We start from the raw sequence: 57,671 nt of genomic DNA, 5'->3' as shown, positions 1-57,671 counted from the left end.
TGGACGACCGTTTCTACCCCTGGATCGCCGACCAGTTGACGCTCTTCCCGCATGCCGGTGACCTCGCCCGCGGCCATGGCCTGCACCATGGCCCGTGCCGACTGGTGTCGGCGGAACCGCGCTGCGCCTGAGTGGGTCTTTCGGTGTTCCCGTTCAGCTCCTTGAAGAAGTCACGCACCTTTGAGGCCCCAGGGGCCGATTCCGGACAGGGCCGTCACCGCGGACGCCCCGCGCAGGACGATGCGGCGCACCAGGTCGGAAGGGGCCGTCACCGTCGTGCCGCTCCCGTACCGCGACTTCGCCGGCAGCCCGCCCCCGAAACTCACCCGCCCGGTGTGAGGACGGCCCCGGGCGGGTGAACCTCCTGCCCGCGGCGGGAGCCTGCACCACGGTCTCCCGGCCGAGCCAGAGGTCGATACCGGTGGACACCGCTGACAGTGCGGGCGTCCCGGTGAGCCGCGCATGGGCGTACCGGGTGGCGACCGCAGCCGATCCGCCCGCGAGCGCGGAGGCCGCCAGCCAGTCCTCGGTGCCGGCGTCCATCCACGCATCGTCCTCCATGGCCTCGTCGGCTGACAGGTCGAGCAGGGTGATGTCGCCGGCGGCGAGGTCCCGCGGTCGGCCTGAGTGGTTCGCGCGGGCGCGTCGACCATGCCGGGCGCGTCCCTGAGGATGCCGACTGGGTGCGAATCTGCCGCGGACTCCTCATCACCTGATCGCCGGCATGCTGATCGGGTTGATCCGGGCGGTCCGTGGGCTGGTCCATGCCCGGATGCGGTCTACGTCTACGACTACGACATGGTGGGCACGGCCATGCGCCGCGTCAGGACGATCCGCTGGGACCAGGTGAGCCAGGTCGTCGTCTTCGCCGAAGAGGGCGGTCTGAACATAGCCGCGGACGGGAGACCGATGATCGTTCCGACCACTGTGGTCGGCGGAGGAGCGCCGGACCGGACGGAGTTCCTGAACGCCGTCGTGTCGCCGTTGCAACAGCGGGGCGTCGAGGTCCTGCGTTTCTGACCGTGCCCGTGTGCGCCGTCGGACGGCGGCGCCCACCCCTCGGGTGGAGCGGGTGACCGGGAGCCCGGTGCCGGCCGGGTGGCTGACCAGCCGCGCGCCTGGCGGGGCAGGGCGGTGAAGCGGCACGCGGTTCTTGAGGTCACCGCCCCGCCCGACGGTGGCCGGGCATCGGGGCAAGGCACGTTCGCCGGGATCCGGAACCCTGGGGGCCGCCGCGGCGGAGGTGGGAGCGGGTCCGTCCGCGGGAGGTGGCCGTTTCGCCGGCATGTCTGCCGAGAGGGGACCCCCCGATGACGGACACACGGAAGGGAGCGGTGCCGGCCGTCGTGCGCAGGCATGAAACACGTGCCCTGTGGTGGCCGGCGCACTGTCGGCCCGGTCGTCGGTCTGACCGAGGCGCCGGTCCGGCCCCGTCAGGGGAGCCGGCTAGCGTTCCAGAGGCTGGAAGAGCTGGTATGCACCGACCGTCTCGAATCCCATGCGGGCATAGACGGACTGACCCGGAGCGCTGGCCTGGAGAGTGCCGACGTGCAGGCCCCGCTGACGGCCCGCCTCCAGGGCGGCCGCGGTGAGCTTCGCGCCGATGCCCCGGCGACGGTGGCCCTCGACGGTCGTGACCACGTAGATCCCCGCCACGTCGTGCGAGTCGAACATGAGGGCGGTGCCTACGGCCTGCTGACCGATTCGGGCGATGAACCGCACCGTACGGGAGACGTCGCCACGCCCCGCTTCCACCCGCAGCGTATCGTCCACCAGATCCGGCCCTACTCCGAAGGAAGGACTGTAGGTGCGGACCCATTCGGCGAGGGCACCGGCGCCTTCCACAGTCTCGATCCTCAGCTCAGGAGGTCCCGCCACCTGGGCAACGCGATCGAGCGCGACAGCCATGATCGGCACCGCGCCGATCCTTCTCGCGCCCTGCTTGAGAAGCCGGTCGGCGACCCCCGGCCCACTGTCCGGTCCCACCCACCACAGCCAGGGCACACCGGCCAGTGCGCTCGTGGCACGGGCGAGAGCCTGGCCGGCTTCACCAGGGCTGCGCAGCCGGAGCACGCCGTTGAGCTGACCGTGCGCGAGTCCGCTGCGGTAGTAGGTGAGGCCGTCGTCGGCGCGGTCTGCCTCTCCCCAGCCGAGCCAGTAGTCCCGGCAGTTGGCGAGCTGCGGCTCGAGGTCGTCGACCCTCTTCACTGCCATGATCGGCAGACCTCCTCATGTTCCTGCGGTGAGAACAGCCGACGGCAATCGGCCGGCCGCTCGACCAGCGGGCGCCGACCGGCCCGGGCGGGGATGAACGCGCACTGGACGGCGTGCGAGTGCGGCGCAACTGCTCGGCCGGAATGGTCGGTCACCGTAACCGGCACCCAGCACATTCCCGACCGCGGCCGCATGCGTGAGATCGCCACCGCCGTGGCGGGAAGCATCATCGCGGGCCACAGCGGTGCACGGGCCCTGGTGCGCGCGTCACGCCCGGAACCGCGGCGCATCGAGATCGGGCGAGGTCGAGCGAGGCCGCGAGGGCTGCCCGTGCCTGGTCGCGCATCGCGGCACGAACTGCTGGGCCGGCTCGGGAAGCCCTGCGAGTATCTGGGCGACCTCCTGCGGCGTGCCCACCTCGTCGAAGAAGCCCAGGGTGAGGTGTGCGGCTGCCATGGGGGCGGTGGTGACGACCTGCTGTGAGAAGACCGTCCGACTCTCGGGCGGGACGTGTCCGGCGAGGGCGGGGAAGAGCATCGGTTCCTCGTGCTCGAGGTGACCATGCACGAGGTCCCGCACCTCCTGGCCGGTGCAGGTTCTCGCGGTCGGCGTCACCGGCGACCGGTGCCGCCTCGAGTGCGTCCAGGGCCGCGTCGAGGCGGTCGTGCTCCTGACTGAGGGCGTCGAGTACGGCGGCCGTCTCCCGGCGCCGCCGTGAGGATCATGGGCCACAGCAGCCGGTCCCAGGCAGGTGCACAGCTCGGCCAGAGCCTCCGCAGGCACCGACGGCCGCAGAGCGGCCTGCGCGAGAAGGGTGGTGGCACGACGGGGAGGTGGTGCGGCGATTCGCTGTTGTCCGAGACGGAGCGACCTGCTGGTGACACCCTGCTCAGCCGCCTCTCCCGCTCGCCGCTTCCCCGTGGGGAGGGCAGCGGCACCTGACGGGGTCAGGTGGTCGTACGCCGTGCCCCGGCGCCGCCCGCGGTGATGCTCCGGTAGTGCGGCTCGGCGGTGATCCAGCGGTCCGCCTGCGCGGCATTCGGCTCCGTCCACCTCGAGGTCCACTTCGTGGACGAAGGACATCCCGCGGTCGATCGGCTCCCGCGTGGTGGACATGCCGAGCTCCTCGGATCGATCGGCCTTTGGGCTGTGCCGGTGCGGTCACCGTAGTCCTTTGTATCATTACGATCAAGAGTCGTAAAGAAATCGCGCAGGCAGCGTGGCGTCCGAAGGGCTGCGGCCGACCCGGCAGTGGTCTGACGCCGACCTGGACATGGCCGCGGGTCGGCACTTCGGCGGCGTCCCGGCTGCCTCCGTACTGGTGGGTGGCTTCCGCCGGCTTCGCCGTCGAGCCGAGGCCGGGTTCAGGCGGTGATCGCCGAAGAAAACCGGAGCTGACCTGGGAGAAGGTGTCGAGGCCGGATGCCGACGGCCCGTGACGCGGGTCGCGCCGGCCGCGCGCCGGTCCTGAGCCGGTCCCACCGGTGCGGTGTGGATGCGTGAACGTCGAGCGGGTGGTCCGCCCGAGGGCACCATCAAGCCCTTCGGCCGCGTCCTGCCGGCCGTGAGGCCGTGAAGGTGGAGCGGGACCGGACCTGTTGCGGTGCTCGGCGGAACGGCTCTAGCATCCGTCGCACCAATCGCAGCGAACATACGTGCGGTAGATGAACTTCTTTGTCCATGGCCGGCTCGCCGCCGCCACGTGATCCCCGTCTCGGCTGTCCGAGGAGAAACTGATGGACGTTTACGAGGCCCTCTACACCACCAGGATGATGCGCAGGATGCGCAAGGATCCCATTCCGATGGAGTCGCAGTGCCGCATTCTCGACGCCGCGATCCGGGCGCCCAACGGCGGGAACGCCCAGCGGTGGCACTTCCTTGCGGTCGACGATCCCGCGATCAAGGCCCAACTGGCCGAGCTCTACGTGGAGTGCCGCGAGCAGGAGTACGCGGACATGGCACGTGGCGCGCTGGGCAGGACGATCCACGATCCCGAGGCGCACGCCGCCACCATGCGCAAGATCAAGGCGTCCGGTGACTACTTCACCGAGCATTTCGCCGACATCCCCCTCCTGCTGTTCGTCTTCTCGATCGACGACCACGGCGGAGCCAACATCTACCCCGCCATCTGGAGCACCTTGCTCGCCGCCCGGGCGGAGGGCGTCGGCGGTGTCATCACCACAGTGCTGCGTTACGAGGAGGAGACCGTGCACAAGCTCCTCGGCGTGCCCACGGAGGACGGCTGGCGGATGAACGTCATGCTGGCCCTCGGTTACCCCCTCGGTCGCTGGGGTGTGGCCGCGAACCGGCGGCCCGTGCACGAGGTGGCCAGCCGCAACGGCTGGGGCCGGCATATCGGCGCCACCGTCGCGGAACCGCTGTGGGCTCCCACCCTCTCCGAGTAACGACCCGTCGCCCTCCCCTGGACCGAACACCTCTCCACTCGCACATACCGAGGCTGCCGGGCCCCTCGCGCATGCCTGCGAGCTGGACCACCTGGCCGTCGAGCCCCCTCATGGTGCCGGTCGTCCGGCGCCCCGGAAGGAAAAGGCCGTGACCACAGACTCGACATCAAGAGCACTGCCCGTCGTGACGGATCAACCAGACCGTGACTACCGCCCGTTCAGGGCGTGGTCCGTGCTCCTCATGCTGGCCGTATTCATGGTCATCAACTTCGCCGACCGCACCATTCTCGCTCTGGCGGCCCAGCCCGTCATGAGGGAGCTGGGGCTGTCGGCATCGCAGTTCGGGCTGGTCAGCAGCTCGTTCTACTTTCTGTACAGCGTCAGCGCGATCGGCGTCGGCTTCCTGGCGACCCGTCACATATCGTTGAAGTGGCTGCTGTTCATCATGTCCCTGTTGTGGGCGGCGACCCAGCTCCCGGTGTTCCTGTTCGTGGGCGGTGGCGTCCTGCTGGGCACACGGATCGCTCTGGGGGCCGCGGAGGGCCCCGCCACCGCTGTGGCGAACTCCGCCGCCTACAGTTGGTTCCCGCCTCATCGCAGGGGTCTGCCGACATCGGTGCTGACATCAGGGCCCTCGCTCGCCAAGCTCGTGGCCGCACCGCTCCTCACACTCCTCATCGTCCACCAGGGGTGGCGCATGGGCTTCCTGGCCGTCGCCGTGGCAGGGCTCGCCTGGTGCGCTCTCTGGCTGTTCGTCGGACGCACCGGTCCCTATGCCGGTGCGCGGCGTCCGGCGAGTCCTGCCTCACCGACCGATGCCGGCGCCGACCGCTCGGCACGGCGACGCACCTTCCTCGCGGTAGCCACCAGCCGGACGTTCGTTCTCCTGCTCCTGGCCACCTATCCCCTGTACGCGTTGATCTCGGTCATCCTCAGCTGGCTTCCGTCATACCTCGAAGCCGGCCTCCATTTCTCTCCCCTCACCTCCGGCCTGCTGTTCGGCCTGCCCAGCATCGTCGGCATGGGTTTCATGCTGGGTGCCGGCTGGTTCACCGATCGTCTGCTGGCCTCCGGTGCGTCGGCCCGGGTGGCCCGAGGTCTGGTGCCGACGGTGTCCCTGGCCGTGGGCGGTGTGTTCCTCGCCCTGCTCCCCCTCGCGGGCGGACAGCGCTACCTCGCGTATGCGCTGCTCGTCGTCGGTTACTGCCTCACGCTCCTGGCTCTGCCGATCGTGTATGCGGCCATCGGCACCTCGGCGGCCCCTTCGCAGCGGACGAGCGTGCTGAGTCTCTTCATCGGCCTGCAGAGCACGTCCGGGATCATCGCCCCCTGGGCGACGGGGGCCCTCATCGACGGCGCGGGCAACCAGGCCGACGGCTACAACACGGCTTTCACGGTGATGGGCGTGCTCATCGCCGTCGGTGGCGTGGTCGCCGCCCTGATCGTCGACCCGGGGCGCGACGCTGCGCAGGACGCCCCGCCGGCACCCGCGTCGGCGGGCTGACTCCTCACGCATCCGGCGGGCTCGGTGCGCCGGCGGCAGGCCTCGGACGTCACCACGTCGGGCGATGTGCTCCGGGCCGTGGGTGTCCCCTCACACCAGTTGCGCACGAAGGTCCTCGGCGTACGTCCGCAACACCTCCAGGACGCTGCCCTGCATCTCCTGCGGCGACAAGTGCTCAATGGCCGCGCCCACGTTCAGGGCGGCGACCACACGGCCGTCCCACCGGCTGACCGGCACCGCTATCGAGTGGAATCCCGGCTCGACGTCGTTGGCCACGTAGCAGTAGCCGGCTTGCCGGATCTCGCGCAAGGACTCCCGGCCCGGCCCCGCGACGGGTGACGCTTCCGGGAGGGTGTCGAGGTGGGCCAGAAGCACCTTGCCCAACGCGGAACTGGCCGCGGGGACACGATAGCCGACCCCGCTTCCCACGATGAGCAGGGACTGCCGGATCGCGCGGGCGATCATCACGGCCTCGTCGCCGTCGAGGACGGCCGCGGAGCACGACGCCTTGAACTGGGCGCAGACGCGGTCGCAGACGGGCTGCACCACGGTACTGATCAAGTTCGATGTCAGGTACGCCCCGGCGAGTCCGAGGACGCGCGGCGTCAGTTCGTAGGCGCGCCCGTCGGCGACGAGGTAGCCGAGGTGCTCCAAGGTGAGTACCGCCCGCCGCACCGTCGCCCGTGAAAGACCGAGTTGACGTGCCAGGTCGGCCTGGGTGAGGCGTTTGCGGTCCTTGCCGAAGGCGGAGAGGACGGCGAGGCCGCGCGCCAGTGCTTCGGAGAAGTCGGCCGGATTCGCCGTGCCTGCCAGCTCGCGCTGTCGCCGGGTCTCGGCGTCCTTGTCGTTCAGTCGGGCCATTGCGTTCGTCCCCTGTCCAGTCGTACTGTCCCTGCACTCAGAAGCCCGAACTTCCGTGCGGTAATCGAACGTTGGAGTTTTGATGCTAGCACATGAGAACGAAAAGATGACCCAGACCGGGCCCGGTACGCCGGCCGGTGACTGGATGCGCAGGTATTGGCAACCTGTGGCTCTCGCCGAGGAGTTGGCCGGACCACGGCCGGTCGTCACGGTCAGACTCCTCGGTGAGGACCTCGTCCTGTTCCGCGACGAGGACGGTTCCCTCGGCCTCGTCGAGCGGCGTTGCCCGCACCGGGGAGCGGACCTCTCCCTGGGCCGGCTCGAGGACGGCGGACTGCGCTGCTATTTTCACGGCTGGCTCTTCGACAAGGCCGGAGGCTGCTTGCAGACGCCCGCCGAGCCCGAGGGCAGCAAGCTGGCGTCCCGGGTCCGCATCACGTCCTATCCGGTGCTCGAGCGCAACGGCATCGTGTGGGGGTACCTGGGTCCCGGCGAGCCGCCGCACCTGCCCGCGCTCGACTGCTTCCTCGCCCCGCAGGAGTACACCTTCGCCTTCAAGGGCTACCTGGACTGCAACTGGCTGCAGGCCCTCGAGGTCGGCATCGATCCCGCCCACGCCTCCTACCTGCACCGCTTCGAGGAGGACGACGACTCGGGCGACTCCTACGGCAAGCAGTTCCGCAACGTGTCGCTGGGCACGGACCTGCCCATGACGAAGATCCTGCGCGAGTACGGCAGGCCCGAGATCCTCAACAGCCGTACGGAGTACGGCCAGCGCATCGTCGCCCTGCGCACGATCGACGGCCCGGGCCACGACGGCAGCGCCACCCACGTGCGCATCACCCACCAGGTGTTCCCGCACGGCATCACCATCCCCCTGAGCGCCTCCATGGCGATCACGCAGTGGCACGTGCCGGTCGACGACACCTCCTGCTACTGGTACGCGATGTTCACCAGCCTCGACGAGCCGGTGGACCGCGAGAAGATGCGCCGGCAGCGGCTGGACGGCATCACCCTGCCCGACTACAAGCCGGTACGGAACCGCGGCAACCAGTACTTGTTCGACCCCGAGGAACAGCGCAGCCTCACCTACACCGGCCTCGGCCCGGACATCAACGTGCACGACCAGATGGCCGTCGAGGGCCAGGGCCTGATCCACGACCGCACCCGTGAACACCTGAGCCGCTCCGACAAGGCGATCGTGACCTACCGCCGCATGCTGCTCGCGGCCATCGACGCGGTCGCCGACGGCAAGGACCCGGACCTGCTCCTGCGGGACACCGCGGATGTGGAGAGCAGGGGACCCATCCCCTTGGACGGGATCGGTCCGACGGGGGAGTGGGAGACCTTCTGGACCGAGGCCATCGACTCGCTGCGCCGCAAGAGTCCCTGGGCCCAGGATTCCGATGCCGCCCGGGCCAGCGGCCCCGCCGGCGTACGGACCTCGCCTCTCGAGCCCGACGACGAACTGCTTCCGCCCCTGCCGAACGACGCGGAGTGAGTGCACCATGGGATTCATCCAACGGCACAACCTTTACTCCGACGCACAGCTGCGCGCGGCCGCCGGGGTGCTCGAGCGCGTCGAAGCGGAGCGCCTGCACTCCATCCGCGTCGTCTTCGCCGACCAGCACGGCCTGCTGCGCGGCAAGACGGTGGCCGCCACGGAACTGGCCTCGGTACTGCGCGGCGGCCTCACGGTGGTCTCCACCCTGCTGTCCAAGGACACCTCGGGAACCACCGTCTACCAGGCGTTCTCCCCCGACGGAGGATGCGGCATCGCCGAAATGGCCGGGGCCGGGGACGTGGTCATGGTGCCCGATCCCAGCACCTTCCATGTCCTGGACTGGGCGGGCGGAACCGGCTGGCTGCTGTGCGACCTCTACTTCAGCAACGGGCAGCCCGTGCCGCAGTGCACCCGGGGCCTGCTGCGCAGGAGTGTCGAGAGGGCGGCCGAACTCGGCTACGACGTGTTGACCGGTGCGGAGCTGGAGTTCCACCTCTTCCGGTCGGTGCCTGAGGGCGCCGGCGGCACCGGTCTCGACAACGGCGCCCTGCTCAACCCCGGCTACCAGCTCCTTTCGGAGGACCGGGCCGACGCCCTGGAACCGATCGTCACGGCCTTCGGTGAGACACTGCGACGACTCGGCGTCCCCCTGCGGACCTTCGAGGTCGAGCTGGGGCCCAGTCAACTGGAGGTGACCCTCAGCCCCCAGACCGGCGTGCACGCCGCCGACACCGTGCTGCTGCTGCGCAGTGCGCTGCGACAGACCGCACGCCGCCACGGGTACCACGCGACCTTCATGTGCCGGCCCAAGATGCCCCGCGTCTTCTCGAGTGGCTGGCACCTGCACCAGTCACTGCTGTACAGGGGCGCCCGCGAAGGCGAGAACGCGTTCACGCCCGAAAGCCCCGGCGACGTCCTGTCCGAGACGGGGCGCCACTACCTCGCCGGACAGCTCCGGCACGCGGCGGCGGCCTCGGTGTTCGCCGTGCCGACCATCAATGGATACAAGCGGTTCCAGTCGTACTCCATGGCCCCCGACCGGGTGCTGTGGGCGCACGACAACCGAGCAGCCATGCTCCGTGTCTGCGGCTCGGCGGCGGATGACTCGACACACGTGGAGAACCGCGTCGGTGAACCCGCCGCCAATCCCTACCTCTACATCGCCTCACAGCTCACAGCCGGGCTCAACGGCATAGAGCGGCGCTGGGAGCTCGGGCCGGCCGCGGACGAGCCCTACGAGACCGAGGCCAGGCGGCTGCCGGCCACCCTCGGAGACGCGCTGCGGGCGCTGACCGACGACACCGAGTTCGCCGAATCCTTCGGCAAACAGTTCGTCGAGTACTACGTCGGCATCAAACGCCATGAACTGGCCCGTTTCAACGCCGCGGTCACGGACTGGGAACACCGCGAGTACTTCGACCTCTTGTGAGCGTCAGCCCTTGGACCACGCTCGGGCAACAGAACGGACCGACCATGCCTGACACCCTCTCCTCAACCGACGTGAGCAGAACCCTCCTGGTCAAACAGGTGCGTGCCGAGGCACCCCAGGTAGTGACGCTGACCCTGGTGGATCCGGCCGGAGGGCCCTTGCCGCCCTGGGAGCCCGGGGCACACGTCGAACTGGTGCTGCCCTCGGGCCTCGTCCGGCAGTACTCCCTCTGCGGGGACGACCTGGACAGGACCAGCTACACCGTTGCCGTCCGCCATGAGACCGGGGGGCGGGGCGGCTCGCGCGAGATCCACACCTCGGCGCTCGTCGGCCGGGAGCTGGCGGTGCGGGGGCCGCGCAACCACTTCCCCCTGGCCAGGGCGGCGCGGCACTTTCTCGTGGCGGGGGGCATCGGCGTCACCCCCGTCCTCGCCATGGCACGGGCCCTCCAACGTTCCGGTCAGGACTGGCAGGTCCTGTACTGCGGGCACCACGGAGACATGCCCTTCGTGGACGAACTGAACGGACTCGATGCCGACCGGGTCACAGTGGTGCGGACCGACCGCGACGGCAGACCGGACATCGCATCCCTGATCGGTCGGCTTCCCGAAGGGACGACGGTCTACTGCTGCGGCCCGCCGTCGCTCCTGACGGACGTCACGAAGGCGGCTGCCGCCGCCGGGGCCGGCCTGGAGGTCCGCGTCGAACGCTTCTCCAGTTCCTCCGAGGCCCCGCCCGGGCCCGCGGAGGGCGACCATACCTTCGAGGTCGAGCTCGCCAGGTCCGGCGCCGTGATCACCGTGCCCGCCGAGCGGTCGGTCCTGGACGCGGTCCGGGACGTGCGCCCCGACGTCCCCTTCTCCTGCGAAGAAGGCTACTGCGGGAGTTGCGAGACCAGGGTGGTCGACGGTACGCCCGACCACCGGGACGAGGTACTGGGTGCCAACGAGCACGCGCGCGGGAGCACCATGATGATCTGCGTCAGCCGCGCCGTGTCGCCGCGCCTCGTCCTCGACCTCTGAGCCGGTACCCGCCTCGTCCGCCGCGGAGTCACGCGCCGGCGGACTCCGCCATCACCTCCCCGCCCGACATCCGACGGCAGCCGCTGCCGGAAAGGTGAGACCCATGTCCTCGACAGCCCTGGTGCTCGTGCACGACCCCGAAGCGAGTCGGCGCGAACGCATCCCCGGGGCGCTGCTACCCGCCTTCGCCGCCCGCGACATCAGGCACCGCCTGTTCTCCTTCGCCTCGGCGGAGAGCACGGTCCCGGACTTCGGTGCCTACGACCTGCTCGTCGTCATGGGGTCGAACGAGTCGGTGAACGATCCGAGCGTGCCCTGGCTCGTGCCCGAACTCGACTTCGTGACGGCTGCGGTCGGCAGCGGGCTTCCGACCATCGGTATCTGCTTCGGGGCCCAGCTGCTGGCTCGCGGGCTGGGCGGCGAGGTCGCCCCCGCCGAGCGGCCGGAACGCGGCTACACCACTGTGACGACCGACGACCCGCATCTCGTCGCGCCCGGACCCTGGATGCAGCTGCACGCCGACTCCTTCACGGTCCCTCCGGGTGCCAAGGAGATCGCCCGCAACGAGAGCGGCCCCCAGGCGTTCGTCTCGGGGAGTGTGCTCGGTGTCCAGTTCCATCCGGAGGCCACGGTGGACAGTTTCTCGAGCTGGACGGAGAGATGGGCTGCCCTCGGCAGTTCACCCGTGGCCGGCGACGGAGGTGTGGACGCCGAGGCACTGCGCCATGCCATCGCTGAGCACGAAGGGACGACGATCCGCGCCTGCGATCAACTCGTCGGCACCTTCTGCACCCGCCACCTTCGCTGACACGCGGAGCGGCCCGGGGCCACCGGCCGCTCCGTGTCAGGTGGACCGGGCATTCCTCGCACCGGCCGCCGCGAAGGAAGCAAGCCGCTGCGGCCCGTCCGGCAGGGAACGGCACCGGCCGGCAGGCCCGGCACATGCGGGCCGGGCTCCTGCCGAGTGAGACCGGGGTCGGCGGCGTACCGCCTCAACGGCCGGCCTGAATCGTCTCCGGGCTACCCGCACAAGCTCAACCGCCTGGTCAGCCGTGGGATTTTCGCCGAGCCCGAGCCCGAGCCCGGCATGTTCACCCTGCTCGAAGTGTGACGGCTCCGAGATCGCAAGACAGTAGGCTGGCAGCGATCGACACATCTGTGGCGCAACCCGCCGCTGCGGCACAGCGGCCCGGGAGGTGTCAGCAGGTTGTCTGTTCGGAAGGGGACGCGAGTCCGGCACGCACACGTTCGGCGGCCCAGGCATACCTGAAACACTTTCGTTGCCGAGACCTCAAACGTGACTCAGGTGTGGGCCGCATCACAACCCTCGGCTTTCCCGTTCCTACGTCCCATCCGTAATCTGTCAGGCGAGCAACTGGGCGGGAGACGTGGACTATTCACAGGGCGCGGGCGTTGGTCTGGTACTTGCCGGGCGTTACCGGCTGAGTGAGCCCATCGGCAGCGGCGGGATGGGCAGGGTGTGGCGCGCGCACGACGAAGTGCTGCACCGGACCGTCGCGGTGAAAGAGCTGACCCTGGGCGGTTACGTCTCCGAGGCCGACCGGACCATGCTGCACCAGCGGACCCGTACAGAGGCCAGGGCCGCGGCCCGGATCACGCATCCCGGGGTCGTCACCGTCCACGACGTCCTCTACCACGACGACCGCCCGTGGATCGTCATGCAGTACGTCGACGGTCCGTCCCTCGCTGACGCGGCCAGGGAAACCGGCCTGATCGACGGTCGGGAGGCGGCCAGGATCGGGCTGCAGGTATTGGCCGCGCTGCGCGCCGCACATGCCGCCGGGGTGCTCCACCGCGACGTCAAGCCCGGGAATGTCCTCCTCGCGCGCGACGGCAACGTCCTCCTCAGCGACTTCGGTATCGCCGCCATCGAAGGAGACTCCACGATCACCAGGACCGGTGAAATCGTCGGGTCCCTGGACTACATGGCGCCCGAACGGCTACGAGGCAGCGAGCCGGACCCCGCGGCCGACCTCTGGTCCCTGGGCGCGACGCTCTACACGGCGGTGCAGGGCCACTCGCCCTTCCGCCGCAACTCGCCTATCGCCACCATGCAGGCTGTCGTCACCGAGGAGCCGCCCCATCCCGACCGGGCGGGCCCGCTCGCACCGGTGATCGCGGCACTGCTGTCCAAGGACCCGGCGTCGCGGCCGGGCGCAGCGGAGGCGGAACGGCTGCTGCGCGACGTAGTTGAGGGCCGAGAGCCCGACGCGGCTCAGGCACACGTACCGGCACAGGGCACGGCGAACGGCTACGGACTGTCCGGCACCGGGCAGTTGCCCCCGGTCGACTCGCCCGCGCCGACTGGACGGACGTACGCGTCGGCGTACGCGACCGGGCCTGCGCACACGACGGGGTCCAGGAACGCCACTGCTCCTACCCGAGCCACCGATCTCACGCCGACCACCGATTCCACGTACGCCGCCGGGTCCGTGACGCCGCGGGGCCGCGCCCGTGGCGGTCGGCGCACCATGCTGATCGCGCTGCTTGTCGTGGTGGGTGTCGGGGCCACGGCGGTCTTCGCGGGACTGCAGTACGCGAACGGGAGCGACGACGCGGCGAGTGGAGTCAGGACGACCGGCCTCAAGCCGCAGAGTCCCGGCAAACAGAACGACAGGTCGACCGTTCGGCGGGCGCCGACCGACCGTGCCTCGGACGCCAGGTCGGTCCCCGCCGGTTGGGAACGCATCAACGCCCCGGAGGGCAGCCTCTGGGTCCCAAAGGGCTGGACCCGTCAAACGGACAGCGACCAGATCGAGTACAGCCCGGACGGCGGCAACCACCTGCTCCGCATCAGCGTCGACTCCACGCCCGACTACCCCACCCCCCGAGCGCACCTGCTGCATCTGGAAAAGCTGTATCGGACCCTCGACGGCTACCAGCAGCTCCGGTTCGGCACGAACAACTTCCGTGACGAGGCGAACGCCGTGCTATGGGAGTTCACCTGGATCCAGAAGCCGGAGGAGGGCCCAGCCGGACCACGCCGGATCATCGACCAGGTCTATGACTCGGACGACGGCAGCATCGAGTACGGGATCCTCATGGAGGGCCCCGCGGATGACTGGTCCCGGACGAAGAAGCAGTTCGACACCGTCCTGCGCGGCTGGCAACCCGCGAGCCACCAAGGCTGAGGACCCGGCCGTCACGGTTCTGACTCCGGCGAGCCGGCCAGGGCGAGGAATCCCGAGCCGAGGTGGGCTCGCTCGCCGTGGAGGGCAAAGGTCCCGGAACATGATCGGTCCGGGGCCTGAACGACTGCGGCCCTCCGGTGGCGCACTAAGCCGACGATGCCGAGGTCGGTGTCGGGCGGCAGTGGCTGCGCGCGCTGGTGCCGTCGGCCAACAGCCGGCGGGCCTCGTCCGGGCCGACGGGGCGGTGCCGTTTGCCGCCAGGCGACGGTGATGGATGTGCGCTGCCCGGACCGGCTGCCGGAGCAGATCCACCGGCAAGCGCTGGAGCTGCTGGCCGGCCTGTCCCGGCGGCGCCAGGGGCACGGCCCCTCCGCCGCGAGCGTTTACCGGGCGCTCGCCGAGCACGCCAGGCGCGAGGTGTACCCGAAGCCATTGAGCAGGCGGACGCCGGGTTCGTCGCCCCTACCGGTGTCTCATCTCACATGTGGCTCTTGTCAGTCTCTCGAACCTGATTGACCTCGCATTCGTGCTCGAAGTCTGCCTTTCACATTACAAGTGTTCGTTGTAAACTAACTCCAGTGATCGCCTGCTCCTTGCCCGAACGCGGTTGCCACTGCCCTCAACCGCCTGAACATGTCCCTGACGGCTGCGCACGCCATCTGACCCATCAGTTCGACCGAACAGCTGTCCGTGCTTCGGGTGACGGACGCGATCAGGCCCGAGCGGGCGGGTGTGCGACGACGACCATGGCGTCGCCCGAACAACGCGGTTCTTCCAGCTCACGGCCCGCTTCCCGCGGCGCTGACTCGCCGGACAGGGACGGATTCGCGGCTCAGGCCACCAACGAGACGGCCCTTGCGCCTCGGACCTTAACGCCGGATATGCGGTGTGCCCCTCGTGCTCAACCGCAAGCGGAGGAGGACGGCGAAGCTCCCTCTGTTCTGATACGGCAGGCACAGCCGTCCTCTGGACATACTTGAAAGACGAAAGTGAGCAATGACTTCCCACAACTCGACGAGCCCGGTCTCAGTGCAGAGGGCCGACATCGTCGGCCTCGCGGAGAATGTCGTCGGCCCGGTCCTGCTCGCCGGTGACAGGGGCTACCCGGCCGAGTGCGCCACCTTCAACCTGCTGACCCCGGTGCGGCCGGCCGTCGCCGTAGGCGCGACGAGCGTCACCGACGTGCAGGCGGCGGTACGGTTTGCCGCCGAACGAAGCCTGCCGCTGGCGGTCCTCACCACCGGGCACCAGGTGGCCCGTCCCGCCGACGGCGCGGTCCTGGTGAACATGTCGCGTCTGAACAGGGTGCGCATCGACGCAGCCCAGCGGCTTGCCCGAGTTGAGGGTGGCGCACTGGGCGGCGAGATGGTCGACGCGGCTGGCCGGTACGGTCTGGCTCCGATCACCGGCGCTTCCGCCACCGTCGGTGTCGTCGGGTTCACCCTTGGAGGCGGGCACAGCCCCGTCCTCGGCCGCACGTACGGATACGCGGCCGACCACGTCCAAGCGGTGGAGCTTGTCACAGCCGACGGGAAACTGCGCCGGGTGACCGCCGTCGAGGAGCCGGACCTGTTCTGGGCACTGCGCGGCGGTAAGGGCAACTTCGGAGTCATCACCGCCCTGGAGCTCAGCCTTTTCCCCGTTTCCCGCTTCTACGGCGGCGGTCTGTTCTTCTCTGGCGAACACGCGAGAACCGTTCTGCACGCCTGGCGGGAGTGGGTGACCGGCCTGCCCAGGGAAATGACGTCCTCCATCGCCTTCCTGCGCCGGCCCGGGCAGCCTTTCACCCTGCACGTACGGTTTTCCTCGCTGGGTCCGCGGGAGGAGGCAGAGCGCACGCTGGCACCGATACGCCGCCTCGCGCCGCTCGTCGGGGACACGATCGACGAACTGCCCTACGCCAGTGCCGCAACGCTCCACTTGGACCCGGCCCAGCCCGTGCCGATGACCGAAGGGGCCACGGCACTACGGGTCTTCCCCCGCGAAGCCGCCGACACCCTGCTCACCGCCGTCGGCCCGGAGTCGGACACCCGTTTGGGTTTCCTCGAACTGCGGGCGTTCGGCGGCGTGCTCGAACAGCCGCCCGCCGTAGCGAACGCGGTCGCCGGGCGAACCGCACGCTGGGCCGTCATCGCTGCCGGCGGGGGTGCCCCCGGCCTGTCCCCGCTCTTCCGCAAAGAGCTGACCGCACTGGCCGAGTCACTGGCACCCTGGGCACAGGACGAGATGAACGTCAACCTCCTGGCCACACGCGGCGTGACCCTCCAGCAGGTGCGCGCCGCCTACGGACAACACCGCTACGACCGACTCGCCTCGATCAAGCAGCAGTACGATCCGCACAACCTCTTCCGCATGAACCACAACATCGCGCCTGCCTGACCAGCGGTTCCTCCACTGACTCGGGTCTGTCCAATCGCCGGCTGATCTTGGCTGCTAAGAGGTCGGGCCTTGAGCCCGAATCCTGGACACGGGTTATGCGGCTGGTGCCAGCGTAGTTGATGTTGTTGCGGACGCTGTCTCGTAAGCGATCGGGCTGCGGTATCCGAGGCGGGAGTGACGGCGTCGGGTGTTGTAGCGATGCAGCCAGCGGAACGCGTCGAGGCGGGCTTCGCGCTCGCTGGACCAGTGCTTGCGATCCTGGAGCGTCTCGCGTTGGAACGTCGCGTTGAAGGACTCGGCGAGTGCGTTGTCCGCCGAGCTGCCGATCGCGCTCATGGACTGACGGACGCCGGCTTGGCCGGCAGGCGTCGGCGGAGGACCGGCTGGTGTACTGGGCGCCGTGATCGGTGTGCAGGACCGCTCCGGTGAGGCTGCCACGGGTGCGTTCGGCGGCGGCCAGGGCGTCGATGACGAGATCAGTGCGCATGTGATCCGCGATCGCCCAGCCGGTGAGGCGGCCTGAGGCGAGGTCGATGACGGTGGCCAGGTAGAGGAACTTCCCGCCGTCCACGGGAAGATAGGCGATGTCGCCGACGTACTTCGTGTTCGGCTCGTTCGCGCTGCAGCGCAGTCCACGAGCGCCGGCTACCACGTCGTCGAAGAGCGGCGCTGCATCGACCTTCCCGCCAGCACTCCCCACGACCCGGCCTGACGCGATGCGGCACGGCCCGGTTCCTCGGACCCGTCCCTGGGCGAGGGGCAGGGCGTACATCCGCTCCTGTTGATACTAAATTAGTAATTAATATTGACAGGGTTTCGGCCACGGGCCACAGTCTTCGCCGTGACGTCGGCCTTCCGCAGGGACGCGCCCGGCGCACGTCTACCCGCTTCCCAACCCCTGGGAGAGGCACGTGACTTCCCAGTCGCCCACGCACAGCCCCCCGCGCCACCGGTCCGCGAAGCTGACCCTCGCCGCCGCGATCACCGTCGTCCTCACCACGGCAGCGATCCCCCCGGCCACGGCTGACCCCGCGGTGGACCAGGGGGCGCCCGACTACTACGACAGCGGTCTCGCCCCCACGCCCTACATGGGCTGGAACACGTACTACGGCCTCGGCGCCCCCACCGAGAAGGAGGTGCGCGCGGTCGCCGACAAGCTGGTCAGCAGCGGTCTGCGCGACAGCGGTTACGACATCGTCTGGCTCGACGGCGGCTGGCAGGCCGACAACCCCCGTGACGCGCAGGGCCGCTTGGTGGCCAACCCGGACCGCTTCCCGTCGGGCATCCCAACCCTCGTCACCTACCTCCACCAGCGTGGCCTGCGGGCCGGCATCTACACCGACGCCGGCACCTACGACGGCGGCAAGAGCTGCGGGCTCGGCAGCCGGGGCCACTACGCCGAGGACGCACGGCAGTTCGCCGGCTGGAAGATCGACGCGATCAAGGTCGACTTCCTGTGCGGCATCGGCGAGAAGCTCGATCCGGGGCCGGCGTTCAAGGAGTTCAGCGACGCCGTCGCCAAGTCGGGCCGGAAGATGTTGCTGAACCTGTGCAATCCGCTCACCGACGACTGGGGCCTGCCGCATACGCCCGGGCAGGACGCGCACAACACCTACGCCTACGCCCCGACGATCGCGGACTCCTGGCGCACCGGCACCGACATCGCCTGGGGCACCCCGAGTCCGGGGCAGTGGCCCAACATCCTGCGCAACATGGACGCCAACGCCTGGCACCCGGAGGCCCAGGGACCCGGTCACTACAACGACCCGGACTACCTGATCCCCATGCGCCGCATGACCGACGGCTCCCTGGAGCTGACGCAGGAGGAGTCCACCACCCAGTTCGTGATGTGGGCCGAGATGGCCTCCCCGCTCGTCCTCGGTTCCGATCCACGCACCCTGACGCCGCCGATGATCGAGACGCTGCGCAACCCGGAGATCCTCGCCGTCGACCAGGACCCGCTCGGCATCCAGGGGGTCCGGGTCGCCACGGACTCCGTAGGTGACGTCTACAGCAAGGTCCTGGCCGGACGCGGCGAGCGCGCGGTCGTCATGCTCAACCGCTCCGACCAGCCGGCCGAGCGCACTGTGCGCTTCACCGACGTCGCCCTCGGCGGATCCGTCAAGGTACGCGACCTGCGGGCACACGCCGACCGTGGTGCGCACACCGGGTCGTACACCGTCGAGGTCCCCGCCCACGGCACCGCGTTCCTCAGGCTCACCGGGCAGGACGCGCTGCCCGGCACCAGCCTCGGGCGGAAGGCCTCGGCGAGCCCGGCCGTGGTGCGCGACGGCGACGCGCTGACCACCTTCTTCCGCGGACCGGATGGCACACTCGTCCAGCACACGGCGGACGGCACGCGTCCGGCGCGGACCAGGGACCTCGCGGGCCCGGCCGGCGGACGGATCCTCGGCCAGCCGGCCGCCTACGCCTCCGCCGGCGGCCGTATCGACGTCTTCGTCCGCGGAACCGACGACCGCGCCTACCGCAGGATCTTCTCCGGCGGGCGCTGGGGCGACTGGCAGGACCTGGGCGGACGCCTGATCGACGCGCCGACCGTGGCCTTCACCGATCCCGCACACTGGACCCTCGTCGCGCGCGGCGGCGACGGGAGCGTCGTGCAGCGCGGCCCCTCGTCCGACTGGTCGTCACTCGGCGCCCCCGGTGACCGGCCGGTGTACGGCAGGCCGTCCGCGGTCGTCGATGCGGACGGGCGTGTCCACGTCGCCGTACGCACCGCCGCGGACGACGTCTGGACCAGTTCGCGGGACGGGTCGGGGCAGTGGTCGCCGTGGAGGTCGCTCGGCGGCACGGTGAGCGGCAGCCCGACGCTCGTCGCCGTGGGGGACGCCGTGGTGCTGTACGCGCGGGCGGGTGACTACACGCTGTGGCAGCAGCGGTACGACGGCGGTGCGTGGCAGGGCTGGACCAAGCGACAGGAGTTCTCCAGCGCGGCCTTCGAGGGCTCGCTCGGCGCGGTCGCGGGCCCGGACGGGTCGGTCGACGCGGTGTTCCGCGGTGTGGATGGCTACGTCCACAGAGCCCAGTTCAAATAAATTAGTAATTAATATTGACGTGGCGGGATCGCCACGCGACTCTGGATCCGCCGCGAACGGGGCCCGGCCGTCAGAGGGGCCGGCCCCGCCGCGGCGATCCACAGGGAGCCTCCATGACGAACCACCTGCCCGGCCGCCGGCACTTCCTCGCCGGACTCGGAGCCGCCGGGGCGACCGCGCTGCTCAGCGGCTGCGTCACCTCCACCTCCTCCGCCAAGACCTCCTCCAAGGGCCCGGTGACCCTCCAGTCCAACCTGTCCGCACCGCAGGCCAAGGCCGCGATGGAGGACATCGTCGCCGCCTACGCCAAGAAGGGTGAGGGCCGCGCCAACCTGAACACGGTGGCCGCGGAGACCTTCCGCACCCAGCTGCCGACCTACCTGACCTCGGCCAACCCGCCGGACGTGTACACCTGGTACCCCGGCTCCGTGGCGGACACCTACGCCAAGAAGAACCTGCTCCTGGACCTCGACGACGTCTGGAACGCGTCGCCCGACCTCAAGCGGTACTCCAAGGCGTTGAACAGCCTGTGCACCGCGAGTTCCGGCAAGAAGGTCTTCGTCCCCACCACCTACTACTGGTGGGGCATGTTCTACCGGAAGTCGAACTTCGCCAGGTGGGGCGTGAGCGCGCCGACCTCCTGGGACGAGTTCCTCGACCTGTGCGACAAGCTCAAGTCCAAGGGCGTGGCGCCGATCGGACTCGGCGCGGGCGGCAACACCCCCTGGGTGGCATCGGCGTGGTTCGACTATCTGGACATCCGCATCAACGGCGCCGCCTACCACCGTCAACTCCTCGCGGGCAAGCGCCGCTTCGACGACCCCGAGGTGCGCAAGGTCTTCGACCGCTGGCAGGAGGTGCTGCCGTACTTCGACCCCAACGGCACGGCCGTGGCCTTCCAGGACGCCAGCACCGCCCTGCTCAACGGCCGCACCGGCATGATGCTCATCGGCACCTTCTTCGCCGACGCCGCCCCCAAGAACGCCCTCGACGACATCGACTTCTTCCGGTTCCCCGTCATCGACCCCAAGGTCCCCCTCGCCGAAGAGGCCCCGACTGACGGCTACTTCGCCAGCGCCCGCACCGGACGCCGCGACCAGGTCTTGGACCTGATGAAGTACCTCGCCACCGCCGAGGCGCAGGAGATCTACATCAAGGGCTCGTCCGGAACCGTCCTGCCCTGCAACCCCGAGGCGGAGGACGCGGGCACGGCGCTGGTGAAGAAGGGCCGCGAGCACATCGAGCAGACGGCCGAGCTCACCCAGTTCTTCAACCGCGACTCCAGCGACGCCCTCCAGCCCACCGCCGACACCGCGCTCACGAAGTTCATCGCCAGGCCGAAGGAGATCGGCGGCATCCTCAGGGACTGGCAGCGCGACGCCGAGAAGATCTGGAACGCCTGACATGGCCGTCCTGACCGCCCCGCACCGCAAGTCCCCGGTCCCGGCGCCGTCCCGGGGCAGCCGAGCCCGGGGCCCCCGCCGCACACCCCCGCTGGTCCTCGCCTTCGTCCTCGTCCCCCTGCTCGTCGAGGCCGTCTGGGTCTTCTGGCCCGCGCTGCAAGGCTTCTACCTCGCCCTGACCAGCTGGGATGGCGTCTCCGCGCCGCCATTCGTCGGCCTGGGCAACTTCCGCGAGATGGCGGGCGACGACGTCTTCCGCAGCGCCGCCGGCCACACCGTCCTGTGGCTGCTCCTCTTCGGCGGCCTGTCCGCCCTGCTGGGCCTGGCCGCCGCCCTGCTGCTCCAGCAGGAACGCCGGGGCATCGGCTTCTACCGCGCGGCCCTCTTCCTGCCCGTCGTCTTCTCCCTGGTGGCCACCGCCCTGGTCTGGCAGGCCATCTACCAGCCCGACGGCGTGCTCAACCGCCTCCTGGAGGCCGTCGGCCTGGACAGCCTGCGCCACGCCTGGCTCGCCGACCAGGGCACCGCCCTGTACGCGGTGATCGTGCCCGCCCTGTGGCGGCAGATCGGCTACGTGATGGTCCTCTACCTCGCCGGCCTGAAGGGCGTCGACCCGGCACTCTACGAGGCGGCCAAGGTCGACGGCGCCGGCCGCTGGCAGCGCCTCCGTCATGTGACACTCCCGCAGCTGCGCAGCGTCAACGCCGTCGTGCTGTCCGTCATCGTCATCGACTCGCTGCGCTCCTTCGACGTGGTCTGGTCCCTGACCCGCGGCGGCCCCTACCACTCCTCCGAACTGCTGAGCACCTACATGTACTCCACCGCCTTCCAGTCCCTGCGCCTCGGATACGGCTCCGCCCTGGCCGTCGTCATCTTCCTGCTGGCCTTCGGGGTCATCGCCTCCTACCTGGTCCGGGCCTTCCGGGAGGCCGACTGATGTCCGCCGCGGACCCGCACACGTCAGCCCGCGCGCTGCGCCGCCGGCGGGCCGCCACCGCCGGCTTCCACCTCGGCGCCGGAGCCCTGGCCATCCTGTGGCTGCTGCCCATCCTGCTGGTCGTGGTCACCAGCCTGCGGTCCTTCAACGACATCGCCGCGCACGGCCTCGGCAGTTGGCCCCGCTCCTTCACACTGGACAACTTCCGGCAGGCCTGGGTCGACGGCGGCCAGCAACGCGCCCTGATCAACAGCCTGATCGTCACCGTCCCCTGCGTCCTGGCGACCCTCGCCCTGGCCGCCATGGCGGCGTTCGCCCTCAGCCGCTACGAGATGCCCTTCCGCCGTTCCCTGCTGCTGCTCATGCTCGGCGGCAACCTGCTGCCCCCGCAGATCCTCCTCATCCCGGTCTCCAAGCTCAGCGAGATCATAGGCATCTACGACACCCTGCCCGCCCTGATCGGCGTACAGATCGGCTTCGGCGTCGGCTTCTACGTGTTCGTCCTGCACGGCTTCATGCGCTCGATCCCCGCCGAGATCCAGCAGGCCGCCGTCGTCGACGGCGCCGGCCCCTGGCAGATCTTCTGGCGCGTCATCCTCCCGCTCACCCGGCCCGCGCTCGCCGCGCTCAGCGCGCTGTCCTTCACCTGGATCTTCAACGACCTGCTGTGGGCGATCACCGTCCTGCGCAACGACAGCAAGATGCCGATCACCGCCGCGCTCATCGGCCTCCAGGGCCAGTACGTGTCCATGTGGAACGTGATCGCCGCCGGATCCGTCATCGCCGCCGCACCCACCGTGGCCGTCTTCCTCCGCTTCCAGCGCCACTTCGTGGCCGGCCTCAACCTCGGAGCGGTGAAGTGACCCCGCACCAGCGCTGGACGCTGCGCACCGAGCACACCAGCTACACCGTCCGGCTCTCCCCGGACGGCCCCTGGGCGGAACTCCACGCCTGGGGACCGCACGGCGTCGAGGACGGGCCGTCGGCACTGGACTGGTCCCACCGCACCCACTTCATCACCCCGGCGGACGCCGCCCCCGCGGAGTACGTGCCGCACGGACTGCGCCCGTTCACCGGCGCCGATCTCGTCGCCGCCCGGCCCGGCTCCGAGCGCGGCGTGTGGTGGAGCTTCGAGGGCGCCGACGAGGAGCCCGGCACGCTCCGGCTCACCTTCACCGACGACCTCCTCGGCCTGCGCACCACCCTGTGCTACGCCACCGTGCCGGGCACCGACGTCCTGCACCGCTGGACCGAACTGACCTGCACGGGCGAGGAGGAACTACGGCTGGAACGCCTGGACTCCGCCGCCGTGAACATCCCGGTCACCGCAGCCGCCCGGCTGACGTACCTGACCGGCCAGTGGTCCCAGGAGTTCCAGCACACCCAACTCGACCTGGCCCGGGGCACGTTCACGATGGGCAGCACCCAGGGTGTGCCCGGTCACGCGTACGCCCCCTGGCTCGCCGTCCAGGACGCGACGGCACCCCCCGACGCCCCCGCCCCCGCCTACGGCATCGCCCTGGAATGGCCCGGCAACTGGCACATCACCGCGCAGGCCGAGCCCGGCGGCGCGGTACGTGTCCGCGCCGGACGCGTACCGCACGAGGGCGCGGTACACCTGTCTCCCGGCGACACGCTGACCACCCCCCGCCTCGCCTGCGCCTTCAGCCCGGACGGACTCGACGGACTCTCCCGCGTCTGGCACCGCTACGAGCGCCGCCTCGCCGGCGAGCGCCTGCACCGCCCCCGCAAGGTCCTGTACAACTCCTGGGAGGCCACCGGCTTCGACATCGGCGCCGAGAGCCAGCTGGAGCTGGCCAAGGCGGCGGCGGACCTCGGCGCGGAGCTGTTCGTGGTGGACGACGGCTGGTTCACCGGCCGGGCCGACGACACGGGGGGACTGGGCGACTGGTACCCCGACCCGGTGGCCTTCCCGCACGGCTTCGACCGGTTCGTCGACGACGTCCGCGCCCTCGGGCTGGACTTCGGCCTGTGGATCGAACCCGAGGCCGTCAGTCCCGGCAGCCGCCTGCACGCCGAACACCCGGAATGGGCCTACAGCATCGAGGGCCGCCCGGCCCGCCGCGTGCGCAACCAGCTCCTGCTCGACCTCGGCCGCACCGACGTGCAGGACTTCGTCCTCGCCACCCTGGACCGGTTGCTGACCGGCCACACCATCGACTACCTGAAGTGGGACATGAACCGCCCGCCGACCGAACGCGGCCGCCCAGGCGCCGGCCCCGCGGACCGGCTGGACCTCGACGCCGAGCACGTCCACGGCTACCTCCGCGTCCTGGACCACCTGCGCAGCGCGCACCCCCACGTCACCATCGAGGGCTGCGCGGGCGGCGGCGGCCGGATCGACCACGCCACCCTCGCGCGCACCGACGTCGTCTGGCCCAGCGACAACACCGCACCCCTGGACCGACTCCGCGTCCAGTACGGCTTCCTGCACGCCCACGCCCCGCACGTGCTGAGTTCCTGGGTCACCGACGCCCCCGGCGTCTTCGATCCCCGCCCGCGCAGCCTCGCCTTCCGGTTCGTCACCGCCATGTGCGGCGTCCTCGGCATCGGCGCCGACCTGCGGACCTGGACGCCCGGACAGCGCGCCGAGGCAGCCGGCTGGATCACCCGGTACAAGGACGTCCGGGACGTCATCCACCACGGCGACACCCGCCTGCTCGGCTCTCCCGGGGACGCCACCTGCGGAGTGCAGTACGACGCCCCAGACGGTCGCCGTACCGTCGTCGCCGCCTTCAGCACCGGCCCGCTCGACGGCGCCCCGCTCGTGCCGGGCCGCCCCGCCCGGCTGCGGCTGCGCGGCCTGGACCCCACGGCGGCCTACCGGGACGCCGCCACCGCGACCACGTACAGCGGCGCCCATCTGCTGCACTACGGGCTGCCCTGCGCGTGGACCGCCGACCACGACGCCGACCTGGTCGTACTGACACGGCAGTAGCCCGCACCCGCACGCCGCAAGCCACCCAGACGACAAGGAGCCCCGCCCCATGGATCCCGCACGACGGCACGGCGCCCGCTTCACCGGCCGCACGGCCGTGATCACCGGAGCCGCCTCCGGCATCGGGGCCGCCACCGCCGAACGCCTCGCCCAGGAGGGCGCCGCCGTGATCCTGGCCGACATCGCCGAGGAACCCGGCGAGGCCGTGGCCGCGCGCATCACCCAGGACGGCGGCCGGGCCCACTTCGTGCCCGCCGACGTCTCGGCCGAGCGGGACTGGCAGCGGATCGTCTCCGCCGCCCACGCCTACGGGCCCGTCGACGTGCTGGTCAGCAACGCCTACACCGTCGACGTCACCCCGGCCCACGAGATGACCCTCGCCTCCTGGCAGCGGCAGCTGTCCGTCAACGTCACCGCCGCCTTCCTCGGCTTCCGGGCGGCCCTGCCCGACCTCCGCTCCCGTCGGGGAGCCGTCGTGCTCACCTCCTCCGTCCACGCCCACGCCGGCATCCCCGGCCATCCCGCCTACGCCGCCTCCAAGGGCGCGCTGCTCTCCCTGTGCGGCCAACTCGCCGTCGAATACGGTCCCGAGGTGCGCGTCAACGCCGTCCTGCCGGGACCGGTGCTGACCGCGGCCTGGGACAGGGTGCCGCCCGAGGAACGCGAGCTGAGCGTCGCCGCGACCGCCGCCCGCCGCTTCGGCGCCCCCGAGGAGGTCGCCGCGGCCATCGCCTTCCTCGGCGCCGACGAGGCCTCCTTCATCACCGGCGCGCACCTCGTCGTCGACGGAGGCTGGAGCGTCACCAAGGCGTCCGCATGACCACCGCCGTCCGCTCACGCGACCCGTGCGCACCCGGCCATACTCGTCCGACACGTGCGCATCCGGATCCGTCCGACCCGTGCGCATCCCGAGAGAAAGGCTGTACGACATGACGCCCTACGCCCGCCGCGGCGTGCACGGCCAGACGGTGGAGGCGCTGGCCCGCCGCATCCTGGGCGGCGAGATCCCCGAGGGGGCCACGCTCGACCTGGTGGCGTTGCAGAGCGAACTGGACGTCAGCCTCACCGCCCTGCGCGAGTCCCTGAAGGTGCTGGCCGCCAAAGGCATGGTCGACGCCCGGCAGAAACGCGGCACCTTCGTCCGGGCCCGCGCGGACTGGAACCTCCTCGACGCCGACGTCCTGCGCTGGCAGTTCCAGGGCGGCCGCGCCGGCGAGACCGACCGGGCGCTGCTGCACAACCTCGCCGAGGTGCGGGCCATCATCGAGCCGGCCGCCGTCCGCCTCGCCGCCGAGCGCCGCACCGACGACGACCTCGCGGCCCTGGACGCCGCCCTCGCGGCGATGGGGGAGCACGACACCGACCCCGTCCACGCCGTCGAGGCCGACCTCGCCTTCCACCGCGCCCTTCTCGCCGCCACCCACAACGAGCTGCTGGAACGCATGGAGATGGTGATCGAGTCGGGCCTCGCCCACCGCGACCGCCTGGTCCACAGCTCCCCGCACAGCGAGGACCCGGTTCCCGCCCACCGCGCCGTCCTGGACGCCGTACGCCACCAGGACCCGCGGGCCGCCGAAGCCGCCATGCACGCCCTCCTCGAACAGGCCGGGCGCGACCTGGACCGGATCGACGGCCCCGACGACACGAAAGGCACCGGCGGCAAGTGAAGATCGCCCGCATTGAGACGTTCCTGGTACCGCCGCGCTGGCTGTTCTGCCGGATCGAGACCGACGACGGCGTGGTCGGCTGGGGCGAACCCGTCGTGGAGGGACGCGCCGAGGTGGTCCGCGCCGCCGTCGACGTCCTCGCCGAATACCTTCTCGGAAAGGACCCGCTGCGCATCCAGGACCACTGGCAGGTGCTCACCAAGGGCAGCTTCTACCGCGGCGGCCCCGTGCTCTCCAGCGCGGTCGCCGGCCTCGACCAGGCCCTGTGGGACATCGCCGGCAAGACCTACGGCGCCCCCGTGCACGCCCTGCTCGGCGGGCCCGTCCGCGAACGCGTCCGGGTCTACGCCTGGGTCGGCGGTGACGAGCCCGCCGAGCTGACCGACCAGATAGCGGCCCAGGTGGAGGCCGGGTTCACGGCGGTGAAGATGAACGCCGCCGGGGCCACCTCACCGATCACCACCCCGGCCGAGACGGCGGCCGTCGTCGCCCGGGTGGCGGCGGCCCGGGAGGTGCTCGGCCCCGACCGGGACGTCGCCGTCGACTTCCACGGCCGCTTCACCGCCGCCAGCGCCCGCCGCGCCCTCGCCGAAGTGGCGCCGTTGCACCCCTTGTTCGTGGAGGAGCCGGTCCTCCCCGAGCACAACCACCTGCTGCCCGGTCTCGTGACCGCCGGCCCGGTGCCGCTGGCCACCGGCGAACGCCTCTACTCCCGCGGCGAGTTCCTGCCCGTCCTCACCGCCGGGATCGCCGTCGCCCAGCCCGACCTGTCCCACGCGGGCGGCATCTCCGAGGTGCACCGGATCGCCGCACTCGCCGACACCTTCGGCGCCCAGCTCGCCCCGCACTGCCCCCTCGGCCCCATCGCCCTCGCCGGCAGCCTCCAGATCGCCTTCGCCACCCCGAACTTCCTCATCCAGGAGCAGAGCCGCGGCATCCACTACAACAAGGACGCCGACCTCCTCTCCTACCTCGCCGATCCCGAACCGTTCCGGTTCGTCGACGGTCACGCCCGCCGCAACGACGTCCCCGGCCTCGGCATCACCCTGGACGAGGCGGCCGTACGCGCGGCCGACCGGAGCGGGCACGCCTGGCGCAACCCCGTGTGGCGGCACCCCGACGGCTCGTTCGCGGAATGGTGACCCGCATGCTCGACGTCGTCACAGACCCGGACCGCGGCGGCCGTTGGACCTCGCTGCGCGCGGGCGGCCGTGAATGGCTCTGGCACCGGCACGCACCGGAGCGGGACGACGCCGTCCCCGGCGACGCGTTCGTCGACGCGGGCGGACTCGAGGAATGCGTGCCCACCGTCCGGGGCCGCCCCGACCACGGCGACGCCTGGTCCCGCCCGTGGACCCGGGACGGAGACACCGAACGGGTTGACTGCGCCGCCTTCACCCTGACCCGCACCCTCCGCGCCACGCCCGACGGGGCGGAAGCCGACTACACGCTGACCGCCGGACCCGGCTTCCGCTTCCTCTGGGCGGCGCACGCCCTGCTCGACCTCTCGGAGCGCGCCACCCTCCACATGACCGGCGGCGCGACCACCCGCCTGTTCCCCGAAGCCGCCCCCCTGCTGAAGGAGCCGTGGCCCGACGGCGCGCCCTGGGTCGCGGGTTCCTGGCCCGCTCCGCGTGGACTGGCCCTCGACCGGCTCGGCCCCGACGACGGCACCGCGGTGGGAGCCGTCGTGGACACACACCTGTGCTGCGTGCACGACGACCACGACCGGCTGTCCCTGAGCGTACGGGTGACCACGGACACCGTGGCCGGACACCCGGTGGCCGATCAGCAGGCGGTCGCTCGACCGGCGGGCCGGCACTCCGGAGCCGGGCAACCCGTGTCGATCGCTCTGTGGCGCAACCTCGGCGGTTTCCCCGAGGCGAACCCCTACCGCAGCACGGGCGTCGAGCCGATGCTCGGCCGCGTCTTCGACCTCGCCGACGCCGGCCCCGGGGACGCCGCCGAGGTGCCCGCCACGGGAGAGGTGCGCTGGCGACTGACGCTCACCACCACCTGCCGCTGCCCCTGATCCCCCAGCAAGGAGACCCGTTCGTGGATCTGCCCGCCGCACTCGCGGCCCACCGTTTGCTGGCCATCGTCCGTGGACGCGACGCCGACGCCGCGCTGCGCACCGTACTGACCCTGGCCGAGGAGGGCATCGACCTCATAGAGGTGTCGCTCACCGGCACGGACGCCCTCACCGTCATCGCGCGGGCCCGGGAATTCCTCGGCCCCGACCGCCCCTTGGGGGCGGGCACCGTTCTGACCGCTGACGACGCGCGTGCCGCCCACCGCGCGGGAGCGACGTTCGTGGTCACGCCCGGCCTGGGCGAAGCCGTACCCGCCGCACACGACCTGGGCCTGCCGGTGCTCGCCGGTGTGTTCACCCCGACCGACGTGATCGCCGCCCGGAGCATGGGTGCGGCGGCGCTGAAGGTCTTCCCGCTCGCCCAGGCCGGGGGAGCAGCGTACCTGAAGGCCCTGCGCGGCCCGTTCCCCGACGCCGCGTTCGTCCCCGTGGGCGGAGTCGACGAGGCCGTGGCCCGCGCCTGCCTCGCCGCGGGGGCGACGGCGGTCGGTGTCGGTTCCCCGCTCGTCGGCGACGCCGCCGACGGCGGCAGCGTCGACGCGCTCAGGACCCGCGCCCGCGCCTTCCGCACCGTCGTACGGGAGGTGGCGCCGTGACCGCGGAGCCCCGCCCCACCCGCCCCGACCGCCTTGAACTCGGTGAGGGCATCCGCTGGACCGGTACCGGTGTCGTCCTCGTGGACCTCCTCGCCGGTCGCCTCCTCGCGGCCCCGGACGACCCCACGGCCCCGCTGCGGACCGTCGCGCACCTCCCGGTTCCGCTGGGGGCGGTCGCCCCGGTGGCCGGTCTCCCGGGCACCTGGATCGCGGCCGCGGGAACCGGCATCTGCCTCCTCCACCCCGACGGCGCCACCCGCTGGCTGGCGCGCCCGGAGGACGGCTCCGTACCGCGCAGGCGCATGAACGACGCCGCGGCCGACCCCTCGGGCCGGTTCTGGGCGGGCAGCATGGGCTACGACGCCGAGGAGGACGCCGGTGCCCTCTACTGCGTCGACCACGACGGCACGGTCGAACGCGTCCTGGACGGCATCACCGTGCCCAACGGCCCGGTGTTCACCCCGGACGGGCGCTCGATGTACCTGGCCGACAGCGCCCGGGGCGTCGTCCGCCGCTATCCGGTCGACCCGCGGACCGCCCGGCTCGGTACCCCCGAGGTTTTCGTCACCGTGGACGACGGCAGCCCCGACGGGATGGCGATCGATGCGGAAGGCGCCGTGTGGATCGCCGTCTGGGGCAGTGGAACGGTACGCCGTCACCTTTTTGACGGCACGCTGGACCGCACCCTGCGGCTGCCCGCGAGCCGGCCGGCCGGCGTGTGCCTGGAAGGAGACGTCCTGCACATCACCACCGCTCGGCTGGGCCTCGACCCGGCCGGGCCGCATGACGGCGCCGTGTTCAGCGTCCGGGTCGAGGTGCCGGGCAGCCCGGCCGCGTCCTACCGGCCGACCGTCTCCACCCTGCCGGTGACACCGGCGGAGGCTCGGGGCGAGGCATCCGGAAGGGAACTCGCATGACCGGAGCCGGCACGGAAACCGCGACGGGACAGCCGTGGCGCCCCGCCGCCGGGCACGTGGTGTGCGTCGGCGAGACGATGGCGGCCTTGGTGCCCGATCCGCCCGAACCGCTGGAGCGGGCCGAGCAGTTGAGACTGTCGGTGGCGGGAGCGGAGTCGAACGTGGCCATGTACCTGGCCGACCACGGCATCCCGGTCGCGTGGCTCTCGGCCCTGGGGGACGATCCGCTGGGCAGACGCGTGCGCGCCACGGTGTCCGCCGCCGGAGTCGACGTCTCGCGCGTGCGCACCGACGCCCGGCACCCAACGGGTCTGCTGGTGAAGAGCCCCGGCCCTGCCACCGGCACGCGCGTGCACTACTACCGAGCGGGTTCGGCGGCTTCCACACTCGGTCCGGAACTGCTGGACGAGGAGCCCGTCCGCTCGGCGGCGCTGCTGCACTTCACCGGCATCACCCCGGCCCTGTCGCCCTCCTGCCGGGAACTGGTCACCAAGGCACTGACCACTCCCGTGGACGCGCGCTCCCACGCGGTCAGCTTCGACGTCAACCACCGACCCGCCCTGTGGCCCGACGGCACCGCGGCCCCCGTGCTGCGCCGGCTGGCCGACCGGGCGGACATCGTCTTCGTCGGCCTCGACGAGGCGCAGGGCCTGTGGGGCGAGGACCTGACGGTGACCGACGTGCGGCACCTGCTCCCGCATCCCCGCATCCTGGTGGTCAAGGACGGCGCCCACGCCGCCACCGCCTTCACCGACCAAGGTGTGTTCGCCGTGCCGGCGCTACGGACGGCCGTGGTCGAACCCGTGGGCGCCGGCGACGCCTTCGCCGCGGGCTTCCTCGCGGGCCTGCTGAGGGGCCTCACGACGGCGCGGGCGCTCAGACTGGGACACATCACGGCGGTGTCGGCGCTGCGGGTGACAGGAGACCACGGCCCATTGCCGGCGCCGACCCACATCGAACGGCTCCTCGCCCTGCCGGGCCCGGAGTGGGAGGCAGCCGGCCTGGTGCGGGAGCGAACTCCTCCCTGTACGGGGTACGCGCCAGGCGGAGCCGCCCGTTAACCGGCGCGCCGCCGCTGCCCGCGTAGAAGACGGACGCACCGACCAGCGGCGTGAGCCGGATCGTCGTGGCGACGGTGATCCCGGTGGTGTCCCGGTCCTCGGGCCCGTACGGAAGCCAGGGTTCGGGAAGCCCCAGCAGGTCTTCCCGAACCGTGATCCGGTCGCCCAGCCTCCTGCTTGACTTGATGCAGAGAAACTCGCGCCAGGCAGGGGAGATGTCTCAGCAGCTGTAGGTGATAAGGCTGCCGTCGAAGCCGCCGCGGGGCACAAGCTGGGCGGGCGCGCCGAGCGCCGCGTCGGGCTCGACGGCGGTGACGTGTCCGCTGCCGGCCTCCGTGAGAAAGGCGCGGGTGCGGCGCACGACCCATGGGCCGATGTCGACGGTCACCACCCGCCCATGGGGCCCGGCGACGTGGGTGATCAGCTCGGCGTCGTAGCCACCGGAACCCGGCCGATGACGCAGGCTCTCGATCATGTCGGCGCGGAGCCGGGCCGCGGACACATTGCTGATCGCTGTCCCGGTCTCGTCGCGGCGGGTGATGACGGCCCGGTCGCCGCCGTCGTACGCGGCCGCGGGGCTCGCCTGCGGGGCGAAACGATGGCGGGCACGGTCCGCAGCGCGCTGTGAACGGGCTCTGACGGGGTCCAGCCGCCCTCGATCACCGTGTCGGCCATCACCCTGGCGCAACTGGACGGCTTCGGCCGGCTCACCCGGCACGGCCGGCCGATCGGCGGCAAACGGGTAGGTGTCACGGACGGCAGGTCCGGGAGGACGCCGGGCCATACGGCATGCAACGCAGACGCGGCGGGGACGAAGATGTCAGCGACACGGGCGAGAGCGTGCAGGTCGAAGAACTGATGCGGACGACTGCCGTGAGCCACGGGATGTCGTGGCAGTCGTCGATCAGCATCGTCACCACGTGCGCGTCGGCCGGGTCGGCGACCAGGTTGGTTCTCCTTGGCGAGTTCCACCGCGGCGGCGAAGCCTTCCTGGCCGCGGGTCTTACCGCTCGCCGAACGCGCGGCCGCCCATCCGCGCAGCCCCGATGTCCTACTTCTGGCCTTGCACCTGCTCACCCGCCCCGGTCCCGGCCCCTTGTACGACGCCGATGTCCGCCGCCACGCCCGCACGCTGCTGAAGGGCGCCGTAGCGCTGCCTGATGCCGGGCGTCCCGCCGCGACGGAACAACTGCGCCGGGCCCTGATCGACGCCGGCGAGGTGGACCTCGAGGCGACGGCGACCCACTGACCGACCGGGCCCGGGCGCCACCGGGTCGGGGTGGGGAATGAGAGGGGGACGACTGATGCCTCGCCTCGGCCCGGCCTTCCCTTGCGTCCGGCCCGCTGTCGGAGTCAGTCCTCCAGACGGACCGGCATCAGCAGGGAGAACGCCCCGTCGTCGTCCGGGCGGCGGATGGCCAGGGGTGCCATGGGAGCGCCCAGTTCGAGGGACAGCCGCTCCTGGGCGCCGGCGGCCAGGAGGTCCAGCAGGAACTCCCGGTTGACGCCGATGTCGTCCGGCTCCTCCTCACCGTCCTCGCAGAGGGTGAGCGTGCCGTCCCCGCCCACCCGGAGCACGCTGACGCCACTGGAGTCACCGTCCTGCCCGCGGACTCCGCGGACCGGACCGGTCCGCACCGCCTCCCGGAAGGCCGCCCCATCGACGGTGATCCGCCGTCCGGCGGTTTCTGCCGCGTAGCCCTTGCGCCGGTGCCCAGCACCCATCGTGATGCCGTACTCCAACCGCCCCGCTCGCGGGCGGGCGCTGCTGGGGGGCGTTCGGTTCGTTATTTCGTCGTGCCCCAGAGTTGGCCGTCGGGGACGTGGGACGGGTTGCCCATCAGCCTGGCGACCCGGATCTGCGCGGGAACGGCGCTGTGGTGGGCGTGAGGCCCCGTGCGGGCGTGATGCCCAGTTGCTCCGGTCCTGGATGCCTCGTGCCCCTGCGCGTCACGGGTAAAGGTCATCGCGTAGGGGTGGGTGAAGTTCGTCGTCGAGCCGTTGACGAGGGGGAAGTGTCCCTGCGGGGCGGTCGTGGGGGAGTCCTGGGTGTCGATGATCCACACGGTCTTGGCGGACACACCGCACTTCTGGAGGGTGAGCCCCTCGTTCTGGTACGCGATGTCGGCGAGACCGGCACACAGCCCCGTGCGTGTGCCGTGCGGCGCGAACTCGACCTCCACGGCGCGCAGGCTGCCGTAGTGCCGGTTCACCTCGGCGGACACGAGGCCGGCCTTGTAGAAGTCGGACACGGGGCCCGCGCGGTGCCCGACGATGTCTCCGGCCGGATCGGAGGTGCTGACGGGGCGCATCACGGTCGGTTGGCCCGCCCTCGCCTCACCCCCATACACCGTCTCCACCAGGTTCGGCTGCTGCGCGGTGCCGGACCGGACGCTGTAGATCTGGATACAGCTGTCGCCGCACTCCGGCGTGGCCGCATCGGCGGAGACTGCTCCCGCGGCGGTAAAACCGCCGACCAGGGCCGTCACCGCCGCGGCGGCCAGCGCCTTCTTCCTGACAGACGTGATCATGAAGACTCCTGTGCTCTCGGGAAGGCTCGCAGTCGCGCCGGTGGACACGGCGGGTCGCCGGGCCGCAGCGCGGAGCGTGTCGCCTTCGTGTGGCAGGAGGCATCCCTCCTCCACGGCTAGGAGCATATGCTCCTAATTCTCGGGTGGCAATGGCTAGACGGCTGCGGTAGCTGACGGCACACCCCGCCACTATGGTGGCTGTGATGGACGGCCACGCTCCCCGTAGGCGTAAGCGTCAACCACGACCGAAGCGGCCCTCTCACCCGTGATGGCGGTGGGAGTGAACTGCCCACCCCGACCCGGGCAGTCGTTCCTCTCCGAACGGAGACATCTCGTGGACCTCAAACTCGAAGCCATCGTGCTGCCCGTGTCCGACGTCGACCGGGCCAAGGATTTCTATGACAGGCTCGGGTTCCGCCTCGACGTCGATCAGACGTTCAGCGACGACTACCGGCTGGTGCACTTCACACCCCCCGGCTCCGGATGCTCGATCCTCTTCGGCAACGGAATGACCTCCGCGGAACCCGGCTCGGCCCAAGGCCTTTACCTGATCGTTCCCGACATCGAGCAGGCTCGCGCCGAGATCGGCGGCAGGGGTGTCGAGGTGAGCGAGGTGTTCCACGATGAGGGGGGTGTGCTGTTCCACGGTCACGAGGGCGGAACCGTCACCCACCGGGGCGCGGGACAGAAGCGCCTGGACGGCCCGCACCCCGAGCGCGCCACCTACTGCTCCTACGCCTCGTTCAGCGACCCGGACGGCAACGGGTGGGTGCTCCAGGAGATCACGGAGCGGTTCCCCGGACGCTGACGGGAACACGTTGCGCGAGCGGAACGGATCAATGTGTCGCCGGGTTACAGGCGGTGCGGTGTGAGATCGGTGCCGGCGAGCGCGGCGGCCGCGGCCTGGTTCGCGCCGATTGTGGCGTAGGCGGCCGCCGTCCGGCCATAGGTCTGCGCGCATGCCTCCAGTGCCGCCCGCCGTTCGCCGGTCAGCGGCAGGACGTACTTTGTGATGTGGGCCGGTTCCTGGCGGGCGACGTAGACCCTGCAGGTTTGCCGGCGACGAGGCGGTCCCCGACGACTTCGCCGAAGCGCCCCTGCGTCATCGAATTTGGACGAATGGAAGGGTGACCACCACAGTCCGTTCGGTCCCTAGGGCAATGGTGTGTGGGTATGCCTGGCCCGGCACGACTTCGGCCTGACGGATGGCTCAATGTGCTCGCTGTGGGAGGTCGGCGACGGCTGGTGGGACTAGGGTGCGGACACCGACGCCGGTGAGACAACCATCGCCTACCTGTCCGCCCCGGGGGCCCGGACTGCCCGGCGCGAGGCCCGCAACGTGCACCGCCGGCCCGCACCGTCGACCTCGGTTGCGGACGTGGAACTGCCGTGCCCCGGTCCGGGCGTACGGCACTGTGACCACTGCGACTCGGCCGCCATGACGCCTGGCTGAGTGGAGGAGCCTGGTTCGCCCAGGTGTGTCACTGTGCCGTCCGCCTGCCCCGCGACGCCGGAGAGCGGAGGCCGGCTCGGGAGTCCGGTCCCTGGGCAGGGTGATGTCACGGCGCATCTCGCCCCGGCGGTTAGGAGCATATACTCCTAAAGAGCGGCCGACGACTCGCCTCGCGGCCGAACGGAGCACATCACAGTCACTGCATCTCAAGGGAGGTCCCGCCATGGAGGACCTGATCAGCACCGCCATCGAGGCACACGGCGGTCTGGGCCGTTACGACCGATACGGCTCGGCCACCGCGCACATTCGCGTCGGGGGTTCCCTGTGGCCGCTGAAGGGGCGAGAGGGAATTCTGCGCCATGTGGCTGTTCGGGTCGACCTGCACCGGCAACATGTCAGCCACTACCCCTTCACCGCTCCGCACCTGCGAACGTCCTTCACTTTCGAACGGGTGGCCGTGGAGACCGTCAGCGGTGAGGTGAAGGCCGAGCGATTCGACACTCGCGCCTCGTTCCCGAGCGACTTGCACTCCCGCTGGGACGACCTGCAGGTCGCCTACTTCGCCGGGTATGCCATGTGGACGTATCTGACGGCCCCGTTCACGTTCGGCTGGCCCGGGTTCGAGGCTGTCGAGCTGCCGCCGATCATCGAGGAGGGCGAGACCTGGAGACGCCTGCAGGTCACCTTCCCGGACCACGTCGCGACGCACTGCCCCCAGCAGGTGTTTCACTTCGGCTCCGACGGCCTGCTGCGCAGGCATGACTACACTGCCGAGGTCATCAACGCGGGTCCCGCCGCGCACTACACCTCGGACTATCGTGAGTTCGACGGGATCATGGTCCCGACCCGGCGGCGGGTCCACCGGGTGAGCGAGGACGGGACGGTGTTGCGAGACACGGAACTCGTCACCATCGATGTCGAGAGCGTCCTGTTCATCTGAGCTTGCCGGGGCCCTAATTGATTGGACGTCAGGCGGTGGAGGGGGGAGGTCGCAAGGTGGCAGGTGGACCTCACAACCGTGCGCGGCCTGGCCGTGGCACCCGTCAGCATGCCGATGAGGCCGTCGGCCGAATGCTCGTGCCGCTCAACTGACCGCGTCGGACCGAGGCCCTCGAAACACGTGATGCGGGCCGATGCCGACATTGACCGTGACCTGCTCCTGACCGCGGCGCGTCAGGTCGTCGCTGATCAGGTGCACGGCACGCCACCGGCCGGCCTCGCCCGGCGCGCGGGACTCGATGCCGGGACACACGTGTCAGCAGCGCTCCGCGCGGTCGGCCTCAATCTGGGCTGAGTTCGCTGATGATGAGGTCGTCGGTCGACGCCGCCTCCAGACCCAGGCCATGCGCCGTTGGCGGACAGTCGTGCAGGCGACCGGTGCGGCTTCCGGGCCTGTCGGCAGGCTGCAGGTCATCACCCGCTCGCCGGGCAGCATCTTGGTGCGGGCGAGCAGTAGCAGGGTCTCGCCCGTGCGGCCACGCCGCATCTCACCGCGTTCGACGCTGTGCGCACGCCGGACAGGGGGCTGTCGCGGGCGTCGTCCAGGAGCGGACGCGGTGAACCTGTGGGTGCTACGCCTCCTAGGCAAGGCGGCAGCATCCATCTCGAGCCCGTTTCCCTCGGGCAGTGAGGTCGTCGTCGCGGGAAAGGGGGCGGTGTCCATCGCGGCCAGCGGCGGGCCTGGAGGGACGGGGAGGGTGGATGAGGTGCCGTCGGGGAGGGTCACCACGGTTCGGGTAGGCCGGCACGGGCGATGGTGCAGGTGGGTTCGACCGGGTCGTGGGCCGCGAGGGCGCGGACGGCGATGAGCGGCTCCTGGGGCAGGGGGCCCATGGGGGCGGCGCGGCGTGCAGTGACGAGGCGGGGCGTGGTGTCGTTGAGCCGGGTCGTCGAGGAGACGGCCCGTCCGTGGGCGGGCTGGCGAACCATCCGTTACGAGTATATGCTCGTATTGTGGAACGGCATCCCCCGGCGCACACCCCGCTGGCCTGCCATCGGCAGGGGGCACTGGACCTCCCCGGCACCCCCAGCACTCCGGAGTTTCATGTGCCATCCGTCATTCCGGCCGCCGTACCGCACGAGTTCCCCCCCGTAAGTCACTGGAGAGGCCGACCCCCATGACTCCACCCGTAACGCGTTCCCAGACCGCTGTCCGCGCCGACGCGGCACCGGCCGCTCAGACCATCCGCTGGGAGCGCCGTGACTGGTGGCGCGCCGGGGGGCTTCTGGCTGTGATCGCGGCACTGCACCTGGTGGCGTTCGGGATCCTGGCCGCACTCGTGGTTCCACACCACTACAAAGCGGGTACGGAGGTCTTCGGCCTCGGGCTCGGCGTGACCGCGTACACCCTCGGCATGCGGCACGCCTTCGACGCCGACCACATCGCCGCCATTGACAACACCACCCGCAAGCTCATGGCGGACGGCAAGCGCCCGCTCTCCGTTGGCTTCTGGTTCGCGTTGGGCCACTCCACCGTCGTGGTGCTGTTGGCGGTGGGGATCGCCGCGGGCGCGCGGCTCACGACGACCCTTGCCAGCGACGACTCCAGCACGCGTCACCACCTGGGCCTCATCAGCACGGTGGCCTCTGGCAGCTTCCTGTACCTGATCGCCGCGCTCAACCTGGTGGCGCTGGCCGGCATATGGCGGGTATTCAGGGCGATGCGCGCAGGGCAGTTCGACGAGCACGAGCTGGCCAAGCACCTGGACAGCCGTGGCCTCATGAACCGCATTCTGGGCCGGCTCACCCGGTCCGTCTCCCGGGCTGGGCAGATGTTTCCGATAGGGCTGCTCTTCGGGATCGGATTCGACACGGCCACCGAGGTCACACTCATGGTGATGGCCGGATCCGGTGCCGCAGCCGGACTGCCGTGGTACGCGATTGTCTGCCTGCCGTTGTTGTTCGCCGCTGGCATGAGCCTGTTCGACACCCTTGACGGCACGTTCATGAACTTCGCGTACCACTGGGCATTCTCCAACCCGGTCCGCAAGGTCTACTACAACCTCACCATCACCGGCCTGTCCATCACGGTTGCCTTCCTGATCGGCACGATCGAACTGGTCGGCTGCCTGCACGACCAGCTTCGCCTGACCGACCCGGCAACAGGCTGGATCTCCGGGATCGACCTGAACAATGCCGGGTTCGTCATGGTCGGCGTCTTCGTGGCCGTGTGGGCTTGCGCTTTGGGCTACTGGCACTTCGCCAAGGTCGAACGTCGCTGGAACCACGCAGGCAGCCGGACCAGCACGAGCTGATGTCGCCCAGGGGGCCACCCCTCACACCGACTGGCTGTCATGACCCAGCTGGCCGCCACCACCCTCCTTCCCCGCCCCGAACAACGACTGAGCCGAACGAAACAAGCAACGCAGACCTCCACGTCAGCCGGCACGGACGCCGACCGCGAGCAGCGGCGGTCACGACGATGGACCGGTAACGAAAGGAAGAAGCCATGAACAAGCTGACGCACCGCATAGCAACCGCCAGTGTTTCCGCAGCGCTCGCTGGAGGTGCTCTCCTGGCCCCCAGCGGTTCTGCAACCGCATCCGTCTCTCAGGCCCATGAGCGCACACATGGCCAGGTCGCAGCAGTCGAAGGCGCGGCTGCCGTGCCCGACCATGGGCGTCACCGCCCCCGCGTCGACCAGTACGAGGTCCGCTTCTCGAGTCTTCACTACCGTGGATGCCCGCGAGGCCGGTACGCCGACCACAGCCGGATGGCAAGCGGCCGCCCCGACCCCTGGATCACGGGACAGTTGGCGACGGCAGACCCTTGGGTCACCGACCAGTTCGTCCTGTTCGTGCCGCCCTATGATGGCGGCGTCCAGCACAACGGCTCACACGAACCGTGCGGCCATGAATGGGATCCATCACCACAGTAGGCGCGTTCGAGGAACACCTCGTACATGTCTGCTCGCCGTTCCTCAGCGCACCCGCAGCGGCGGAAGCCGTGGAGCCGGGCAGAGGTCCGTACGACCCCCCCCCGCCGCTAGAGGAGCAAGATTATGCTTGCGCCGCTCTGCCTCAGGCCGCGTCGGCGAGCGGTTTGAGGATGCCGTGGTCGCTGAGTGAGCGGGAGAGCTGCCGGAGGTGGTGGTGGCCGTCGCCGAGGAGGTGGTTGAGCGCGGTGAGCCGGTCATGTGGTGGCCGATGCTGTATTCGGCCGTGAGGCCGATGGCACCGTGGAGCTGTACGGCTTCCTGAATGATGTGCCGCGCGGCGCGGCTGACCTGGAGCTTGGCCCGGGACGCGACCTCCATCACGTCGCAGTCCGCTTCGGCGAGGACCATGGTTGCCCAAAGTGTCGTGTTGCGGGCGAGTTCCACAGAGACGTACATGTCGGCGGCCCGGAGGCGCACGCCGAACTGGCGGCGGGAGCGGAGGTGGTCCGTCGTGATGCGGAGCGCACTGTCCATGGCACCGATCGCTTCCCTGCACTGGGCGACGAGGGCGTGCGCCGTGACGCGGTCGATCATCGGCGTGTGATCGGTTCCAGGGGTGCCGAGCGAGGTGGCGGGTGTGGGGGCCAGGGTGAGCGCAGCGGCGCGGCCGCCGTCGTAGGTGCGGTAGCCGTGGCGGGTGGCCTGTTCGGCGGGGACCAGGAAGAGTCCGGTACCGGCGTCGTTCGCGGCGCTGACGACGAGCAGATCGGCCCGGGCGCCGGGGGCACCGTGTTCTTCGTGCCGGGCGGGATCCACGTGCCGTAGTGCTCACGGGCCCGGACCTGGAGGGCCCGGGTCTTCCGGCGGCTGCCTGGTTCGGTGTGCGCGAAGGCGGCTATGAGGGATCCGTCCGCCAGGCCGCTCAGCAGCTCGCCCTTCCACCGGCCGGTGCCTGCCGCGGTGATGAGGCCGCCCGCCGGTACGGTGCGGTCGGTGAACGGCTCACGGGCGAGACGCGGCCCATCTCCTCGGCCACGAGGCCGACTGCGACGGGGCCGGCGCCCATGCCGCCGTGCTCCTCGGGGAAGGGCAGCCCGAGGATGTCCATGTCGGCCAGTCGCGACCAGACGTGCTCGGCGAAGCAGGGAGCGGCTTCCGTGTTCATGCGCCGGTCTTCGGTGGTCGGGTACGCCCCGGTCAGCAGGGCGCGAACCGCGTCGCCCAGGTCCCGCTGCTCGGGAGTGAGCATGAGGTCCATGAGCACGTCGTTCGAGGGCCGCGGTCCCCTCTCACTCGCGGGCCGGCAGGGACAGCGTGCCAGCCTTCCGCCGGGCGGGGCTTGTGCTGCGCTCCGGCCGTGACCGGAGGAGACCGGAGGCCTGCTCCGCGGTCGGCGTTCCGGGACCGTCCCGAACGGCAGTCCATTGCCGACCCGAGATTGCGAGTATAGGCTCCTATTGTGCCGGACGGCCCGGATCCGACGCGGACCTCTGCGTCAGGGAGCGCCCGCGCACGCCCTCGCGCAAGGTGTCTCCCCTCGGATCGGGCCTTGTAGCCGGCGCTCGGTTGGCCGCGTCGCATGTCCCGCGACACCCGCTCTTCCAGAAGGTGATCGACCCGTGGGAAGAGGACGCACCCGTGCGGGTCATGGACCGTCGTGTTCGTCGCGGCCCGCACGGACCGCGGTCGGGGCGTGAGGGTGTCACGCGAGGCGACGGGTCGCCGGGACGCTATGCGCGGTCCGCACCGCCTGCATGGCGACGCGGCACCACCGCTGTCTCGGCCGGCCGTCGGCGACACCCGGCACCGGCGTGGTCCGGCACATCCGATCATCCCGTTTCACCGAGGGGAGCGTTATCACCATGCACGCGCAGGAGACACAAGGAAACGCGTTGCTGCACGACGTGCTCGCGGCGCACGGCGGGCTGGAGCGGTGGCGTCTGGTACAGACGGTGAGAGCCACGATCGTCACCGGCGGTCGGCTATGGGCGATGAAGGGCGTCGTCCAGGATGCCGATCCCCGGGAGATGACCGTGACCGCGCACGCCCAGCACGCGTCGGTCCACCCCTTCGGCGCGTCCGACCAGCGGACCGACTTCACACCCGACCGCATCGCGATCGAGAAGCTGGACGGACGGATCGTCGCGGAGCGTCTCAACCCCAGGGCGTCGTTCGACGGCCACACGTTGTCGACGCCCTGGGACGCGCTGGACCGTGCCTACTTCAACGGCTACGCCTTGTGGACCTATCTCACCACCCCGTTCTTCCTCGCCATGCCCGGTGTCGAGACTTCGGTGCTCGAACCGCTGTGGGAGGACGGCGAGCGCTGGCGAGGCCTGCGGGCCACTTTCCCCGCGTCCTTCGCGGGCCACAGCAGGGTCCAGGACTTCTACTTCGGGCCGGACAACCTCCTGCGTCGCCATGACTACGGAGTCGACATCGCGGGTGATCTGGCCGCCGCACAGTATGTGCACGACTTCGTCGACGTCGATGGTGTGCGGTTCCCGACCGCGCGGCGTGCCTACCGACGGGACACCGCAGGTTCGCCGCTACGTGACGAACTGCTCGTCTCGATCGACATCAGCAACCTGCGGCTCGAAGGAACAACGAGGCCCTGAGAGGCGCGGTGACGCGCCACTGCGGTTGACTCACTGACGTGAGCAATAGGACCGGGAGGGACACCGCCGGCGCGCTCGCCGCTGGCCTGCGCCGTGGTGACCAAGGCGCACTACGAAGATCCCCGGCTCTCCGGCCACGGGTGAACCGGTGAACCGTGGCCGGGGCCTTGCCGACGGGGTGCTGTCCGTCCACATCCCGGGCCGGGCGCTGTTCGAATCCGAAGACAGCACCACGAGCCCATCCTCTTCCGCACATGAAGCCTGACGAGCCGGGATGACCGTCCGGCCAACGCATCGGCGGCGCGACGCTTGACGCTTAGGAGTAGATGCTCCTATTCTCGTGGTGAGGAACAGGTTGGACCGTCGATCGACCGCCTGGCGGCCGACAGCCGCACCGACCGGACCCCGGAGATCTGTCCCCATCGTCGCCCAACGAGCTAAGCCCGCGAAGGATCGTAGAGCGCTCCGCTCTGACCCCCTCGCGGCACCGGCCGTGATCTCGACGGTGCCGCACACCTGGAACGAGTACATTTTTCCGTTTTGCTGACTGTGAGAGGTTGTTGTCATGGACGGTCTTGCCGATATGGGGGGCACCCCGGGATGGGGGTCCCTTCATCCACCGAAGCGTGACGAGCCGGTGTTTGCGGAACCCTGGCAGGGCCGCGCGTTCGCGCTGGCGCTCCTCTCCAGCCGCATCGCGTGCGGCGGCTACAACGCGGACGCCTTCCGGCACGCGCTCGAGCGCCTCGACCGCACCGCCTACCTGGACGAGGGTTACTACGGGCGCTGGCTGAACTGCGCGGAGCTGATGCTCACCGACAGTGCCACCCTGGCTCCGGGCGCGATCGACGCCCGCGCCCGCAACCTGGGCGGCGGCCAGGTGGACGAACCCCCAGTGCCCGAGCCCCGGCCGGACTACGCGCCGACCGCGGCGCCGATCGGCTCCGGCTCGCTGCGCTCTGTGGACACCCCGCCGGCGTTCGCCGTGGGCGAGCGGGTACGGACACGGTCCGTGTCGGTGCCCGGCCACACCCGGCTGCCCGCCTACGCGCGCGGACACGTCGGTGTCGTCGAGCGCATCCAGCCGGGCCACGTACTGCCGGACACCAACGCCCATTTCCAGGGCGAGAACCCGCAGCACGTCTACTCCGTGCGGTTCGACTCGCGCGAGCTGTGGGGCGCCGACGCCGAGCCCTTCGCACTTACCATCGAAATGTTCGAAAGCTACCTGGAGACCACCTCATGACCACCGACAGCGGTACGGGCCAGCGCCCACCCGTCTCCCTGCGCACGGAGGCGCTCGAGCAGCTGCTCACCGAGCGGGGTTTGATCGACCCGAAGGTGATGGACGGGATCATCACCACCTATGAGACCCAGGTGGGTCCGCTCAACGGCGCGAAGGTCGTCGCCAGGGCGTGGACGGACCCGGAGTACCGGCGCCGGCTGCTGGAGGACGGCACGGCGGCCATCAAGGAGCTGGGCTTCTCCGGCGCGCAGGGCGAGCACATCGTCGTGGTGGAGAACACGGCGACCACCCACCACGTCGTGGTGTGCACGCTGTGCTCGTGCTACCCGTGGCCGGTGCTGGGCCTGCCGCCGAGCTGGTACAAGGACCCCGCCTACCGCGCGCGCGTGGTGAAGGAGCCGCGCACCGTGCTGTCCGAGATGGGGCTCGACCTCGACGACGACGTGCAGATCACCGTCCACGACTCCACCGCCGAGGTGCGCTGGCTCGTGCTGCCCGAGCGTCCGGCCGGAACCGAGCACCTGTCCGAGGAGGAGCTCGTGCCCCTGGTGACGCGGGACGCGATGGTCGGCGTGGCGAAGGTGGCGGCACCGTGAGCGCGCCCCTGGCGATCGAGGGGCCGGCCGCACCGCCGCGCTCCAACGGCGAGCTGGTGTTCGCCGAGCCGTGGGAGAGCCGCGCCTTCGGCATGGCCGTCAGCTTGTACGAGGCGGGCGCGTTCACCTGGCCCGAGTTCCAGGCCGCGCTGGTCGCCCGGATCACCGCCTGGGAGTCCACGGCGGGCCCGGACGAGCCCTACGAGTACTACCGGCTCTGGCTCGCCGCCCTGGAGGACGTCGTCGCCGGCGTGTGCGCCGTGACACCGGAGGAGGTCACCGCGCGCGCCGAGATCCTGGCCCAGCGCCCTCCCGGCCACGACCACTCTGACGACCACGACCACGACCACGACCACCACCACCCTCACCCTCACTGAACTGCGGAGCTCTGAGCGGGACGGCCCTGATCCGCGCCCTTTCCCGCAAGGGAACCGGTTGCACGACAGGGCCGTCGCCGGAACGACCCGGCCAGGGACACAGAAGGCGTCACGAGCGCCGGCAGCCCGGCGACGGTGGCCACCAGCGCACCGACCCGGATGGCGCCGAGCTGCTCAGAGCGTTCCGACGGCATCGTGACCCCCGATCGGACGGCCGTCAGTGTCGTCAGAGTGAGGACCGATCCCCTCCTCATGCACCGCGTCCCGGGCTGTCTCCTCCCCGCGAAGCTGGCCTGGTCGCCCATCGCCGGCTGTGACGTCGTAGCCGCCCATCGCACAGCATCCCGTACCTCTCCCTCACCAGCGCCCCACTGGCCGGCTGGCGAACGAGTTCTGGCGGGATCGTCTGAAGCCCGAACAGGCGGCTGTCCCGCCCGCCGACGTCCCCCGAGAGCAGGGTCTGCGCCGCCCGGCTGTCCGACCTGCCGCCGCGGTTCCGGCCGCCTCCCGGTGCTGCGGAGTTCGACGCCACCACCCCCGCCACGTCCGCCGGAGAAACACCCGTGTACCGATCACTCCTTGTTCTGACCGCCGCGCTGTTCGCCATCGGAACCGACAGCTTCGTCATCGCCGGAATCCTGCCGGACGCGGCGCATTCTCTCGGCGTCGGCATCGGTTCCGCGGGATGGCTCATCACCGCTTACGCCTTCGCCTACGCCGTTCTCGGTCCCGTCATGGCGGCGTTCACGGCGCGTTGGCCGCGCCGCACGCTCTTCCTCACCGGCCTCGGCATATTCGTCGTGGGTAACCTCCTGACGGCTTTCGTCCCCGTTTTCGGTGTGGCCCTGGTCGCACGGGCCGTCGCCGGACTCGGTGGTGCCATGGTCAGCCCCACCGCCGTCGCGGCGGCCGCCGCACTCGCACCGCCGGAGCGCAGAGGCCGCGCCATCTCGACGGTTCTGGCCGGTCTCAGCGCGGCGACCGCGCTCGGTGCCCCCATAGGCACGGCCATCGGAAGCGTGACCGGCAACTGGCGGGCCACGATGCTGTTCGTGTCCGCCCTGGGTGTGCTCGCCGCCGCCGGAATCGCTCTGCTGCTGCCCAAGATCGCCAACCCACCGCTGGTGCCGCTCAGGGCCCGTGTCGCCCCGCTGGGCGATCGCCGTATCGGGATGACCCTGCTGACCACGCTCCTCGTCTTCACCGGCCTGTACATCGTCTACTCCTACATCGCGGAGAGTCTGGACCGCACCACCGGTGGCAGCGGCACCACCCTCGCGGCCCTGCTGTTCGTGTGGGGTGTGGCGGCCACCATCGGAACGCTCGGATCGGGTGCCCTGGTCGACCGGCTCGGCGCACGACGCGTCATCGACACCGCGATCGTCGTGCTCACCATCGACTTCGCCCTGCTCCCCTGGTCGAGCGCGCACCTGGGCACCTCAATCGTGGCGCTGGTCGTCTGGGGCGTCTGCGCATGGGGTCTGCTGACCCCCCAGACCCACCGCCTGATCGAGGCCATGCCTACGGCGGCGCCCATGCTCACCGGCCTCAACACCGCGACGGTCTACGTCGGTGTCTCCATCGCGCCGCCCCTCGGCCAGGTCGGCATCGCATGGCTCGACGCGCACTGGCTCGGCCCCCTGGGCGCCGCACTGATCGCCCTCGGCCTCGTCACGGCGGAGACGGCACACTTCATCATCCGCCGTCACCAGCACCACACAGCCGCGGCGCCCGCGGAGTCGCTCCCTGCGGCGACAGCACCCGAAGTCGGCGGAGCTTCCTGATCGCGGCACCCGCTTCCGCCGGCGTACCCGGTCGGGCGAGCGGTGACGGAAGTCCTGCTTCGTGCACCGACTCCCCTTCCGGCCGGCGGCGGTGCCGCAGTCGGCGTGAAGGGACGGGACGCCTTCATCCGCCGCCACCGGACGCCAGGTCAGGCACTGTCCCTGGCTGCGGGGGAGCAGCAAGCAGGCCGTCGCATTTACGAGTAGGCCCTCGTATCATGGGAGGGGAAAGACAGTGGAGGAGACCATGACAACCGCGCGGAATGACAACAGCGACTGGTGCAACAACCTGGCCCTGCGCAAGGCCGCCCGCTATCTGGGCGCGACCTACGACAAGGCCCTGGCACCCGTCGGTCTCCGCGCGACGCAGTTCAGCATCCTGCAGAAGCTCAGCACCCAGGGCGAGATGACGATCACCAGTCTGGCCGAGGCGATCGCCATGGACCGCACGACGATGGCCTCCAACCTGAAGCCACTCGCCCGCGAGGGTCTGGTGACCGTCGAGACATCTGCGGCGGATCGTCGGGCACGGATCGCCGCCATCACACCGGACGGCCGTGACCGGATGAAGGTGGCGATACCACTCTGGCGAGAGGTGCAGGCCCAGTTCGAGGAGAGCTTCGGAGCCGACGAGGCCGCCCGACTGCGCACCTCGCTCGGCGCCGTCCTGCACACCGGCTTCGAGCCCTGGGCGGAGTAGGCGACGTCCGGCGAGTGGTCTGTCATCACCGTGGGAGATCCCTCAGCCCGGGACAGGTCCCGGCCCTCGTGTCCAGTCGGAATGCCGGCTGACCGTTCATGGCGGACGGGGGCCGATCGACCGTGTACGCACCCCCCCATCGCTCGCGTCCACACACGACACCCCGCCGCACCCCTGCCGCGACCGAAGCCTCGGCCGGCTCTCCCCGGTGGCGGTCGCCAGGTGCTGCGACAGCACCCCGGCCGCGGCGGGTCGGCGAAGGATCCGGCCCGCCTCCGCCTGACGCTCTCACCCGGGCTGCGGCATCCCGCTTCGCCGGCGAACCCGTCGGCCACAACCCACCGGCCGACTCCGCTACTTCGGGCACGACATGATCGCCCATCAGGACCTGCCTCGGATTCACCATGGCAGCGCTTCCCGGACGCGAGCGTGCCGGCGTGGCGGCCCGCCGACGGGCGGTGGAACCTGCGACCGGTCCCCGGAGCCGAGCCCGGGCAGCGGGACTGCCTCGGGGTACCCCGACGGCCATGTCTGCCGGTTCCCACCTTCGGGACGGCTGCTTCCGGCCTGCAACGAGAGCTGAGAACTTCGCACCACCGGCACCGGACCAGACGGGGGCGACACGCCCGCGAGGGTCGGCTCGACCAGGGCGGGCGGGAGCCGCGCCGCTCGCCGGACGTGGCAAGGCCGTAGCCGCCTACTGCGGATCGCCGACGCGTGGGCAAAAGCACGGCGCCCCCGAGCAGCCGCAGCGGTCGATGTCGCCGGCGCCGGGTGCTGCTCAGAAGCGCTGTCCGCGACGCTGCCTCCCTCGGTGGACCGATCGGGGACAGTGCGCAGCATCAACGCCGTCTCCCGCCGCCTTCATCCGCAACACCGGGCGAGTGGTCCGCGCACGGGAAGGGCCGCGGTCGGTGTCCGCCATACCGCCGACGGCCGCGGCACGGACGGTTCGCCCTGCCGCCGGCGCTTCGCGACCGGCTGGGTCACGGGTGCCGGGGCGGTGTCACCGACCGGGGAGCCGCTCGGTGATCTCCGGCAGTACACCAGCCATTGCCGCCGGGGTCGCTGAAGGTGGCGTAGGACCCGTAGGAGGCGCCCTCGGGGTGACGGCCCACGAGCCGCCGCTGGCCGGGAAGGTCGTGTGTGACCGTCCCGCCGGTGTGGTTGTGGAAAGCAGCCCTCCGGCGCCATGGAACACCTCGCTCACCTCGATGCCGCGCCTCAGGAGCTCCTCGCGGGTCGCCTCGATGTCGGTGACGATGAGGTACAGGCCCTGAGCGGATCCGGGTTCCGCGGAGGTGAGGCCCTTGCCGAGGATGATCGACGCCTCGGAGCCGGGCGGTGTGAGTTGCACCGCCCGCCAGTCGTCGTTCGGGGCAACGTCGATGTGCAGGCGGAAGCCTGCCTTCTCAATAGACCACCGAGCCCGGCGGCCGGCGACAGGCGGCCCGGCGTAAGGGCCCGGGGCGGAGCGCCACCCGGCCGGCCCGGGCAGCAGACGTCACCGACCGCTCCGGGGGCATGGTGCGGGCGGTGCCGTCACGGCCGAGTCGCGAGTGTCGGTATCGGCTTTACCGGGGGAGCGGTCGGTGATCCGGAGCATCGCGAGTCCAGGCAGGCAACCTTGCAGCCGGCGTCGCGGGCGGCAGCCGACGGTAGGGCGACGATGGAGACAGGCTGGTCCACCACCATCAGGGGCTGCCGAGCGTGGCCTCGAGCGAGGGCCTTCCGCCGGGAGCGTCCTTGCGGACCCAGAAATAAGAGCATATGCTCTTATTGCTGAGGGTGCGGGTACCGCCGTACTAGAGCAACCATCAAACGCACGGACAGGTGCCTGCTTCCTAGGCCATCGCGGTGCCACCGCGCCGTTGCTCCCAGGAGCCATCTGCTGCGTCGATTTGTGCCCAGACAAGGAGCTTGATCAATGGCCGACAATCTTGTTCTCATGACCGGGGTGGGCGCCGTGGGCCGCTCGGTCCTGGCGCAGCTTCGCGCGCAGAACGTACCGGTGCGCGCGATGGTGCGTCGTGACGGCGAGTCCGCTGACGCTCTGCGCGCGCTGGGTGCCGAGGTCGTGATCGGTGACCTGACGCGGCCGGAGACCGTGGAAGCCGCCCTGAAGGGCGCCGCACGGATGTACTTCGCGATGCCCGTATCACCCGACCACCTCCTGGCAGCGACCGTGGTGGCCAGCGTGGCACGTGAGCACGGCCGGCTTGATGCCCTGGTGGCCATGTCACAGATGACGGTTTCCCAGATGACCGCGACGAGCACCGCGGAGTCGCATCAGCAGCGGCTGCACTGGCTCGCCGAGCAGGTGTTCAACTGGTCCGCCCTGCCTGTGGTGCACATCCGGCCCACCTCCTTCCTGGACAACCCTCTGTTCACCACCCTCGCGGCACGGACCATCCGGGAGAACGGGACCATCGCGCTGCCGTTCGGCTCGGGACGCACCTCGCCGGTGGCTGTCGAAGACGTGGCGCGGGTGGTCGCCACCGTGCTTCGCGATCCGGCGGAGCACATCGGTGCCGTGTACGAGCTCACCGGTCCCCGCTCGGTGGACATGCACGAGATGGCCAAGGAGTTCAGCCGGGCGCTCGGCCGTGAGGTGTCGTACACCGACGTGCCGCTGGACCGCTGGCACGCCGAGGGATTGTCGAAGATGGGTCTGCCCGCGCACATCGAGCAGCACATCGTCACCATGGCGCGGTTGCACCAGGAGAACCGCTACGACCGGACTTCGGGGGACGTCGAACGTGTGACAGGCGTTCCCGCGCAGTCGATCGAGGCGTTCGTTGCCGCCCGCAAGGACTTGTACCGCGGCTGATCGATTCGAAAGCTGCGGTCCCCAGTCGGCCGTGCCAGGCGCCCTGACCCGTTCATCGCCGTCCCGGCTACCGGGAGAGCTGCGACGTGCCTCGTACCTCAACACGCGCAGTGGCCCCAGGGCGGAGGCACGTATCGCCGATCCCGGCTCCGTCGACTGCGACCTGCCGGGTACCGACCACCAGAAAGGGAAGAACATGACCACGTCCTCAGCGAAACCGCCCTCGCGAGCAGGTGATGATGCGCGGCCGCCGCATCATGACACCCGGGGGGTCTCACGTCGCGCCTTTGTCGGGGGCGCTACTGCCATTGCCGCCGGTGTCGGGCTCGCGGGCACCTCCGCACTGCCTGCCGCCGCTGCCGCCCGAACCTCTCATGACTTCGGTTCCGTCTCCAGCGTTCCGGGACTCCCCGCAGGCTTCGAGCGCATCTTCACCAGCCGGCTCATCCGGGCCAATGGAATACGCCAGCACGCGGTGATCGGCGGCGACGGACCGCCGTTGCTCCTGGTGCACGGCTGGCCGCAGAACTGGTACGCCTGGCGCCTGATCATGCCCGAACTGGCCCGGCACTACACCGTGGTCGCCGTCGATCAGCGCGGCACCGGACTGACCGACAAGCCGAGCGACGGATACGACACCGGAACCCTCGCCGACGACCTGACAGCGCTGATGGAAACCCTCGGCTTCGACCGCTTCGCGGTGGTGGGCCATGACACCGGCATGCCGATCGGCTACGCGCTCGCCGCCGACCACCCGCACCGGGTCGACCGGCTCGCCGTCGCGGAAGCCGTGATCCCCGGGGTGACGCCGTCACCGCCCCTGCTCGGTACTTCCCCGGCCAACAACATGCTCTGGCACTTCCCCTTCAACCGGCTGGAGCACGTCAACGAACTACTCGTTGCGGGCCGGGAGAACATCTACTTCGGCTGGCAGTTGGAGACGAAGGCCGCACGGAAGCTGCCCGACTATGCCACCCGCTACTACATTGAATCCCTCACCGCACACCGGCACGCACTGCGCGGCAGCTTCGGTTGGTACCGCCATCTCGACACCACCTTCGCGCAGAACGCAGAACGCGTGAAGCGACCCCTGGTCATGCCGGTCCTGGCGATCGGCGGAGCCGAAAGTGTCGGGCAGGGAGTCGCCACCACGATGAAGCTTGCCGCGGACAACGTGGAGACCCTGGTCATTCCAGGCAGCGGCCACTGGGTTGCCGAAGAAGCGCCCCAGGAGATCTTGACGGCCCTCACCACGTTCCTGGCCCCGTATCGAGCCGCCGCCCTGTCCCGCTCCCACTGACAGGCAGTCACATCTCGGACCCAACCCTCGGAGGGTCCCCTCCGTGCACCGAGACGGCCTCTTCAGCCGACGGCCAGGATCCCGCCACGGGAGGGGAACCGCGGCAGATCGCCGGTTCTCCTTCCGCTCACCACGGTGACCGTCACCGGGCTCACAGTGCGCCGCTACCGGCGGTCGTCCCCCGGGCAACTGCCCGGCTGCCCCGCCACGCACTCGAAGCGGACATCTCCGATGGCCGTCGTGCCACCTCTGACTTCGTACCGCTGGTCGGGCTGGGACGCGTGCTCGGAGCCTTCCGCGACGGCGACGGCGTCGCCGGGACGGTGCGCGTCGCTTCGCCGCGACTGGGCTCGGCCACGTGGCCGAGCCCGTGGTCAGTCAGGTCCGTACGCCAGTTGAACGCGATGACCGGCTCACAGGTCGGCCGTGTGATCGGGGAGGTCGGTCTGCAGATCGCGCGGCGGCCGCTCGCAGCCGGTCGACGGCGGCCGATGCGGCGGTTCCGGGACCGGTGGGGACACGTGGTGATAGGGGACCGAGCCGAGCAGGTGGATGATCATGTTCAGCAGCGCCCGGTGCTTGCCGTCGCTCTCCACGACGTACCAGGGCGCCTCGGAGATGTCCGTGACGACTGACGGTGGGAGGGAGCGTGGCAGACGTGGGCCGGCGGCGTGTGCTCACACCTTGAGGCTGAACCACGTTGTCTCCCCCTCGTCAGAGGGACGCACGCCCCAGTCGTCGGCGAGGGCCCGCACGAGCGGGACGCCCCGGCCTGCTGCCGCGTCTCCGCTGCCGTCACTGTGCGTCCGGCGCGGGACCGGCGCCCAGGGCGCGGCGCCCGGCGGCCGGGCGCGTGGGTTTCGGCTCGGCGGCCGGGACGGACGGGAGGCGTTCGGCAGCGAGCTGGGCGCGCGGCGCCGGCGGATCGGTGTCTCTCATGTGAGACACGGCGGCGGTGGGTCCGGTGTCCAGCGGGCGGCGGTTGGTCATCGCCCGATCATCGGCGGGATGGGAGTTCTTCTTCACCGCCTCGGCTGTCTGCTCGGGACCGGCCCAAGGCGCGCGCGTGTCGCACACGCGCGAAGCGGTGAACTTCCCAGGCGGGCGCGAGCACCAGGAGGTGCTGCTGGAGGCGGTCCGCGGCAGGGGACCGGAGCACCAGGAGCGGCCCAGGGAAGTAGTCGGCGCGCCGGACCGTTTCGAATCGCGGCGCTGAGCTGGGGTTTCGTGGCACCCCGGGACGATGTCCGGCGCGACCCGGGATGTGACCTAGGACGGGACCCAGGGCGTGACCCAGGAGGCGACCCAGGGCACCACTCAGGGCGCGACCTGCGGCCGGGGGTGTCCGCCAGGGGGCGTCACAGGGAAGTAGTCGGCGCCCTCAGCGCCCCTTGACAACCTGCCCTGATCTGCGGTTTCGCTTGCCCGGCCCGGCCTGTGGAGGCAAGTCGGAGAGCAAGTTGTAGAGCAACTTACTGATCGTTTCAGAATGAGTTGAGCTGTGGGTCTTGTGCTTGCTGATCTTGGTCGGCAGGCTGTCCGGAGTGCGTGCTGATCTTGTTCCTGACGATCTGTGGGAGCGGGTGGCCCCGCTCCTGCCACCTGCTCCCGAGCGGCGCCGCCGCTATCCGGGGCGACTGCGTGTTCCCGACTGGACGGCGCTCGCCGGCGTCATGTACGTGCTGCGCACCGGTGTCGCCTGGCGCGATGTCCCCGCGGAGACGGTGGGCTGCTCCACTATGCGAACCCCTGGCAAAACGGGCTGCCCGTCGTCTCAGGCCGCGGCGGTCCCGGACGGCCGTCGGGCGGGAAACGCGCCCGGGCGCGGCGCCCGCGGTTCCGCCCCGGCCCGGTGGGTGGCGGTTGCCTCGGGAGGCGTGGACTCACCGCCCAGGAGCGCCTTCTCCCGCCACTCGGCGGGGGACATCCCGTACATCCTGCGGAAGGCACGGCTGAAGTGGGCCGCGCTGGAGAAGCCGAACGGACGCGCCACGGCGGAGATGGTCATGGCGGCGGCCCCCCTGCGGGCCAGTTCGCGCCGGCACCGCTCCAGCCGGCGGCGCTGGATCCACCGGCTGGCCGTGGTGTCCTCGTACTCGAAGAGCTTGTGCAGGTAGCGGGTCGATATGTGGTGGGTCCGCGCGACGGACAGCAGCGTCAGGTCCGGATCGCCGAGACGCTGGTCGATGTACGCCTTGATGCGGGAGAGCAGGTCCTGGGCGCCCTGGGGCAGCCCGGTCTCCTCGGGCAGCCGTTCCTCGGCGAGGACGGAGAGCAGGCCGACGACGTGGCGCACCAGTACCTCACTGGTGCCGGGCGGCAGCTTCGGCACGGTGTCCCCGAGGCCGTCCAGCAGCGGCGTCAGCAGCGAGGCGGAGGGCGCGCAGCTGCTGATCGGCGTCGCCAGCACCCGCTTCAGGTGCGTCTCCGTCAGGCCGATCAGCCTCCGCGGGAAGATCAGGCAGGCCACGCGGAAGGTGCCGGTGAAGGTGATGCGCATGGGGTGGGTGGCGTCGTAGAAGACGGTCTCGCCGGGCTGCATGTGCGTCTCCCGGTGCCCCTGGCTCACGACAGCGCTGCCCTCGAACAGTGACATGACCATCAGGCAGCCGTCGTGGAGGGACTCGACCGGCTGCGCGGGCCGGCGTATCCACACCGGCCCGCCCTCGACGGTGACCACCTGCACGGGGCCGAGCCGGGACGTCCGGATCCTGCCCTGGCAAGCGGCCACCCGGAACGAAGGCTCGGGCACCCGGGAACGTGCGGGCCAGGGCGTCGGACCAGTAAGCCGCTCCGCGGTGCTCGGGGACCGCGTCGGTGGTGTAGTGAACGGTGATCGACTTCTTGCTCTTGCCCGGTGTGATTGCGTCTGCCGACACGTGTCCTGCCCCTCAGCCCGTCTGCCTCAGGACACCGTGCCAGCCGCCCGGCGCCGGTACATCGCGTGAACGTTCCAGATGTGTGGTTCACGTGCGACGACGCGGGGCAGCGGTCACTCGGACACGAACCGCTGCCTCAGCTCGCCGATGCCCTCGATCGAGCTGACCAGTTCGTCGCCGGCGGTGAGCCACCGCTGGGGGTCCCGTCCGAGGCCGACACCGGACGGCGTACCGGTGTAGATGACGTCTCCCGGAAACAGCTCCAGCACCTGCGACAGCTTGGAGACGAGCGCCGGGACGGGGAAGATCAGATTTCGGGTGGAGCCGTGCTGCACCTCCTCGTCGTTGACGCGGCACCGCAGTTCGAGGTCGTCGGGGTCGTCGAACTCGTCCGGGGTGACCAGGCACGGTCCCATGGGGGAGAAGCCCGGGAAGGACTTCGCCAGACCGAACTGGGGTGCCGGGCCGCTCATCTGGAGGACGCGCTCCGACAGGTCCTGTCCGACGGTCAGACCGGCCACGTGATCCCATGCCTCGGCCTCCGGGACCCGGCGTGCGGTCCGGCCGATGACGACCACCAGTTCCACCTCCCAGTCTGTGTGGCCCCCCTCGGGCAGCACCACATCGGTGAGGGGACCGGTGATGCTGCCGACGAACTTCGTGAAGACGGGTGGCATGCCCTCGGGCGCCGTGTACCCGGCCTCGTCCACGTGCTCGCGGTAGTTGAGGCCGATGGCGAAGAGCTGGCGGGGAGCGGGCGCCGGGGCGCCGAGATCGGCCGGGTCGTAGGGAAGACCGGGAACCGTGCCGGCGTCGGCCCACGCGCGGAACTCGTCCCAGCGCTCGTAGACGGCCTGGGGGTCGGACGGGAAGCGGCCGTCACTGGCGTCGTGGACGTCCACGGCCAGCCCACCCTTGAGCAGGGTCAGACGTCCGGACAGGTTGGCGATGCGCATGCGGGTTCTCCTCTGCTGTGCGTCGCGGGCGACGGCGGAAGCGGTGGTGCGGGGACGGGGCGGCCGGCGGGGTCAGGCGAGTCTGGTGACCCGTTCGAGGAGCAGCAGCACCGACTGGTAGGGGTGGCCGGTGACGTGCTCCATGCCGATCTCGCAGGTGCGGTTCGCCGAGAGGTACGCGTCGTGGTCCCCCGCCACGACCTCCTCGGCCTCATGGGCCGTCGCCGACTCGGTCAGCTCCCTGTGCAGCATCCCGCGGTCACCGGCGAAGCCGCAGCACTCCGCGTACACCGGGACGGTCACCCGGTCGGCCACGAACCGGGCCAGCTCCTCAAGCTGTGCCACGTCACCGAGGTGGTGCATCGAGCAGGTCGGATGGATCACCGCACTGCCGACCGTGGCGACCGCGGTCAGGTGCGGCACCAGTTCCTCGGCCGCCCAGACCAGCGAGTCGACGACCCGGAGCCGCTCGTGCCGGCGCCTGTTCTCCGGTGTGAGGTACGGGACGATCTCGTGCCCGATACCGAGCGTGCAGGACGAGGCGTCGACCACGAGCGGCAGCTCGCCGCCGTCGGTCCACCCCCAGGCCAGTTCGACGGTGTGGTTGGCCATGAACGTGTTGCCGTCGTCGTACCCCTTGGAGTGCCAGATCGTCGCGCAGCAGGAGCCGCCCAGGTCCGGTGGCACCCACACGGGGCGCCCGGCCCGCGCGGAGAGGGCCACCACGGCCTCGGGGAGCGAGAGGTCCTCGCCGCCTGCCGGACCCGCGAAGATGCGGTTGACGCAGGCGACGAAGTAGACGGCGGCGGCGTCCTCGCGCCGGGTCCGCGGCAGTCGCTTGCCGGCCGGAGCGGGGATCGCGCTGATCCACTCCGGCATGAGGTCCGGTGAGACCGCCTTGCGGGCGAGCGAGGTGACACCGTGCAGGAGACGGTCGTCGACGTGCTCCGCCACGCCGAGCGCGGCGCGGACCGAGGCCTCCACGGCTGCGAAGCGCTGGGCGACCCGCTCCGCGTTCCGTTCGGCGCGCCGACCGTGGCGCTGGTGCCGGAAGCGCTTCATCATCGCCCCGGTGTCGATGCCGACCGGGCACGCGATCTTGCAGCTGGAGTCGCCGGCGCAGGTGTCCACGGCGTCGTAGCCGTAGGAGTCCAGCAGGCTGTCGGTGACGGGCGAGTCGGGGGACTGCCGCATCATCTCGCGCCGGAGCACGATGCGCTGCCGGGGCGTCGTCGTCAGGTCCCGGCTCGGGCAGACCGGTTCACAGAAGCCGCACTCGATGCACGGGTCCGCGATGGCCTCGATGGTGGGGATCGTCTTCAGGTGCTTCAGGTGGGCCCTGGGGTCGCGGTTCAGCACCACGCCCGGGGCGAGCACGCCGTGCGGGTCCAGGGCCTGCTTGACCCGCCACATCAGCTCGGTGGCCCGTTCCCCCCACTCCGCCTCCAGGAAGGGCGTCATGTTCCGGCCGGTGGCGTGCTCCGCCTTGAGGGAGCCGTCGAACCGGTCGACCACCATGGCGCAGAACTCGTCCATGAACGCCGCGTACCGCTCGACGTCCGCGGGCCGGGCGGCGTCGAAGGCGAGCAGGAAGTGCAGGTTGCCGTGGGCCGCGTGACCGGCCACCGCGGCGTCGAAGCCGTAGCGCCCCTGCATCTCCAGCAGGGCCGCACCGGCCTCGGCCAGCCGGGAGGGCGGTACGGCGAAGTCCTCGGTGATCAGGGTCGTCCCGGTGGGCCGGGCCTTGCCCACGGCGGTCATGAACGCCTCCCGGGCGTGCCAGTAGGTGTGCACCACGCCCGGCTCGGTGACGAAGGCGTTCGTCACCGACGGCACGGGGGCGACCAGCTCCAGCCCCTCGGCGACGGCCCGGGCGGCTCGCTGGTTGGCGAGGTGGTCCTCCGGCGTGGAGGCGCGGAACTCGACCAGCAGCGCGGCGTTCTCCCGCGGCACGTCCCGCCAGTCGTCGGGCACCCCGTCCACGGCGGCGCAGGCGCGCAAGGTGTTGCCGTCCATCAGCTCGACGGCACGGGCCCCCGCGCTGTTGAACAGGGGCACGGCGGCGGCTGCCGCGGGCAGGTCGGGGAAGAACAGCAGCGCGGTGCAGGTCATCCGGTCCAGGGGGACCGTGTCGAACACGGTCTCGGCGATGAAGCCCAGCGTGCCCTGGGAGCCGACCATCAGACCGCGCAGGATCTCCACAGCGGTCGTCCCGTCGAGGAACGCGTCCAGCCGGTAGCCACTGGTGTTCTTGAGCTCGTACTTGGCGCGGATGCGGGCCACGAGCGCGCTGTCCGCCTCGATCTCGGCCTTGAGCGCGGACAGGGCCGCCACGAGGTCCGGTTCCGCCGCCCGCAGCCGCTCCTCCGCGTCCGGGGCGGCGGTGTCCACGACCGTGCCGGAGGGCAGCACCAGGGTGAGGGAGGACAGCAGCCGGTAGGAATTCCGCGTGGTGCCGGCGGTCATGCCGGACGCGTTGTTCGCGACGACGCCGCCGACCGTGCACGCGAGGGAACTGGCAGGGTCGGGTCCCATCAGTCGGCCGTGACGGGAGAGCGAGATGTTGGCCCGCCCGATCGTCGTACCCGGCTTGATCCGGGCCCGCACACCGTCGTCGAGCATCTCCAGCCCGGTCCAGTGACGGCGTACATCCACCAGGATGTCGTCGCCCTGGGCCTGGCCGTTCAGCGAGGTGCCGGCCGCGCGGAAGACCACGTGGCGGCCGTTGTCGCGGGCGTGCCGGAGCACCACGGCCACGTCCGCGGTGGTCTCGGCGATGACCACGACACGGGGCACCAGACGGTACGGGCTGGCGTCCGAGGCGTACCTCACCAGGTCCGAGATCTTGTGCAGGACCTTCTCCGGGCCCAGTTCCGCGACGAGGGCGTCCCGCAGGCCGTCCGGCGTACCGGAGGCCCGGTCGTCGGGGACCCGGTCGACGGAAGGACCGTCCGCCGGGTGCGGGCGCAACGCGCCCGGCTTCGGATCGAGCAGCGGCATGTGTGCTCCTTTCCTGCCGCGTCGTGCGTTCCCGTGCGGCTCGACACCGGTCGGCCGTGTCGCGCGGTGGCCGGTGCGGACGGACCGTGCGGCGCCGCGGACGAGGCCGGTCGCCGCGCGCGGGGCCGGACGGCGACGGTGCGGACCCTGACGCGGTGGCTTTCCGGGTGGTGGGGTGTTACTTGCCGGTGGCGGCGACGGCTTCTTCGATGAGGGCGATGACGCGGGCGGGGTGGGCGAGCATGACGAGGTGGGAGGAGTCGACCTCGATGGTGGTCATGCCGGCGCGCCGGTAGCCGAAGCGTTCGACGTCGGGGTTGATGGTGTGGTCGGAGGAGGAGACCAGGCCCCAGGAGGGCTTGGTCT

Annotated in this window: 49 protein-coding genes and 5 pseudogenes (1 of these 54 running past the window's edge); 37 read left to right on the top strand and 17 right to left on the bottom strand. The window is 70.6% G+C overall.

Annotation, left to right across the window (positions count from 1 at the left end; all coding sequences use genetic code 11):
- Positions 1–131, top strand: the 3' end of a protein-coding gene (locus AB0947_RS33935; protein ID WP_366754213.1) for a hypothetical protein. It extends 250 nt beyond the left edge of the window; only the last 131 of its 381 coding nucleotides appear in the window; the start codon falls outside the window, past its left edge; the stop codon is at positions 129–131.
- 667 nt (positions 132–798) lie between these two features.
- Positions 799–1,020 carry a hypothetical protein gene (locus AB0947_RS33930; RefSeq protein WP_366754212.1) on the top strand — a complete coding sequence of 74 codons (222 nt, stop codon included), beginning with the start codon at positions 799–801 and terminating at the stop codon, positions 1,018–1,020.
- Between the two features lie 426 nt (positions 1,021–1,446).
- Here the strand turns inward: AB0947_RS33930 and AB0947_RS33925 are convergent, their stop codons facing one another.
- Both AB0947_RS33925 and AB0947_RS33920 read right to left on the bottom strand, forming a co-directional pair.
- Positions 1,447–2,214, bottom strand: a complete 768-nt coding sequence (locus AB0947_RS33925) for a GNAT family N-acetyltransferase (RefSeq protein ID WP_366754211.1) — start codon at positions 2,212–2,214, stop codon at positions 1,447–1,449.
- Positions 2,215–2,481: 267 nt separating this feature from the next.
- Positions 2,482–2,781, bottom strand: coding sequence for a hypothetical protein (locus AB0947_RS33920; protein ID WP_366754210.1), 300 nt, complete (start codon positions 2,779–2,781; stop codon positions 2,482–2,484).
- 1,169 nt (positions 2,782–3,950) lie between these two features.
- Between AB0947_RS33920 and AB0947_RS33915 the strand changes: the two genes are divergently transcribed.
- On the top strand, positions 3,951–4,619 hold the full coding sequence (locus AB0947_RS33915; RefSeq protein ID WP_366754209.1) for a nitroreductase family protein: 669 nt from the start codon (positions 3,951–3,953) through the stop codon (positions 4,617–4,619).
- Positions 4,620–4,767: 148 nt separating this feature from the next.
- A complete protein-coding gene (locus AB0947_RS33910; RefSeq protein ID WP_366754208.1) occupies positions 4,768–6,123 on the top strand; it encodes an MFS transporter in 1,356 nt (451 codons plus the stop codon).
- A gap of 90 nt (positions 6,124–6,213) precedes the next feature.
- Here the strand turns inward: AB0947_RS33910 and AB0947_RS33905 are convergent, their stop codons facing one another.
- Positions 6,214–6,984 carry an IclR family transcriptional regulator C-terminal domain-containing protein gene (locus AB0947_RS33905; protein ID WP_366754207.1) on the bottom strand — a complete coding sequence of 257 codons (771 nt, stop codon included), beginning with the start codon at positions 6,982–6,984 and terminating at the stop codon, positions 6,214–6,216.
- A 106-nt stretch (positions 6,985–7,090) separates the two neighbouring features.
- Here AB0947_RS33905 and AB0947_RS33900 point away from each other — a divergent pair, with 106 nt between their 5' ends.
- The 6 genes from AB0947_RS33900 (at position 7,091) to AB0947_RS33875 (ending at position 16,470) form a co-directional block, all read left to right on the top strand.
- Positions 7,091–8,485 carry an aromatic ring-hydroxylating dioxygenase subunit alpha gene (locus AB0947_RS33900; protein ID WP_366754206.1) on the top strand — a complete coding sequence of 465 codons (1,395 nt, stop codon included), beginning with the start codon at positions 7,091–7,093 and terminating at the stop codon, positions 8,483–8,485.
- Between the two features lie 7 nt (positions 8,486–8,492).
- A complete protein-coding gene (locus AB0947_RS33895) occupies positions 8,493–9,917 on the top strand; it encodes a glutamine synthetase (RefSeq protein ID WP_366754205.1) in 1,425 nt (474 codons plus the stop codon).
- 71 nt (positions 9,918–9,988) lie between these two features.
- Positions 9,989–10,939, top strand: coding sequence for a PDR/VanB family oxidoreductase (locus AB0947_RS33890; RefSeq protein ID WP_366754204.1), 951 nt, complete (start codon positions 9,989–9,991; stop codon positions 10,937–10,939).
- A 103-nt stretch (positions 10,940–11,042) separates the two neighbouring features.
- Positions 11,043–11,747, top strand: coding sequence for a type 1 glutamine amidotransferase (locus AB0947_RS33885; protein ID WP_366754203.1), 705 nt, complete (start codon positions 11,043–11,045; stop codon positions 11,745–11,747).
- 580 nt (positions 11,748–12,327) lie between these two features.
- The gene (locus AB0947_RS33880; protein ID WP_366754202.1) at positions 12,328–14,091 is read left to right on the top strand and encodes a serine/threonine-protein kinase; all 1,764 of its coding nucleotides are present in this window, start codon (positions 12,328–12,330) and stop codon (positions 14,089–14,091) included.
- Between the two features lie 1,029 nt (positions 14,092–15,120).
- Positions 15,121–16,470 (top strand): FAD-binding oxidoreductase, encoded by a 1,350-nt coding sequence (locus tag AB0947_RS33875; protein WP_366754201.1) that lies wholly within the window; start codon positions 15,121–15,123, stop codon positions 16,468–16,470.
- A gap of 93 nt (positions 16,471–16,563) precedes the next feature.
- On the opposite strand, the pseudogene AB0947_RS33870 reads toward AB0947_RS33875, so the two are convergent.
- Positions 16,564–17,092, bottom strand: a pseudogene (locus tag AB0947_RS33870) (IS3 family transposase); the annotation flags it as partial.
- A 289-nt stretch (positions 17,093–17,381) separates the two neighbouring features.
- On the opposite strand from AB0947_RS33870, the gene AB0947_RS33865 reads away from it, so the two are divergent.
- The 12 genes from AB0947_RS33865 to AB0947_RS33810 all read left to right on the top strand — a co-directional run bounded on the left by AB0947_RS33865 (position 17,382) and on the right by AB0947_RS33810 (position 31,158).
- Positions 17,382–19,526 (top strand): glycoside hydrolase family 27 protein, encoded by a 2,145-nt coding sequence (locus AB0947_RS33865; protein ID WP_366754200.1) that lies wholly within the window; start codon positions 17,382–17,384, stop codon positions 19,524–19,526.
- A gap of 113 nt (positions 19,527–19,639) precedes the next feature.
- Entirely contained in the window at positions 19,640–20,929 is a 1,290-nt protein-coding gene (locus AB0947_RS33860; RefSeq protein ID WP_366754199.1) for an extracellular solute-binding protein, read from the top strand.
- 1 nt (position 20,930) lies between these two features.
- Entirely contained in the window at positions 20,931–21,866 is a 936-nt protein-coding gene (locus AB0947_RS33855; protein WP_366754198.1) for a sugar ABC transporter permease, read from the top strand.
- Complete coding sequence (locus tag AB0947_RS33850; RefSeq protein WP_366754197.1) at positions 21,866–22,729, top strand: carbohydrate ABC transporter permease; 864 nt, start codon at positions 21,866–21,868, stop codon at positions 22,727–22,729. Before AB0947_RS33855 ends, AB0947_RS33850 begins: the two co-directional genes overlap by 1 nt.
- Positions 22,726–24,825: an alpha-galactosidase gene (locus tag AB0947_RS33845; RefSeq protein WP_366754196.1), complete on the top strand. Its 2,100-nt coding sequence runs from the start codon at positions 22,726–22,728 to the stop codon at positions 24,823–24,825. Before AB0947_RS33850 ends, AB0947_RS33845 begins: the two co-directional genes overlap by 4 nt.
- 49 nt (positions 24,826–24,874) lie before the next feature.
- Positions 24,875–25,645 (top strand): glucose 1-dehydrogenase, encoded by a 771-nt coding sequence (locus AB0947_RS33840; RefSeq protein WP_366754195.1) that lies wholly within the window; start codon positions 24,875–24,877, stop codon positions 25,643–25,645.
- A 109-nt stretch (positions 25,646–25,754) separates the two neighbouring features.
- Positions 25,755–26,492, top strand: coding sequence for a FadR/GntR family transcriptional regulator (locus tag AB0947_RS33835; RefSeq protein ID WP_366754194.1), 738 nt, complete (start codon positions 25,755–25,757; stop codon positions 26,490–26,492).
- Positions 26,489–27,634, top strand: coding sequence for a galactonate dehydratase (gene dgoD / locus AB0947_RS33830; RefSeq protein ID WP_366754193.1), 1,146 nt, complete (start codon positions 26,489–26,491; stop codon positions 27,632–27,634). The genes AB0947_RS33835 and dgoD overlap by 4 nt, the downstream gene beginning before the upstream one ends.
- A gap of 5 nt (positions 27,635–27,639) precedes the next feature.
- Complete coding sequence (locus AB0947_RS33825; protein WP_366754192.1) at positions 27,640–28,524, top strand: hypothetical protein; 885 nt, start codon at positions 27,640–27,642, stop codon at positions 28,522–28,524.
- A 23-nt stretch (positions 28,525–28,547) separates the two neighbouring features.
- A complete protein-coding gene (locus AB0947_RS33820) occupies positions 28,548–29,180 on the top strand; it encodes a bifunctional 4-hydroxy-2-oxoglutarate aldolase/2-dehydro-3-deoxy-phosphogluconate aldolase (protein ID WP_366754191.1) in 633 nt (210 codons plus the stop codon).
- Positions 29,177–30,097: an SMP-30/gluconolactonase/LRE family protein gene (locus AB0947_RS33815; protein WP_366754190.1), complete on the top strand. Its 921-nt coding sequence runs from the start codon at positions 29,177–29,179 to the stop codon at positions 30,095–30,097. The genes AB0947_RS33820 and AB0947_RS33815 overlap by 4 nt, the downstream gene beginning before the upstream one ends.
- Complete coding sequence (locus tag AB0947_RS33810) at positions 30,094–31,158, top strand: sugar kinase (protein WP_366754189.1); 1,065 nt, start codon at positions 30,094–30,096, stop codon at positions 31,156–31,158. Before AB0947_RS33815 ends, AB0947_RS33810 begins: the two co-directional genes overlap by 4 nt.
- Before the next feature lie 220 nt (positions 31,159–31,378).
- Here the strand turns inward: AB0947_RS33810 and AB0947_RS33805 are convergent, their stop codons facing one another.
- Positions 31,379–31,876 (bottom strand): hypothetical protein, encoded by a 498-nt coding sequence (locus AB0947_RS33805; RefSeq protein WP_366754188.1) that lies wholly within the window; start codon positions 31,874–31,876, stop codon positions 31,379–31,381.
- A gap of 345 nt (positions 31,877–32,221) precedes the next feature.
- On the opposite strand from AB0947_RS33805, the gene AB0947_RS33800 reads away from it, so the two are divergent.
- Positions 32,222–32,407, top strand: a complete 186-nt coding sequence (locus AB0947_RS33800) for a hypothetical protein (RefSeq protein ID WP_366754187.1) — start codon at positions 32,222–32,224, stop codon at positions 32,405–32,407.
- A 104-nt stretch (positions 32,408–32,511) separates the two neighbouring features.
- Here the strand turns inward: AB0947_RS33800 and AB0947_RS33795 are convergent, their stop codons facing one another.
- Both AB0947_RS33795 and AB0947_RS33790 read right to left on the bottom strand, forming a co-directional pair.
- Positions 32,512–32,883 carry a hypothetical protein gene (locus AB0947_RS33795; protein ID WP_366754186.1) on the bottom strand — a complete coding sequence of 124 codons (372 nt, stop codon included), beginning with the start codon at positions 32,881–32,883 and terminating at the stop codon, positions 32,512–32,514.
- A gap of 62 nt (positions 32,884–32,945) precedes the next feature.
- Positions 32,946–33,689 (bottom strand): hypothetical protein, encoded by a 744-nt coding sequence (locus AB0947_RS33790; RefSeq protein WP_366754185.1) that lies wholly within the window; start codon positions 33,687–33,689, stop codon positions 32,946–32,948.
- 334 nt (positions 33,690–34,023) lie between these two features.
- Here AB0947_RS33790 and AB0947_RS33785 point away from each other — a divergent pair, with 334 nt between their 5' ends.
- The 3 genes from AB0947_RS33785 to AB0947_RS33775 all read left to right on the top strand — a co-directional run bounded on the left by AB0947_RS33785 (position 34,024) and on the right by AB0947_RS33775 (position 36,436).
- A complete protein-coding gene (locus AB0947_RS33785) occupies positions 34,024–34,497 on the top strand; it encodes a VOC family protein (protein WP_366754184.1) in 474 nt (157 codons plus the stop codon).
- An 868-nt stretch (positions 34,498–35,365) separates the two neighbouring features.
- Positions 35,366–36,082, top strand: coding sequence for a hypothetical protein (locus AB0947_RS33780; protein WP_366754183.1), 717 nt, complete (start codon positions 35,366–35,368; stop codon positions 36,080–36,082).
- Between the two features lie 63 nt (positions 36,083–36,145).
- A complete protein-coding gene (locus tag AB0947_RS33775; protein ID WP_366754182.1) occupies positions 36,146–36,436 on the top strand; it encodes a hypothetical protein in 291 nt (96 codons plus the stop codon).
- A 428-nt stretch (positions 36,437–36,864) separates the two neighbouring features.
- Here the strand turns inward: AB0947_RS33775 and AB0947_RS33770 are convergent, their stop codons facing one another.
- A complete protein-coding gene (locus tag AB0947_RS33770) occupies positions 36,865–37,071 on the bottom strand; it encodes a hypothetical protein (RefSeq protein WP_366754181.1) in 207 nt (68 codons plus the stop codon).
- A 188-nt stretch (positions 37,072–37,259) separates the two neighbouring features.
- On the opposite strand from AB0947_RS33770, the gene AB0947_RS33765 reads away from it, so the two are divergent.
- Positions 37,260–38,396 (top strand): HoxN/HupN/NixA family nickel/cobalt transporter, encoded by a 1,137-nt coding sequence (locus tag AB0947_RS33765; protein WP_366754180.1) that lies wholly within the window; start codon positions 37,260–37,262, stop codon positions 38,394–38,396.
- A gap of 665 nt (positions 38,397–39,061) precedes the next feature.
- On the opposite strand, the gene AB0947_RS33760 is transcribed toward AB0947_RS33765, so the two are convergent.
- Positions 39,062–39,835 (bottom strand): acyl-CoA dehydrogenase family protein, encoded by a 774-nt coding sequence (locus tag AB0947_RS33760; RefSeq protein ID WP_366754179.1) that lies wholly within the window; start codon positions 39,833–39,835, stop codon positions 39,062–39,064.
- Between the two features lie 106 nt (positions 39,836–39,941).
- Entirely contained in the window at positions 39,942–40,277 is a 336-nt protein-coding gene (locus tag AB0947_RS33755; RefSeq protein WP_366754178.1) for an acyl-CoA dehydrogenase family protein, read from the bottom strand.
- A 604-nt stretch (positions 40,278–40,881) separates the two neighbouring features.
- Between AB0947_RS33755 and AB0947_RS33750 the strand changes: the two genes are divergently transcribed.
- The 6 genes from AB0947_RS33750 (at position 40,882) to AB0947_RS33725 (ending at position 46,340) form a co-directional block, all read left to right on the top strand.
- A complete protein-coding gene (locus AB0947_RS33750; RefSeq protein WP_366754177.1) occupies positions 40,882–41,637 on the top strand; it encodes a hypothetical protein in 756 nt (251 codons plus the stop codon).
- A 565-nt stretch (positions 41,638–42,202) separates the two neighbouring features.
- Complete coding sequence (gene nthB / locus AB0947_RS33745) at positions 42,203–42,883, top strand: nitrile hydratase subunit beta (protein WP_366754176.1); 681 nt, start codon at positions 42,203–42,205, stop codon at positions 42,881–42,883.
- On the top strand, positions 42,880–43,479 hold the full coding sequence (gene nthA, locus AB0947_RS33740) for a nitrile hydratase subunit alpha (RefSeq protein ID WP_366754175.1): 600 nt from the start codon (positions 42,880–42,882) through the stop codon (positions 43,477–43,479). The genes nthB and nthA overlap by 4 nt, the downstream gene beginning before the upstream one ends.
- Positions 43,476–43,856: a nitrile hydratase accessory protein gene (locus AB0947_RS33735; RefSeq protein ID WP_366754174.1), complete on the top strand. Its 381-nt coding sequence runs from the start codon at positions 43,476–43,478 to the stop codon at positions 43,854–43,856. Before nthA ends, AB0947_RS33735 begins: the two co-directional genes overlap by 4 nt.
- 563 nt (positions 43,857–44,419) lie before the next feature.
- Positions 44,420–45,640 (top strand): MFS transporter, encoded by a 1,221-nt coding sequence (locus AB0947_RS33730; protein WP_366754173.1) that lies wholly within the window; start codon positions 44,420–44,422, stop codon positions 45,638–45,640.
- Positions 45,641–45,887: 247 nt separating this feature from the next.
- A complete protein-coding gene (locus AB0947_RS33725) occupies positions 45,888–46,340 on the top strand; it encodes a MarR family winged helix-turn-helix transcriptional regulator (RefSeq protein WP_366754172.1) in 453 nt (150 codons plus the stop codon).
- A 1,537-nt stretch (positions 46,341–47,877) separates the two neighbouring features.
- On the opposite strand, the pseudogene AB0947_RS33720 reads toward AB0947_RS33725, so the two are convergent.
- Positions 47,878–48,038, bottom strand: a pseudogene (locus tag AB0947_RS33720) (IS110 family transposase); the annotation flags it as partial.
- 229 nt (positions 48,039–48,267) lie between these two features.
- Between AB0947_RS33720 and AB0947_RS33715 the strand changes: the two are divergent.
- Together AB0947_RS33715 and AB0947_RS33710 are read left to right on the top strand one after the other, a co-directional pair.
- The gene (locus AB0947_RS33715; RefSeq protein WP_366754171.1) at positions 48,268–49,170 is read left to right on the top strand and encodes an NAD(P)H-binding protein; all 903 of its coding nucleotides are present in this window, start codon (positions 48,268–48,270) and stop codon (positions 49,168–49,170) included.
- A gap of 475 nt (positions 49,171–49,645) precedes the next feature.
- On the top strand, positions 49,646–50,470 hold the full coding sequence (locus AB0947_RS33710) for an alpha/beta hydrolase (RefSeq protein ID WP_366754170.1): 825 nt from the start codon (positions 49,646–49,648) through the stop codon (positions 50,468–50,470).
- Between the two features lie 413 nt (positions 50,471–50,883).
- Here the strand turns inward: AB0947_RS33710 and AB0947_RS33705 are convergent.
- A pseudogene (locus tag AB0947_RS33705) lies at positions 50,884–51,102 on the bottom strand (polyphosphate kinase 2); the annotation flags it as partial.
- 163 nt (positions 51,103–51,265) lie between these two features.
- Complete coding sequence (locus AB0947_RS33700; protein ID WP_366754169.1) at positions 51,266–51,460, bottom strand: hypothetical protein; 195 nt, start codon at positions 51,458–51,460, stop codon at positions 51,266–51,268.
- A gap of 76 nt (positions 51,461–51,536) precedes the next feature.
- Between AB0947_RS33700 and AB0947_RS33695 the strand changes: the two genes are divergently transcribed.
- Both AB0947_RS33695 and AB0947_RS33690 read left to right on the top strand, forming a co-directional pair.
- Positions 51,537–51,686, top strand: coding sequence for a hypothetical protein (locus AB0947_RS33695; RefSeq protein WP_366754168.1), 150 nt, complete (start codon positions 51,537–51,539; stop codon positions 51,684–51,686).
- 292 nt (positions 51,687–51,978) lie between these two features.
- Positions 51,979–52,206: pseudogene (locus AB0947_RS33690) on the top strand (transposase); the annotation flags it as partial.
- Positions 52,207–52,244: 38 nt separating this feature from the next.
- Here the strand turns inward: AB0947_RS33690 and AB0947_RS33685 are convergent.
- From AB0947_RS33685 to AB0947_RS33670, 4 genes and pseudogenes are all read right to left on the bottom strand, one after another.
- The gene (locus tag AB0947_RS33685) at positions 52,245–53,222 is read right to left on the bottom strand and encodes a helix-turn-helix domain-containing protein (RefSeq protein WP_366754167.1); all 978 of its coding nucleotides are present in this window, start codon (positions 53,220–53,222) and stop codon (positions 52,245–52,247) included.
- Positions 53,223–53,462: 240 nt separating this feature from the next.
- Positions 53,463–54,305, bottom strand: coding sequence for a fumarylacetoacetate hydrolase family protein (locus tag AB0947_RS33680; RefSeq protein WP_366754166.1), 843 nt, complete (start codon positions 54,303–54,305; stop codon positions 53,463–53,465).
- 72 nt (positions 54,306–54,377) lie between these two features.
- Positions 54,378–57,305 (bottom strand): FAD-binding and (Fe-S)-binding domain-containing protein, encoded by a 2,928-nt coding sequence (locus tag AB0947_RS33675; protein WP_366754165.1) that lies wholly within the window; start codon positions 57,303–57,305, stop codon positions 54,378–54,380.
- 178 nt (positions 57,306–57,483) lie between these two features.
- Positions 57,484–57,671: pseudogene (locus tag AB0947_RS33670) on the bottom strand (alpha/beta hydrolase); the annotation flags it as partial.

The organism is Streptomyces sp. NPDC047841, assembly GCF_040704085.1.
Classification (GTDB): Bacteria; Actinomycetota; Actinomycetes; order Streptomycetales; family Streptomycetaceae; genus Streptomyces; species Streptomyces argyrophylli.
This window is presented reverse-complemented; position numbering and strand designations above follow the sequence as displayed.

Excerpts from the sequence above, each read along its gene's own strand:
- AB0947_RS33930 (WP_366754212.1), top strand. The coding sequence starts at position 799 with ATGGTGGGCACGGCCATGCGCCGCGTCAGGACGATCCGCTGGGACCAG.
- AB0947_RS33925 (WP_366754211.1), bottom strand. The coding sequence starts at position 2,214 with ATGGCAGTGAAGAGGGTCGACGACCTCGAGCCGCAGCTCGCCAACTGC.
- AB0947_RS33915 (WP_366754209.1), top strand. The coding sequence starts at position 3,951 with ATGGACGTTTACGAGGCCCTCTACACCACCAGGATGATGCGCAGGATG.
- AB0947_RS33905 (WP_366754207.1), bottom strand. The coding sequence starts at position 6,984 with ATGGCCCGACTGAACGACAAGGACGCCGAGACCCGGCGACAGCGCGAG.
- AB0947_RS33900 (WP_366754206.1), top strand. The coding sequence starts at position 7,091 with ATGACCCAGACCGGGCCCGGTACGCCGGCCGGTGACTGGATGCGCAGG.
- AB0947_RS33895 (WP_366754205.1), top strand. The coding sequence starts at position 8,493 with ATGGGATTCATCCAACGGCACAACCTTTACTCCGACGCACAGCTGCGC.
- AB0947_RS33885 (WP_366754203.1), top strand. The coding sequence starts at position 11,043 with ATGTCCTCGACAGCCCTGGTGCTCGTGCACGACCCCGAAGCGAGTCGG.
- AB0947_RS33860 (WP_366754199.1), top strand. The coding sequence starts at position 19,640 with ATGACGAACCACCTGCCCGGCCGCCGGCACTTCCTCGCCGGACTCGGA.
- AB0947_RS33855 (WP_366754198.1), top strand. The coding sequence starts at position 20,931 with ATGGCCGTCCTGACCGCCCCGCACCGCAAGTCCCCGGTCCCGGCGCCG.
- AB0947_RS33850 (WP_366754197.1), top strand. The coding sequence starts at position 21,866 with ATGTCCGCCGCGGACCCGCACACGTCAGCCCGCGCGCTGCGCCGCCGG.
- AB0947_RS33840 (WP_366754195.1), top strand. The coding sequence starts at position 24,875 with ATGGATCCCGCACGACGGCACGGCGCCCGCTTCACCGGCCGCACGGCC.
- AB0947_RS33835 (WP_366754194.1), top strand. The coding sequence starts at position 25,755 with ATGACGCCCTACGCCCGCCGCGGCGTGCACGGCCAGACGGTGGAGGCG.
- AB0947_RS33825 (WP_366754192.1), top strand. The coding sequence starts at position 27,640 with ATGCTCGACGTCGTCACAGACCCGGACCGCGGCGGCCGTTGGACCTCG.
- AB0947_RS33810 (WP_366754189.1), top strand. The coding sequence starts at position 30,094 with ATGACCGGAGCCGGCACGGAAACCGCGACGGGACAGCCGTGGCGCCCC.
- AB0947_RS33795 (WP_366754186.1), bottom strand. The coding sequence starts at position 32,883 with ATGGGTGCTGGGCACCGGCGCAAGGGCTACGCGGCAGAAACCGCCGGA.
- AB0947_RS33790 (WP_366754185.1), bottom strand. The coding sequence starts at position 33,689 with ATGATCACGTCTGTCAGGAAGAAGGCGCTGGCCGCCGCGGCGGTGACG.
- AB0947_RS33780 (WP_366754183.1), top strand. The coding sequence starts at position 35,366 with ATGGAGGACCTGATCAGCACCGCCATCGAGGCACACGGCGGTCTGGGC.
- AB0947_RS33770 (WP_366754181.1), bottom strand. The coding sequence starts at position 37,071 with ATGGTTCGCCAGCCCGCCCACGGACGGGCCGTCTCCTCGACGACCCGG.
- AB0947_RS33765 (WP_366754180.1), top strand. The coding sequence starts at position 37,260 with ATGACTCCACCCGTAACGCGTTCCCAGACCGCTGTCCGCGCCGACGCG.
- AB0947_RS33755 (WP_366754178.1), bottom strand. The coding sequence starts at position 40,277 with ATGGACCTCATGCTCACTCCCGAGCAGCGGGACCTGGGCGACGCGGTT.
- AB0947_RS33750 (WP_366754177.1), top strand. The coding sequence starts at position 40,882 with ATGCACGCGCAGGAGACACAAGGAAACGCGTTGCTGCACGACGTGCTC.
- nthB (WP_366754176.1), top strand. The coding sequence starts at position 42,203 with ATGGACGGTCTTGCCGATATGGGGGGCACCCCGGGATGGGGGTCCCTT.
- nthA (WP_366754175.1), top strand. The coding sequence starts at position 42,880 with ATGACCACCGACAGCGGTACGGGCCAGCGCCCACCCGTCTCCCTGCGC.
- AB0947_RS33725 (WP_366754172.1), top strand. The coding sequence starts at position 45,888 with ATGACAACCGCGCGGAATGACAACAGCGACTGGTGCAACAACCTGGCC.
- AB0947_RS33715 (WP_366754171.1), top strand. The coding sequence starts at position 48,268 with ATGGCCGACAATCTTGTTCTCATGACCGGGGTGGGCGCCGTGGGCCGC.
- AB0947_RS33700 (WP_366754169.1), bottom strand. The coding sequence starts at position 51,460 with ATGACCAACCGCCGCCCGCTGGACACCGGACCCACCGCCGCCGTGTCT.
- AB0947_RS33680 (WP_366754166.1), bottom strand. The coding sequence starts at position 54,305 with ATGCGCATCGCCAACCTGTCCGGACGTCTGACCCTGCTCAAGGGTGGG.
- AB0947_RS33675 (WP_366754165.1), bottom strand. The coding sequence starts at position 57,305 with ATGCCGCTGCTCGATCCGAAGCCGGGCGCGTTGCGCCCGCACCCGGCG.